The sequence below is a fragment of the Streptomyces sp. NPDC046915 genome (genome assembly GCF_040644935.1).
Classification (GTDB): domain Bacteria; phylum Actinomycetota; class Actinomycetes; order Streptomycetales; family Streptomycetaceae; genus Streptomyces.
This window is the reverse complement of record NZ_JBEYXB010000014.1, coordinates 113,430-168,087: the sequence shown is the minus strand read 5'-3', so window position 1 is coordinate 168,087 and position 54,658 is coordinate 113,430. Positions and strand designations below refer to the sequence as shown.

Below are 54,658 nucleotides of genomic sequence, written 5' to 3'. Positions count from 1 at the left end.
GGACGTGGAGCACGGCATCGAGGTCGCCCGGCAGGTCCGTACCGGCACCTACTCGGTCAACACCTTCAGCCTCGACATGCTCGGCCCGTTCGGCGGCTACAAGAACTCCGGCCTGGGACGGGAGTTCGGCCCGGAGGGGTACGGCGAGTACCTGGAACACAAGATGATCCACCTCCCGGCCGGCTGGGAGGCGTAGAACGCCATGGGCGACCGCTGGCACGTCGAGGTCGACCGTTCCGTCTGCATCGGCTCCGCCCAGTGCCTCCACCACGCCCCCGACGGCTTCCGCCTCGACACCGCCCGTCAGTCCCATCCGGTCGAGGCGGACACCGACGCGAACGAGAAGGTGCTGGCGGCGGCGGAGAACTGCCCCGTGGAGGCCATCGCGATCACGCTGGTGGGCAGCGGGGAGGCGGTGTTCCCGCCGGAGGAGTAGTCGGGGGAGTAGGAGAAAAAAGTCCCCTTTGGGGGGTTCCATAGCGCACCGGACGACTTATCCTGAAAGAGCCTACGGGGCGAGTGAGGGAGTCCGACCGGAGTAGCCGACTCTGGCGCGACGCCGAGAAGGATTCGGCATCCGCCGTGGCCGACATCGATCGGTCGGTCTGAGAGGCCGGAAGGCAGCAGTAAGGCCGGAAAGCGACCCCGATTACCTGATCCGGGCAATGCCGGCGAAGGGAACCCGTCTCGTAGGTTTTCGCATGCGCTCACGCGTCCGCGGGCGGTGGGCCGCGACGAGCGCCGCCGCCTTCGCGGCTCGGCGCGGGCGGCCGCGGCGAGGACGGACAGCGTCTCGTCGGCGTAGTGGCCCCGGATGCCCGGCCTGCCCTACTCCTGCGTTCCAGGAGCCATCGCCACGCGATCCCGGCGCCCGCCGCCCGCCGCCTCAGTCGCGGGACGCCTCGCCGCCCGCCGGATCCGTCAGGTCGATCAGGCGGCACACCGTCTCGATGTCGATCTTGACCTGGGCGATGGAGGCGCGGCCCGACAGCCAGGTGATCAGGGCCGAGTGCCAGGTGTGCTCGATCACCCGGACGGCGGAGAGCTGCTCGGGGGTCGGGTCCTCCAGGCCCATCGCGTCCAGGATGATCGCCGTGGTCTGCCGGGAGACCTGGTCGACCTCCGGCGAGACGCTGCGGTCGGCGAAGGTGAGCGCGCGGACCATGGCGTCGGCGAGGTGCGGCTCGCGCTGGAGGGCGCGGAAGGCCCGCATCAGGGTCTCCGCCACCCGCTGGGCCGCCGTATCGCCCGCCGGGGGCTTCTTCCGGAGCGTGCCGTGCATGTGCTCCAGCTGGTCCTGCATCGTGGCGACCAGCAGGTGCACCTTGGACGGGAAGTAGCGGTACAGCGTGCCGAGCGCCACCTGGGAGGACTCGGCGACCTCCCGCATCTGCACCGCGTCGAAGCCGCCCCGGCTGGCCAGCTGTGCGCTGGCGTGCAGGATCCGGCGGCGCCGGGCCTGCTGCCGCTCCGTCAGAGGGGCGGAGGCGGGGTGCGCGGTACTGGATTCCACCTTGGCGTGCGCAGGCATCGGTCCCGTTCCGTGACAGTCGGTGAGGCGGCCGTTGAGGGCGAGTGATCACCCAGCATGGCAGGGGCCCGGCCGTGGCGCGAATCACCTGATCCACTGCTCCCTGCGCCCCTACCTGCCGGTAGATTCAGAGCCTCTTGAACGATCAAGTCTGAAACTTGTTCTAGATTAGCGTCCCGACGTAGTCTCGCGGACAGAGCAGGGAGAAGGGGGCTCAGAGTGACCGCTGAGGCCAGGGAGGCGGGCGTCGAAGAAGCCCCCGCCGCCGACGGCGAGCGACCGCTCCACATAGCGCTCCTCACTTATAAAGGGAACCCGTTCTGCGGCGGCCAGGGCGTCTACGTCCGGCACCTCTCCCGCGAGCTGGCCCGCCTCGGCCACCGGGTGGAGGTCATCGGCTCCCAGCCCTACCCCGTCCTGGACGAGGACGAGGGCCACGACGGCCGGCTGAGCCTGACCGAGCTGCCCAGCCTCGACCTGTACCGCCAGCCCGATCCCTTCCGCACCCCGGGCCGCGACGAGTACCGCGACTGGATCGACGCCCTCGAGGTCGCCACCATGTGGACCGGCGGGTTCCCGGAACCCCTCACCTTCTCCCTGCGCGCCCGCCGCCATCTGCGCGCCCGGCGCGGCCGGTTCGACGTCGTGCACGACAACCAGACCCTCGGCTACGGCCTGCTGGGCGACATAGGCGCCCCGTTGGTCACCACCATCCACCATCCCATCACGGTGGACCGGCAGTTGGAGCTGGACGCCGCCGACGGCTGGCAGCGCCGCTACTCGGTCCGCCGCTGGTACGCCTTCACCCGTATGCAGAAGCGCGTCGCCCGCCGGCTGCCCTCCGTGCTCACCGTCTCCGGCACCTCCCGCCAGGAGATCGTCGACCACCTCGGCGTCCGCGACGACCGCATCCACGTCGTCCACATCGGCGCCGACACCGACCTCTTCTCGCCGAATCCGGCGGTGCCCGTCGTCCCCGGCCGGATCGTCACCACCTCCAGCGCCGACGTGCCGCTCAAGGGTCTGGTCTTCCTCGTCGAGGCGCTCGCCAAGGTGCGCACCGAGCACCCGGACGCCCACCTCGTCGTCGTCGGCAAGCGCGCCGAGGACGGACCCGTCGCCCAGGCCATCGAGCGGTACGGCCTGGAGGGCGCCGTCGAGTTCGTGAAGGGCATCTCCGACGCCGAACTGGTCGACCTGGTCCGCTCGGCCGAGGTCGCCTGCGTGCCGTCGCTGTACGAGGGCTTCTCCCTGCCGGCCGCCGAGGCCATGGCCACCGGCACCCCGCTTCTCGCCACGACCGGCGGCGCGATCCCCGAGGTCGCCGGGCCCGACGGGGAGACCTGCCTGGCGGTGCCGCCCGGCGACGCGGGTGCGCTGGCCGCCGGGCTCGGCCGGCTGCTCGGTGACCCCGGACTGCGTGCGCGACTCGGCGCGGCCGGGCGCGAGCGGGTGCTCCAGCGGTTCACCTGGGCGCGGGCCGCCGAGGGCACGGTGGCCCGGTACCGCGAGGCCATCGGCCGTTCCGGGGCCGGGAACCCAGGCCGCCCCACGGCCGCAACAGGCGTCTACTCCGAAAGCAGGGCCACGTGCTGACCGTCGACTTCTCCCGGTTCCCGCTCGCCCCGGGCGACCGCGTCCTGGACCTCGGCTGCGGGGCCGGCCGGCACGCCTTCGAGTGCTACCGGCGCGGCGCGCAGGTCGTGGCCCTCGACCAGAACGCCGAGGAGATCCGCGAGGTCGCCAAGTGGTTCGCGGCGATGGAGGAGGCGGGCGAGGCCCCCGCGGGCGCGACCGCCACCGCCATGGAGGGGGACGCCCTCGCGCTGCCCTTCCCCGACGAGTCCTTCGACGTCGTCATCATCTCCGAGGTGATGGAGCACATCCCCGACGACAAGGGCGTACTGGCGGAGATGGTCCGGGTGTTGAAGCCCGGCGGCCGGATCGCCATCACCGTCCCGCGCTACGGCCCGGAGAAGGTCTGCTGGACGCTGTCCGACGCCTACCACGAGGTGGAGGGCGGCCACATCCGCATCTACAAGGCGGACGAGCTGCTGGCCAAGATCCGCGAGGCCGGCCTCAAGCCGTACGGCACCCACCACGCCCACGCCCTGCACTCGCCGTACTGGTGGCTGAAGTGCGCGTTCGGCGTCGACAACGACAAGGCGCTGCCCGTGCGGGCGTACCACCAGCTGCTGGTCTGGGACATCATGAAGAAGCCCCTCGCGACCCGGGTCGCCGAGCAGGCGCTGAACCCGCTCATCGGCAAGAGCTTCGTGGCGTACGCGACCAAGCCGCACCTGCCCCAGGTGGACGCCAAGTGACGACCCCCCGGACAGAACACCTCGTCCTGCCCGGGGTCCTCACCGCCGAGCAGGCCGCCGAGACCGTACGCGGCATCCTCGCGGTGCAGCGGGAGGACGGCGCGATCCCGTGGTTCAGGGGACACCACCTCGACCCGTGGGACCACACCGAGGCGGCCATGGCCCTGGACGCGGCCGGCGAACACGAGGCCGCCGAGCGGGCGTACACCTGGCTCGCCCGGCACCAGAACGAGGACGGCTCCTGGTACGCGGCGTACGCGGACGGGGCGCACGACGACGTCACCGACCGCGGCCGCGAGACCAACTTCGTCGCCTACATAGCCGTCGGCGTCTGGCACCACTACCTCGCCACCGGCGACGACACGTTCCTGGACCGCATGTGGCCCTGTGTGTACGCGGCGTTGGAGTGGGTGCTGCGCTCGCAGCAGCCCGGCGGACAGATCGGCTGGCGGCGCGACGAGGACGGCAGTGGCACGGCGGACGCGCTGCTGACCGGCAGCTCCTCCGTCCACCACGCGTTGCGGTGCGGCCTCGCCATCGCCGAGCAGCGCGAAGAGCCCCAGCCGGACTGGGAGTTGGCGGTCGGCGCGCTGCGCCACGCGATCCGCCGGCACCCGGAGCGCTTCCTGAACAAGGACCGCTACTCGATGGACTGGTACTACCCGGTCCTGGGCGGGGCCCTGACCGGCGCGGAGGCGAAGGAACGCATCGAGGCCGACTGGGACCGCTTCGTCGTGCCCGGCCTCGGCGTCCGCTGCGTCGTCCCCAACCCCTGGGTGACGGGCGGCGAGTCCGCCGAACTCGCCCTGGCCCTCTGGGCGATGGGCGAGTCCGACCGCGCGCTGGACATCCTTCAGTCCATCCAGCACCTGCGCGACCCCGGCACCGGCCTCTACTGGACCGGCTACGTCTTCGAGGACGACGCCGTCTGGCCCCGCGAACTCACCAGCTGGACGGCAGGCTCCCTGCTTCTCGCGGTCGCCGCCCTCGGCGGCCACGAGGCCACCTGCGCGGTCTTCGGCGGCGAACACCTGCCACCGGGGCTGGACCCGGACTGCTGCGCCTAGCCGTCCGGCGGTTCAGCGGGGACACGGGCCCGAGCCACCGGGGTGTGTGGCCGGAGCGCCCGCGTACCCCCGGAGGGGTGTGCCGGTGCGCCGGCCTCGCCGATGGTGCTGTGTCTCCCGGGGTCCCCCCGAGCCCCGGGTCGCGAGACCAGGGATCTGGGGGTGGGCGGCCGGGCCGGAGCCCCGTGCGACGGCGGTCCAGGATCGGCCCGACCGGCCCTGGTACGACGGCCGTCGCGGGGATGCCCTTCCGGCCGGCCCGGGATCGTGTCATCCGCGTATCCCCCGGAGGGGTCAGTGCCGGTGCATCCGGTTGGCGACGGCGTGGCCGACGAAGAGGTAGACCACGGCGGCCAGGCCGTAGCCGAAGACGACCCGGGCCCAGGCCCTGTCGAAGGTGAACAGGTCGCGGGACCAGCCGGCCAGCCAGTTGGCGGCGTCGTGGATGAACTGGACCAGTTCATTGGCCCGGTTCGCGTCCAGCAGGTACATCAGGATCCACAGTCCGAGGATCACGGCCATGATGTCCGCGACCACCGCGACGACCGTCCCAGCGGAGTTGGAGCCACTGCGATATCGAGACATACTCTCCGTCTGGCCCCGCAAGCCCGATTGAAACCGCGAATGCGTTCGGCCGTCCGTTCCTCCGTCATTCAGCTGGAATTGTCCCTTCCAGCAGCGTGTGTTCGACGTGGTCCCTGATGATCCTGGCCCCTTGAGTGGCAGGAGGGCCGTTGTCCGACGCCGGAACAACCACGATCGAGGAACCGCGACTCACCACCCGTCGCTTACGCCGCCGCCGAACCCCGCGGTACGTCGTCGTCGTGCTGCCGCTCGCCCTGGCCGGGCTGATCTCCCTGCTCGTCTCGGGCAACGCGCTCAGACCCTTCGACCGCATCACCACGCTGGACGCCAAGATGGCCTCCAAGTCCGACTACTTCAAAGACCCCGAAGTGCAGCGGCTGCTGCTGAAGCACGGCATCCGGGTGAACATCCACCGGCTCGGCTCCCGGGGTATCGCCACCACGTCGCTCAAGGGCATGGACGTGGTCTTCCCGTCCGGCCAGCCCGCCGCGAAGCTGATCCTGAACCGGGCGGACGGCTCGGTCAGATCCACGCGCCCCTTCGTCACCCCGCTGGTGCTCGGCACGTTCCGCGACTACGCCGAGACCCTGGTCAAGGCGGGCGTGGCCACACCGCAGCGGGCACCGGGCGGCGACACGCTCTACTACGACCTCGACATGGCGAAGTTCATGGGCCTCCTCGACGGCGTGGACGGCCCGACGACCTACGCGGACGGCAGAAAGCGACCGGACACCTGGAACGGCATCGACTACGACAAGGTCACCGGTGGCCGCCGCAGCAACAACGGCCGCGTCCTGGTCCGCACTTCCAGCGTCTGCGAGTCCAACTCCGCGGGCACCTACCTGAGCATCCTCGCCTTCGTCGCCAACGGCGGCCGCACACCGGGCACGCAGAAGGCCAAGGGCGAGTCCCCGGCGAAGGTCGAAGCCGACGTACGGACACTGGAGAAGGCGATCAACCCGCTCATCGACCTCCAGGGCATGTGGGCGGACGAACAGGCCGACAGCTACTTCTCCGACCTCGGCGAGAGCATCGCACCGGTCTCCGTGATCTACGAACACCAGTACCTGGCCCACCAGATCGCGTTCCGCGCCAAGTACGGCAAGCAGGACACCGACCGCGTCCTGCTCTACCCCACCCCGTTCGCCCTCACCGAGCCCCAGCTCATCTCCCTCACCGACGACGGCGACAAGCTGGTCCAACTCATCGACGACGACGAGGAACTGCGTGAGCGCGCGATCGAACTGGGCTTCCGTGTCCGGTTCTCGGGCGACGCGGGCACCAGCGAGCGCCTCAACGGGTATCTGCGTGCCCACCACATCCAGGTGCCGGTCGACAACCCCAAACGGGACCAGGTCTACGAACCCGACCTGGACGTCCTGGAGAACATCATCAACTACGTGGGCCACTGCCCGCCGCCCGTGGAGGACAGCCCGTGACCCGACTCGTCCGCGCCACGACGGCCGCGCTGGCGCTGGTCCTCCTCGGCACCTTCCTCTCCTCCTGCACCGAGGAGCACAAGAGCATCACCCTGCGGGTGCTGGCCAGCCCCGAACTCGCCGATGTGGAACCGCTGCTGGGCCAGTTGAAGGAGGACACCGGGGTCGAGCTGGAGATGGACTACACGGCGACGGCGGACCTCGCCGGGCAGTACCCCGCCGCCGGGCACGCGGCCCATCAGCTCGCCTGGCTCGCCTCGGACCGCTCGTTCCTGCTGCGCGTACAGGACGCCCACCTCAACCGGCCCGAATCCACCGCGATCATGCGCTCGCCCGTCGTGGCCGGCCTCGCCCCCGCGGTGGCGGCCACCCTGCGCGAGCGGGCCCCCGACGGCCGGATCACCTGGGCGGACATCGCGGACGCGGCCGCCGACGGCACCGTACGGTTCGGGATGGCGGACCCCCGGCGCAGCGACACCGGGCGCGCCGCCCTCGTCGGGGTCGCCACCGCCGCCGCCGGAACCGGCCGGGCGCTGCGCGAACAGGACGTCTCCTGCGACCGGTTGCGGGGCTTCCGCTCCGGCCAGACGCTCACCGACCCCAGCTCACGGGAGCTGATCGACGGCTACCCGAGCCACCAGGACGACACCAACGCGCTGATCGCCCACGAGTCGGAACTGCTGTCCCTGAACGCGAGCGGGAAGCTGCGCCGGCCCCTGACGATCGTCCACCCCGACGACGGCATGGTGCTGTCCGACTTCCCGCTGCTGCTGCTCGACCCCCGCGAGCGCCCCGCCTACCAGAAGGTGGTGGACTGGCTGCTGAGCGCGGACGTGCAGCAGAAGCTGATGGACCGCACCCACCGGCGGCCGGTCAACCCCGACGTCGAACCCGCGCCGCAGTTGCGTACCGCCGTCGGCAACGCCCTGTCCTTCCCCGACCGTCTCTCCATCATCGAGCGACTCGTCGACGACTACGGGGACCCGGAGCACCCGACCGCGGACCAGGTCGTGTTCCTGCTGGACTTCTCGACCTCGATGCGCGGCAAACGGATGGCGGACCTGCGCGCCGCGTTCGCCGGACTCAGCGGCGCCGACCGGACCGCCGCGGGCAAGTTCGCCCGCTTCTACCGGGGCGAGCGCCTCACGGTCGTCCGGTTCGCCGGCCGGGTGCTCCAGGAGCGCACCGTGACCGTGAGCGGCGACGAGGACCTCAAGACACTGGAACGCACCGTCACCGGGGGCGGTTTCGGCGCCGACACCGCCGTCTGGTCGGCCCTCGACCGCGGCTACCGCATCTCCGCCGCCGCCCTCCGGCAGGACCCCGGGCGACCCGTGTCGATCGTCCTGATGACGGACGGCGAGAACAACGCGGGCCTCGCCTATGGGGAGTTCCTGCGCCACTACCGGCGGCTCGGCACCGGGGCGGCCTCGGTGCCCACCTTCCCCGTCCAGTTCGGAGAGGCCGACGCGGCCGAGCTGAAGCGGGTCGCCGCGGCGACCGGCGGCCGCATGGTCGACGCCAACCTCTCCTCCCTCGCCGACGCCTTCAAGGAGATCCGTGGCTGTCATTGACCGTCAGTGGCTGGCGATGTGGTGGTGGCCGTGGCTGGCCGTGTGGCTGGCCACGGCGGTCGGCCTCGCCGTGCCGGTCTGCTACGCGCTGCTGCGCCTGCGCCGGAGGGGCCGGCGCCGCCGCCGCGGGCGTCTCCTCGACATGTGCTTCTACCTGCACGAGCAGCGCGTGATGGACATCTACGAGGTCGGCGGCTTCTCGGAGGCCCTGGAAGCCGAGGTCGCCGACACCATCAACGTCAACCGCGAGTACGGGCTGTGGGCGAAACTCGGCTGGGGCAGCGGGAAGGCGGGCGGCGGCGTCAGCAAGGAGCGCGTCACCACGTACCTCCGCGAGAGCACGCCCATCAAGGTGATCCGGGTGCTCATGGACACGATGCGCAAGGAGGACATCGTGGTGGACGCCGACCTCACCACCGGGCACCTCGTCCTGAACGGGGCACTGGCCGAGACCCTGCGGGACCGGGGCGACACGGGTCAGGTGCCGTTGAGCGCGGTCATGTCGGAGTACGTCTCCGTGACCGGCCGCTTCACCGCCCGCCGTACGGACAACGGAGACGTGGAACTGCGCGCCCCGTACGGGAACGGAACGCCGTCCGCACACGTGAGGATCACCTGCGAGGAGTCCGCGGGCCGCGGCGAGTTCCGCAAGGAGGACTACTACACCGGTGAGTTCCAGGCCCGCTGCCTGGGCAAGGTGCGCACCTGGAACGGGGCCAAGGGGGAGCTGACGCTGGACCCGATCGCCATCTTCCGCTGAACACCTACGAGTTGAGCTCGGCCAGCACCCGCAGCGAATGCGCGTCCGGCGACAGCGCCAGCAGGTCCGTCACCGGACCCTTGCGCCATGACTCCAGCCGCTCGGCGATGCGTTCGCGCGGGCCGACCAGGGAGATCTCGTCGGCGAAGGCGTCCGGGACGGCCTGGACGGCCTCCTCGCGGCGGCCGGAGAGGAACAGGTCCTGGATGCGGCGGGCCTCCTCCTCGTACCCCATGCGCGCCATCAGGTCGGCGTGGAAGTTGCGGGACCCGTGGCCCATGCCGCCGATGTAGAAGCCGAGCATGATCTTCACCGGGAGCAGGCCCTCGGCCACGTCGTCGCAGACCCGCACCTGGGCCATGGGGGCGACGACGAAGCCCTCCCGGAGGTCGGTCAGCGCGGGCCCGTAGACCTCGGGTCGGGTCGGCGCCCAGTACAGCGGCAGCCAGCCGTCCGCGATACGGGTCGTCTGGGCGACGTTCTTCGGGCCCTCCGCGCCCAGCAGGACGGGCAGATCGGGGCGCAGCGGGTGGGTGATGGGCTTGAGGGCCTTGCCGAGGCCCGTGCCGTCCGGGCCCCGGTAGGGGTGGGAGTGGAACCGCCCGGCCACCTCCACCGGCGCCTCCCGCCGCAGCACCTGCCGTACGACGTCCACGTACTCCCGGGTCGCGGTCAGCGGCGAGGCCGGGAACGGACGGCCGTACCAGCCCTCCACCACCTGCGGCCCCGACAGCCCGAGCCCCAGCATCACGCGCCCGCCGGAGAGGTGGTCGAGCGTCAGCGCGTGCATCGCGGTCGTGGTCGGCGAGCGGGCCGCCATCTGAGCAACCGCCGTCCCCAGCATGATCCTTGTGGTCCGCGCGGCGATCCAGGTCAGCGGCGTGAAGGCGTCCGAGCCCCAGGACTCCGCCGTCCACACGGAGTGATAGCCGAGCCGCTCGGCCTCCTGCGCCAGCGCCACATGGTCGGGGGAGGGGCCGCGGCCCCAGTAACCGAGCGCGAGACCGAGCCGCATGTCACCCTCCATCTGACGGTTCGTCAGTAGCGGTACGGGTCGCGACTGTACGGCAACGGCCCCCCGCCCGGAAGGGCGAGGGGCCGTACGCGACAGTGGCGGCGGACTCAGCCGCGCTGGATCCCGGAGGTGTCCTGAAGCACGCCACGGCGGCCGTCCTGGGTCTGCGCGACCAGGTGGGCGCCACGCTGCTCGACCGCCAGGTACCAGGTGCCCGGCGCCAGTTCGGCGATCGGCGCCTGCGAGCCGTCCTCCGCGAACAGCGGGCGCGGCACCGGCACGGCGAACCAGAACGGCGAGAAGTCCCCGGCCGGCTGCGGCTGGGCCGGCGGCTGCGCACCCGGCTGCGGGCCCGGCTGGGGGCCCGGCTGGGGCTGCGCACCCGGCTGCTGCCCGAAGGGCTGACCCGGCTGCGGCTGGGCACCGTACGGCTGCTGCGGAGCACCCGGGTAGCCGTAACCACCGGGCGGCTGGGCGCCGTAGGGCTGCGGGGCGGCGGGCTTGGGGGCCGGGATCAGAGCGGCCTGGAGGGCGGGGACGAGGGGGGTGGCGATGGCGGCGCCGGCCAGGACGAGGGCCGCGATGAAACCGAGGATGAGGCCGACACCGGCATCGACGCTGTCGGGAACGTCCACCAGCGACCAGAAGAGGGTCCAGGCGGACAGGATCGCGAAGCCCGTGCCGACCATGCCGAGGTCGAGACCGGCCACCTTGCGCTGCTGAGGCAGGCAGCGGTTGAGGACGATCAGGGCGGCACCGATGACGGCACCCATGTAGATGCCGAGGCCCGTTCCGAGGTCGACCCCCCACGCGCTCTTGCTGTCCGAGTAGCCCGCGATGGAGTAGGAGTAGTAGTGCAGGAACGACGCGATGAACAGCAACACCGCTGCTCCGATCACCACGCCGTCGCCTCGAGTGAGGGAGCGGATATTCACTTCAGGTCCTTCGTAGGTCGTCTCGTCGTCGGTAGAGGCGTCGCGGGGGGTGGCCCCTGATCGGACGAACACTATCGTTCGAACGATCAGCCTGTCCGTTCGGGACCGACCGCCGATCACTACCCGCGCAGGAAACTCACGATTCCCTCAGAGAGCCCCTGCGCCGCCTTCTGCCGCCAAGCGCCGCTGGTGAGCAGTGCCGCGTCCTTGCTATCGCGCATGTTGCCGCACTCGATGAACACCTTGGGAACCGTTGACAGATTGAGACCGCCCAGGTCCTTACGCGTGACGAGACCGGTGCCGTCGCCGATGTAGTTGGACGGCGGCTCGCCCGTGACCCGCAGGAAGTTGCCCGCGATCCGCTCGCCCAGGGACTTGGAGGAGCCGACGATCGGGCGGGTGTCGGCGGCGCCCGCGTGGACCGACGCCGGAAGGATGACGTGGAAGCCGCGGTTGCCCTCGGCCGAGCCGTCGGCGTGGATGGAAATCGCCGCGTCCGCGTGCGCGTTGTTGCCGATCCGGGCGCGTTCGTCCACGCACGGCCCCCAGGGCGGGGAGTCGCCGTCGTGGGTCAGTTTCACCGTGGCGCCCTGCTGCTCCAGGATCGCGCGCAGCCGGTGGGCGACGTCGAGCGTGAACCGGGCTTCCGTGTAACCGGAGTTGGTGGACGTGCCCGTGGTGTCGCACTCCTTGGAGTTCGTACCGATGTCCACCTGGCGGTTGATCTCGGCCGTGTGCCGGAAGTTGCCCGGGTTGTGGCCCGGGTCGATGACGACGACCTTGCCCTTGAGCGGGCCGGCGGCGGCGGGCGCGGAGGCCGAGGGCGTACCGGACGCCGTGGCCGACGCCGTCGGGTTCACCTTCCCGTCGTCCGTGGGGGAGCCCGGCGCCGAGGACGGCGAGGCGGAGAGCGGGCGCGAGACGGACGCCGAGCTCGAGGCGGGACCCGCCTGGCCGGAGCCGCCGGGGGCGCCCACCGCCTCGTACACCAGCCAGCCCAGCAGGGCGCCGGGCACCAGTGCGGCGAGCGCGACGGTCAGCGGGCCGCGCCGGGACCGGCGCGGCTGCGGGGGATCGAAGTCCGGGCCTACGTACGACACGTCTGCCACCCTAGCGGCCGTTCCCGGTGCCCACATGCCGCAAGTGGGCCGGGCGGGTGGCGCCGAGGGGCGCGCCGTGGCGGCCGGGAGCCGGTCAGAGGTCGCTGACGACGAGCCAGCCGGCGACCGCCAGTACCACCAGGTACACACCGATGCCGACGACCCTGCCGAGGCGCTTGCGTCCCGCGCCCTCGAGCACCCGGCCGATGATGCCGACGAGCGGCGCCCCGACGACGATCAGGCCGAGGCCTATGAGGTACCTCACCGTGCGGCCCGCGCCCGCGTCCGCCGCAGCACGCGCAGCGAACCCGTCACCGAGACCTCCGTGAACTCACCCGACTCCAGGGCACGGAGGTAGACGCGGTAGGGGGCCTGCCCGGTGAACTCGTCCGCCGGGTCCGGGAACACGTCGTGGATGACGAGGAGGCCGCCCTCGGCCACATGGGGGGCCCAGCCCTCGTAGTCGGCGCCCGCGTGCTCGTCGGTGTGGCCGCCGTCGACGAAGACCAGGCCGAGCGGGGAGTTCCAGAACGCGGCGATCTGCGGGGAGCGGCCGACCAACGCCACCACGTGCTCCTCCAGGCCCGCCTTGTGCAGCGTCCTGCGGAACGTGGGCAGCGTGTCCATCAGACCGACCTCGGGGTCGACCGTCTCCGGGTCGTGGTACTCCCAGCCCGGCTGCTGCTCCTCGCTGCCCCGGTGGTGGTCGACGGTGAGCGCGGTGACCCCGGCCTGCCGGGCCGCGTCCGCGAGCAGGAGCGTCGAGCGTCCGCAGTACGTCCCGACCTCCAGGAGCGGCAGCCCCAGCCGGCCCGCCTCGACGGCCGCCGCGTACAGCGCCAGCCCCTCGTCCGCGGGCATGAACCCCTTCGCCGCCTCGAACGCGGCCAGGATCTCGGGCTTGGGTGCCGCGGGCATGGGGTCCCTCTCGGTCGTACGTGCGTTTGGGCGCCCCATGTTGCCGCACCCCCTGCCGGCGGAGCGACAGGGGGTGCGGAACGGCGGGCTCGGGGGAAGGGCCCGGGGAATCGCTCAGGCGTTGACCGTCTCGCCGGGCAGCGCCAGATCCAGTTCGACCGGCCGCTCGTCGCCCGCGTGGGTCGCGGACGAGGCGTGCGGGCCGTGGCCGGTGGCCTTCGCGGCCAGGACGTAGGCGCCCTGGGCGGGGACCGGGAGGGCGTAGCGGCCGTCCTCCAGGGAGAGGGTGGCGCCCGCCTGGCGGCCGCGCTGGTCGATCAGGGTGACCTTGGCGCGGGCGACCGGGGTGCCGCCGGCGTCCAGGACCCGGCCGCGGAAGCCCCGCAGGACCTCCTCGGCGCGCTCCAGGTTGGCCTCCTCCTCGCTGCTGGCGCGCAGCTGGGGCGCGCGGTCCGGCTTGGGCAGGAACAGGGCCATCAGCAGGCCGATCGCCACCGCGCCGGTCGCGATCAGGAAGGAGACCCGGAAGCCGTGCATGGTCGGGACGGCGACGCCGCCGACGTTGTTCGCGGTGTTGGCCAGCACCATGCCGATGACGGCGCTGGAGACGGATGTGCCGATGGAGCGCATCAGCGTGTTCAGGCCGTTGGCCGCGCCGGTCTCGGAGGCGGGGACCGCGCCGATGATGAGTGCGGGCAGGGAGGAGTAGGCCAGGCCGATGCCCGCGCCCAGGATCACCGCGATGACCAGGCTCTGCCAGGGGGCGCTCATCAGGCCGAGGCCGGCGCCGTAGCCGATCGCGATGATCAGCATGCCGAGGATCAGGGTGACCTTGGGGCCGTACTTCGCGGACAGCCGGGCGTAGACGGGCGCGGTGAACATCATCGTCAGGCCGAGGGGCGCGACGAGCAGACCCGCGACGACCATCGACTGGCCGAGGCCGTAGCCGGTGGCCTTGGGCAGCTGGAGCAGCTGGGGCAGGACCAGGGAGACGACGTAGAACGAGACGCCGACCATGATCGAGGCGAGGTTGGTGAAGAGCACGGCGGGCCGGGCCGTGGTGCGCAGGTCCACCAGCGCGGCCTTGAGCCGCAGCTCCATCACGCCCCACAGGACCAGCACGACCGCGGCGGCGGCGAACAGGCCGAGCGTGGTGCCCGAGGTCCAGCCCCAGTCGCTGCCCTTGGTGATCGGCAGCAGGAAGAGGACGAGACCGGTGGACAGGCCGAGCGCGCCCAGCAGATCGAAGGAGCCCTCGGCGCGCATCGGGGACTCCGGTACGACGAGGAGGGTGAGGGCGATGGAGAGCGCGCCGAGGCCGGCGGCTCCGTAGAACAGGGCGTGCCAGTTCGTGTGCTGGGCGACGAGGGCCGCGGCGGGCAGCGCGAGGCCGCCGCCGACGCCGATCGAGGAGCTCATCAGCGCCATCGCCGAGCCGAGCTTCTCGCGGGGCAGCATGTCCCGCATCAGGCCGATGCCGAGCGGGATCGCGCCCATCGCGAAGCCCTGGAGCGCACGGCCGACGATCATCGTGAGCAGCTGGCTGGTGAGCGCGCTGATCAGGGCCCCGACCACCATGACGGCGAGGCTGAGGATCAGCATGCGCCGCTTGCCGTACAGGTCGCCGAGCCGGCCCATGATCGGGGTGGCCACGGCGCCCGACAGAAGAGTCGAGGTCAGGACCCAGGTGGCGTTGCTGGGCGCGGTGTCCAGCAGCTGCGGCAGGTCCTTGATGACCGGGACGAGCAGGGTCTGCATCACCGCGACCACGATGCCCGCGAAGGCGAGCACCGGGACCACTGCGCCACTCGCTTTCCGGGTGGGCCGGTCGGTCGTCGTGTGCGTCATTGAGTGAGGCCTCCAGTGAGATAAGTACTGGGTCAACCTCGTATGCACAGGCAACTATTCCGTTGCTTCGGGTCTCTAACGATTTCTTGACCTTGTCATGGGTTTCTGACGCACTGTCGGGTCACTCCGGTGGGGCCCGGGAGAAGGCCGGCGCCCGCCGTCACAGCCACCCCTGCTGCCGGGCCTCCCGTACCGCCTCCGTCCGGTTGCGGGTACCCGTCTTGCCGATCGCGGAGGACAGGTAGTTGCGCACCGTGGACTCGGACAGGTGCAGCTTCGTGGCGATGTCGGCGACGGTCGCCCCGTCCACCGCCGCCTTCAGCACGTCGCACTCGCGGCCCGTCAGCGGATTCGGGCCGGCGCTGAGTGCCGCCGCGGCCAGCGCCGGGTCGACCACGGTCTCCCCGGTGAGGACGCGACGGATCGCCGCGGCCAGTTCCTCCACCGGTCCGTCCTTGACCAGGAAACCGGACGCCCCCGCCTCCATGGCCCGGCGCAGATAGCCGGGCCGGCCGAAGGTCGTCAGGATCAGCACCCGGCAGTCGGGCACCTGCTCGCGCAGTTCCGCCGCCGCGTCCAGGCCGCTGCGCACCGGCAGCTCGATGTCCAGCAGGGCCACGTCCGGACGGTGCCGCAGCGCCGCGTCCAGGATCGCGTCGCCCGTCGCTACCTGCGCGACGACCTCCATGTCCGGCTCCATGCCGAGCAGTAAGGCGAGGGCTCCGCGCATCATGCCCTGGTCCTCGGCGAGCAGGACCCTGATGTTCTTCACGGCCCAAGCGTAGCCAACGGGTGGCCAATTAAAGACTCTTCCTTCTTCGGTCGGCAGGGTTGACGGCCCACGGTCACGCGCAAACAATCGCCTCTGCATTTCCGGTAATTGTTCGGCATTACGGCGCTGAATAGGTTCGGTATTTCGATCGAACAGCGTCCGATATTTCGACCAATCCCCCCGCACTGCCCTACGAGGAACCGAAGAGGTGCACCGTGGATCCAAGACTCCCGCGCCGCAGTACCCGGCGGCTCAGCAGAGCCGTCCTCTCCCTGCTCGCGTCGTTCGCCGCCGTCGCCGCGCTGCTGCTCGGCGTCGGCGCCCCGCAGGCCGCCGCCGCGGGCTCGCTGCCCTGTGACGTCTACGCCGCCGCGGGCACCCCCTGCGTCGCCGCGCACAGCCTCGCCCGGGCGCTGTACTCGTCGTACAGCGGCTCGCTCTACCAGGTGCAGCGCGCCTCGGACGGAGCGACGTCGAACATCGGCCTGCTGACGGCCGGCGGGTACGCCAACGCGGCCGCGCAGGACAGCTTCTGCTCCGGCACGACCTGCATCATCACCAAGATCTACGACCAGTCCTCGCGCCACAACGACCTCACCGTCGAGGGCGCCGGCGGAGCGGGCGCGGCCGATGTCGGGGCGCCCGCGGACGCGCTGCCGGTGACCGTCGGCGGCCACCAGGTCTACGGCCTGGAGATATCGGCCGGCATGGGCTACCGGGACAACTCCACCTCGGGCGTCGCCGTGAACGGGCAGGCCGAGGGGATGTACATGGTGACCTCCGGCACTCACGTCAACGGGTCCTGCTGCTTCGACTACGGCAACGCCGAGACGAACAACAAGGACACCGGAAACGGCCACATGGACGCGATCAACTTCGGCACCGAATGCTGGTTCTCGCCGTGCTACGGCCAGGGCCCCTGGGTGCAGGCCGACCTGGAGAACGGGCTGTTCCAGTCGGACGCCGGGTACAGCAAGAACACCTCCAACACCGGCACCGGACCGCTGCCGTTCGTGACCGCGCTGCTGAAGAACAACGGGCAGAACCATTTCGCGCTGAAATACGGCAATGCGCAATCAGGCGGACTCACCACCACGTATTCCGGGGGTGAGCCGACCACGAGCGGCTACTCGCCCATGCACCAGGAGGGCGCGATCGTCCTGGGCACCGGCGGTGACAACAGCAACGGATCCATCGGCTCCTTCTTCGAGGGCGTCATGACCTCCGGCATCCCGACGGACGCCGCCGACGACGCCGTGCAGGCCAACATCGTCTCCGTCGGCTACGGCGGCGCGACCGGCAGCACCGGCTCCCTGACGCCCGGCTCGGAGATATCGCTGCGCGCGACGACCTCCTGCTGCACCACCGACTACATCCGCCACCAGAACAACGCGGCGGTCGTCTCCCCGGTGACTTCGGGCAGTTCCTCCCTCGACAAGAGCGACGCCACCTGGATCGTGCGCCGCGGACTCGCCGGCAGCTCCTGTGTGTCCTTCGAGTCGCGCAACTACCCGGGCGACTTCCTGAGGCACTACAACTACAAGCTGTCCCGGCAGCCCATGGACGGCACCGCCCAGTTCAGATCCGACGCGACGTTCTGTCCGCAGACGGGCAAGAGCGGCACGGGCACCTCGTTCGCCTCGTACAACTACCCGACCAAGTATCTGCGGCACTACAACCTCAACGTCTACATAGCGAGCAACGGCGGCTCCAACGCCTGGGACAGCCGCACGTCCTGGACCGACGACGTGAGCTGGGCGGTCAGCTCACCCTGGGCGCCGTAGCCGCCCCGACGGCAGCCAGTTCCGCCGGCTCCATCGGGAGTTCGGCGGTGACCGTGAAGCCGCCTCGTGGCGACGGACCGGCCCTGAGGGAGCCGCCCGCCGCCGCGAGGCGCTCGGTCAGGCCCTTCAGGCCGGTGCCGCCGATGCCCTCCGCGGGGCGCGTGACGGCCTTGCCGGTGCCGTTGTCGGTGACGGTGAGCCTGGCTTGCTCGGTGCCGCTCTCGATAGTGATCTCGCATCGGGCGGCGTCGCTGTGCCGGACGACGTTGGTGACCGCCTCACGCACCACCCAGCCGAGCAGCGCCTCGGTCTGCGGGGCGAGCGGGGTGCCGGACTGGCGGACGACCGGCTCGATGCTCGCGGCGGACAGCGCCGAGCGGGCCCGCGTCAGCTCGGTGGCGAGACTGCCCTCGCGGTAGCCGGTCACCGCCTCGCGTATCTCGGTCAGCGCCTGCCGGCCCACGGACTCGATGTCGCCGATCTGCGCCAGCGCGGCGGTCATGTCGCGCGGGGCCAGCCGGCGGGCCGCCTCCGACTTCACCACGATCACCGACAGGGTGTGGCCGAGCAGGTCGTGCAGGTCCCGGGAGAAGCGCAGCCGCTCCTTCTCCACCGCCTGCCGGGCCAGCTCCTCGCGGGCGGCGCGCAGATCCCGTACGGCCTCGGAGAGGGAGAGGATCGCGGCGGTCACCATCGTGGACAGGAACGTGCCGTAGGCGATGGTCACCGCGTCCTCCCCGTCGCGGAACCCGGAGACGGTACCCGCGAAGGTGGAGAGCAGGATCCCCGCCCTGCCCAGCCACGGGCCGCGCACGGTCGCGCCCGTCGCCAGGCCCAGCAGCGGGAAGAACATCAGCCAGTTGCCGCCGTAGCCGATGGCCAGACCGGTGGTCACCAGTGCCATCAGCAGCAGCGCCACCCGGGTGGAGGTCTCCTCACGCTTCTCCTTGTGGAAGGCGCGGAAGGCCACGTAGACGTACAGCGAGTTGAAGGCCAGCAGGCCCAGGCCGCCGATCCACGGGTTGGGGGTCTTGCCCTGGAGGAGGTTGGAGAAGGAACCCATGCCCATCAGCAGCCAGGGCATCAGGGCGAATCCGGTGGGCGGCGGGCCCGGGTGCTCGGGGACCTGCCCCTTCTTACGGGCGGTCCGCTGCTGGGCCTTGAAGCGCTCCATGTCCTTCTTCCACTGCGCCCGCGCCACCTGCCAGCCCTCCGCCTGGCCGAGAGCCTGCCGCCACCACGCGCCGATCCTGCTGCTCATCTGAGATCCCCCGATCAGATGTTCCTTGCGGTCCGTACGACAGCACAGACTACGAGCAGGTCCGGGTGTGTCGGCAGATGCACATGTACGCACCCGGGCAGTACAAATGTCACCGCACGCCCTCAGCTGACGACACGTCAGGAGCCTTCACAACTCCGGAGCCCTGGGCTATACAGAGGGCGCCGGACTGGAACGCGTTCTAGATCGGCCCGTGACGACCTCGGTGCGGCCGACGGTGCGGACGGCCGTGCCGGGGTCTTGAAGCCGCCAGTTGAAGCCGCCAGTTGAAGCCGCCAGTGTCAGGAGCCGTATGCCCATCGACGCAGCCAAGGCCCTCGCCGCCGAACCCCGGTCCGGTGAGATCACGTGGGACCGCAGGGACGTCCAGCTCTACCACCTGGGCATCGGCGCCGGAGTCCCCGCCACCGACCCCGACGAACTGCGCTACACCCTGGAGTCCCGGCTGCACGTCCTGCCGAGCTTCGCCACCGTCGCGGGCAACGGCTCACCCGGAGTGATCAGCGGCCTGTCCATGCCCGGCGTCGACGTCGACCTCGCCCGTGTCCTGCACGGCGGCCAGTCGCTCACCCTGCACCGCCCCATCCCGGTCGAGGGCAGCGCCACGGCCACCAGCCGCATCGCCGCCATCCACGACAAGGGCAAGGCCGCCGTCCTCGTCATGCGCACCGAGGTCGCGGACGCCGACGGCCCGCTGTGGACCAACGACGCCCAGATCTTCGTACGGGGAGAGGGTGGCTGGGGCGGCGACCGAGGGCCCTCCGCCCGTCTCGAACCGCCCGCCGGCGAGCCCGCGAGGACCGTCGAGAAGCCTGTCCGCGAGGACCAGGCCCTGCTCTACCGCCTGTCCGGCGACTGGAACCCGCTGCACGCCGACCCCGAGTTCGCCAAACTCGCCGGGTTCGACCGGCCGATCCTGCACGGGCTGTGCACGTACGGCATGACACTCAAGGCCGTCGTCGACACCCTGCTCGGCGGTGACGTCACCCGCGTCCGCTCCTACACCACGCGCTTCGCCGGGGTCGTGTACCCGGGGGAGACCCTGCGCATCCGGATGTGGCGGGGGGACGGCTCGGTTCGGGTCGCCGTGGGTGCGCTGGAGCGGGACGACGCGCCCGTCCTCGCCGACACAGTCGTCCAACACTCCTGAGCCACCCAGCTTTCACGAGGGGAGCCGCACCCATGCGCGCAGCCGTACTGCACGAGATCGGCCAGGACAAGCTCGAGGTCCTCGACAACGTCGAGGCGGTGGGCTTTGGCCCCGGACGGGTGAGGATACGGGTGCGCGCCACCGGGCTGTGCCACTCGGACCTGTCCGCGATGAGCGGGGTGCTGCCGCAGCCGGCGCCCTTCGTGCCCGGCCACGAGGGCGCGGGCGAGATCCTCGAAGTCGGGGAGGGCGTGCGCGGTCTGAAGCCCGGGGACCGGGTCGTGGTCTGCTGGCTGCCCGCCTGCGGCGCGTGTCCCGCCTGCAAGCGCGGACAGACCGAGCTGTGCCTGGCCGGGTTCATGAACGCGGGCACCCCCAACTTCAAGCGGCCCGGCGGGGACGTCTTCGGCTTCGCGGGCACCGGCACCTTCGCCGAGGAGGTCGTCGTCGACGCGGGCTGCGCCGTGCCCGTCCCGGACGACGTGCCCTTCGACATCGCCGCCCTCATCGGCTGCGGGGTGACGACCGGACTGGGCGCCGCGCTCAACACCGCCGACGTGGAGGCCGGTTCGTCGGTCGCCGTCATCGGCTGCGGAGGCGTCGGCATCTCCGCGATCCAGGGGGCCCGGCTGAAGGGCGCCGCCGAGATCGTCGCCGTCGACCCGGTGGCCTCGCGCCGCGAGTCGGCACTGAAGTTCGGCGCGACGCGGGCCGTCTCCCCGGAGGAACTGCCCGACGCCAAGCAGCAGGTGACCGGCGGCGAGGGCTTCGACTACGTCTTCGAGGTCGTCGGCAGGTCCGCCACCGCCCGCACCGCCTACGAGAACACCCGGCGCGGCGGCACTCTCGTCATCGTCGGCGCGGGCGCCATGGACGACTTCCTCCAGCTCAACATGTTCGAGCTGTTCTTCGACGAGAAGCGGATCCTGCCGTCGATGTACGGCGGCGGGGACGTGGTGAGCTCCTACGAGCGGACCATCGCCCTGTGGCGGGCGGGCCGTATCGACCTGGCGGGTCTGATCACCCATCGGGTGCCGCTCCTCGACATCAACGAGGCGCTGGACCAGATGCGCACCGGGACCGCCCTGCGTACGTGCATCGAGATCTGAGGACTCCACAGATGTCACTGCCACTTGAGGGGCTGTCCGCCGTCGTCACGGGCGCCGGCCGCGGACTCGGCCGGACCGAGGCGCTGGAACTCGCCCGGCTCGGCGCTGCCGTCGTCGTCAACGACTACGGCCGGCCCGGCCGGGACGGTTCCGGCGAGGCGTCGGCCGGCCCCGCCGAGGAGGTCGCCGCCGAGATCCGCGCGGCGGGGGGCCGGGCCCTGGCCCACACCGGTGACGTCGCCGACCTCCAGCAGGCCCGGGCCCTGGTCCGGCTGGCCGTCGAGGAGTTCGGCAAGCTCGACATCCTGGTCAACAACGCGGGCATCCTGCGCGACCGCATGGTCTTCTCCATGACGGAGGACGAGTGGGACTCGGTCATCCGGGTCCACCTCAAAGGCCACTTCAACACCACCCACCTCGCCGCCGCGCACTGGCGGGAGCGGTCCAAGGCGGCCGGGGGACCGGTGTACGGGCGGATCGTGAACACCTCCTCGGAGGCGTTCCTGGCCGGTTCGGCGGGGCAGCCCAACTACGCGGCGGCGAAGGGCGGCATCGTGGGCCTCACCACGTCCACCGCCCTCGCCCTCGCCAAGTACGGCGTGACGGCCAACGCCATCTGCCCGCGCGCCCGGACCCGGATGACCGAGGACGTCTTCGCCGGGCTCGCCGCCCCCGGGGAGGGCCTCGACCCGCTCGCCCCCGAGCATGTCGCACCGCTCGTCGGCTACCTGGCCTCGCCCGCCGCCGCCCGGGTCAACGGGCAGTTGCTCGTGGTGCACGGCGGCATGGTGGCGATCGTCGAACGGCCGCGCGTGCAGGCACAGTTCGACAGCAAGCAGGAGACCTTCACCTACGACGAACTCGACGCGCTGCTCAGCCCGCACTACGCGCGGCGCCCGGCGGAGGAGACGTTCGCGGCGGCGGAGGTGCTGGCACTCAAGCGGGGCTGAGCAGGCCGAGCATGCCGAAGGGGGCCGCCCGTCGATGACGGACGACCCCCTTCCGGCGTACTGTCAGGCAGCCGCCTCGGTCTCCTCGACCGGCTTGCGGTGACGGCCGCGTGGGGCCGTCTCACTGTCCTGGCCCGAAACCGGGCCCCGGTGCTTGCCGTGACCCGTGGTCTCTTGGGAGTCGGCGGACAGCGTCTGAGTGGTGCTGGCGTCGCTCATCGGAAGAATTCACCCCGTCAACATGATCTTTCGTACAGCCGGGCGAGTCTAACCGGCACACCTCGGGCCGAATCCAGGCGGGCACGCCAACCGGCACTAGTTCGTTACAACACGTCCCAACGGCGCCTGCTGGAGCGGCACCGGACGGGTCACAACCGGCCTCGCGGGCTCCGCTTCCACCTGCTCCGACGCCGTTCCCGACACCAGTCCCGACACCGGTCCTGACGCCGCGCCCGGTCCCCACGCCGGTCCAGGAACCGGCGCCGGTTCCGGAACCGTGACCGCCGCGGCTCTCGGCGGTGCCGCCAGCCCCGCCACCCCGCACGGCACGTCCCGGGTGACGTACGGCAGCCGCAGCACCCCGTCCGCCGTCCACAGCCCGGCCCCCGCCAACCAGCCCTCGGGCGCCGGGAGATGGTGCACCTGCCGGTCCGCGGGCCGCCACACGCCGACCCAGCTGCCCAGCGGCCCGTCGATCCGCAGCGCCACCGCGCAGGTCTCCGGCGTCAGCACCTGCCCCGGCTGGATCGAGAACGGCGTCACCGTGCGGCCGGGCACCCGCAGGCACTCCGGGAAGCGCACAGGCATCGAACTGCCCAGGACGCCCCAGCCCAACCGTTCCTGCCCGGGCGACGGCGCGTCCGAGGAGATCAGCAGCAGCCCGCTGTCGGGATCGGCGAGCCGCAGCCGGTCGTCGCTGTCGGCGGCGATCTGGAGCAGCGGCGACACCTCACCGCCCCGCTCCAGATCGACCACGACCGCCTTGGTCCGGCCGGCGATCTCGCGGTCCACGGCGAGCAGCCGCCCCGTGCGGTCCAGCCAGACACCGCCCGAGCAGCGCCCCGGGACCTCGGCGACCTGCTCGGGCCCGAAGGCGCCGCCCGCCACCAGCCACACCGCCGTCGTGTACCGGCCCACCGCGAGGGCGTAGGCCCGCTCGCCGCACGGCGCCGGGGGCAGCAGCCGCAGCCGGGTGTCCTCCTCGTGGCACTGCACCGCGCCGAGCGGCAGCTCGCCGGTGCCCGGACCGGTCGGGTACAGCAGCGAGAAGGCGTGCCGTCGCTCCACCAGCCGGTGGATGAGGACCCGCCCGTCGCCCATCGGCTGCACCTCCGTACCGGGCTCCTCCGGCTGGTTGCCGGGCAGCGGCACGGCATACGGCTCGGGCCCGCCCAGCGTCCAGCGCTCCGGGAACCAGCAGCCCCCGGCCGACGCGAGGCGGGCGGCGTAGACGCCGTCCACGGTGATGGCGCAGTCCGCCCGGAGCGCCCCGTCGTCCTCTCCGGTCGCCGACGATTCGATCGCACAGGCTGTCATCGTTCGGTCACCTCCAGTGATGAAGCTAGGTTTCGTACGCACAGACGGGGGAGCGCCGGGCGGCTGCTTCACACGTACGGGTGGCCGTGCGGTGGTTCCTCCGAGGAAACGGAGACGGCTGTGCTGGACGGGACCGGTGGGGCGGAGCCGGTACACCCGTGTGGAACAGGCAGGTAGCCTTTTCCCCGTGCCCCGTCTGTCTGAAGTCATCGCCACGCTGGAGAACCTGTGGCCCGCCGAGCGGGCCGAGTCCTGGGACGCGGTCGGCACGGTCGCGGGCGACCCCGACCAGGAGGTCACCCGGGTCCTGTTCGCCGTCGACCCGGTCCAGGAGATCGTCGACGAGGCGGTGAAGCTCGGCGCCGGCCTGCTGGTCACCCACCACCCGCTCTATCTGCGCGGTACGACCACGGTCGCGGCCTCCACCGTCAAGGGGCGGGTCGTGCACACCCTCATCAAGAACGACATCGCGCTGCACGTCGCCCACACCAACGCCGACACGGCCGACCCGGGCGTCAGCGACGCGCTGGCCGGAGCGCTGGACCTGCGGGTCGTACGCCCCCTCGTGCCGGACCCCAGCGACCCGGAGGGCCGCCGGGGGCTGGGGCGGGTCTGCGAGCTGGACCACCCGGTGACCGTGCGCGAGTTCGCCGCCCGCGCCGCCGAACGGCTGCCCGCCACCGCGCAGGGCATCCGGGTGGCCGGCGACCCCGAGGCGGTCCTGCGCACGATCGCCGTCAGCGGCGGCTCCGGCGACAGCCTCTTCGACCAGGTCCGGGCGGCCGGCGTGGACGCCTTCCTCACCGCGGACCTGCGCCACCACCCCGCCTCCGAGGCGATCGCGCACGGTTCGCTCGCCCTCTTCGACGCGGCCCACTGGGCCACCGAATGGCCCTGGTGCGAGCTGGCCGCCGCCCAGCTCGACGAAATCTCCGACCGTCACGGCTGGGACCTGCGCGTCCACGTCTCGAAGACGGTCACCGACCCCTGGACCGCCCACGCGGCGTCCATCACGACCTCTAGCACCATGGGAGCCCCCAACTGAACGCCGCGCCCGCCGACCAGATCCGTCTCCTCGACGTCCAGGACCTCGACGTCCGCCTGCAGCAGCTGGCGCACAAGCGGAAGTCCCTGCCCGAGCACGCCGAGATCGAGTCGCTGACCAAGGACCTCACGCAGCTGCGCGACCTGCTCGTGGCCGCGCAGACCGAGGAGAGCGACACCGCCCGCGAGCAGACCAAGGCCGAGCAGGACGTGGACCAGGTGCGCCAGCGTGCCGCCCGGGACCAGCAGCGCCTGGACTCCGGCGCGGTCACCAGCCCCAAGGACCTGGAGAACCTCCAGCGGGAGATCGTCTCCCTCGCCAAGCGGCAGGGCGACCTCGAGGACGTCGTCCTGGAGGTCATGGAGCGCCGCGAGTCCGTGCAGGAGCGCGTGGCCGAGCTGACCGAGCGGGTGGGCTCCGTCCAGACGAAGATCGACGACGCGACCGGGCGCCGGGCCACCGCCTTCGAGGGCATCGACGGCGAGGCGGCCACGGTCACCAAGGAGCGCGAGGTCATCGCGGGCACGGTCCCCGCGGACCTGCTCAAGCTGTACGACAAGCTGCGCGAGCAGCAGGGCGGGATCGGCGCGGCCAAGCTGTACCAGCGCACCTGCCAGGGCTGCCGCCAGGAGCTGGCGATCACCGAGCTGAGCGAGATCCGCTCGGCGGCGCCCGACACGGTGGTCCGCTGTGAGAACTGCCGTCGCATCCTGGTGCGCACGGCCGAGTCCGGCCTCTAGGAGCCTGTGCGGTGCGGGAGTTCATCGTCGAGGCCGACGGCGGGTCGCGGGGCAACCCCGGCCCGGCCGGTTACGGCGCCGTGGTCCGCGACGCGGCGACGGGGGAGACCCTGGGCGAGGCGGCGGAGTACCTCGGCGTCGTCACCAACAACGTGGCCGAGTACCGGGGCCTCCTGGCCGGCCTGCGCGCCGCCCACGCCCTCGACCCGGCCGCCCGGGTCCACGCCCGTATGGACTCCAAGCTCGTCGTCGAGCAGATGTCGGGCCGCTGGAAGATCAAGCACCCCGACATGAAGCCCCTGGCGGCGGAGGCGGCCCGCGTCTTCCCGGCCGGCCAGGTCACCTACGAGTGGATCCCGCGCGAGCGGAACAAGCACGCGGACCGTCTGGCCAACGAGGCGATGGACGCGGGCGCCAAGGGTGAGCAGTGGTCCCCGTCCGCCTCCCGCGCGGCCCTGGACGCCCCTTCCGCGCTCCCGGAACCGTCGGGCCCGCCCGGGGACGCGGCGGCGGGGGCGGCGAAGGCGCGGGCGGCTCTGGCGACGGGCCGGGCCACCGGCTCCACCTCGGCGGAGAGCGGTGCCGAAGCCGACGCCGCCGACGCCGCCGACGCCGCCGACGCCGCCGACGCCGCCGAGGCCGCCGGGGCCGCCGACGCCGCCGAGGCCGCCGACGCCGCCGGGGCCGCCGACGTCCGGGCGGCCCGTACCGTGGCCACCCCCGCCCCCTCCACCCCCGGCTGGAGCGCGGGCCCCGATCTCGGTGCCCCCGCCACCTTCGTGCTCCTGCGCCACGGAGAGACCCCGCTCACCCCGCAGAAGCGTTTCTCGGGCAGCGGCGGTACCGACCCCTCCCTGTCGGACGTCGGCCGGGAGCAGGCGCAGCGGGTCGCCGCCGCGCTGGCCAGGCGCGGCACGATCCAGGCCGTCGTGGCCTCCCCGCTCGCCCGTACCCGCGAGACCGCGGGCATCGTCGCCGCCCGGCTCGGGCTCGAGGTGACGATCGACGACGGGCTGCGGGAGACGGACTTCGGCGCCTGGGAGGGCCTCACCTTCGGCGAGGTGCGGGAGCGCTACCCGGACGACCTGAACACCTGGCTCGCCGACCCGGCCGCCGAACCCACCGGCGGCGGCGAGAGCTTCGCGGCCACCGCCACCCGGATGGCGGCCACCCGCGACAAACTGGTCGCGGCGTACGCGGGCCGCACGGTCCTGCTGGTCACGCACGTCACCCCGATCAAGACGTTCGTGCGCCTCGCCCTCGGCGCCCCGCCCGAGTCCCTGTTCCGCATGGAACTGTCGGCGGCCTCGCTGTCGGCGGTGGCGTACTACGCGGACGGCAACGCGAGCGTACGGCTGTTCAACGACACGTCCCACCTGCGTTCCTGAGCCCGGCGGCGGCCCGCGCCAGCGCCTCGACCCGGGCCCAGTCCCGGGCGGCGACGGCGTCCGCCGGGACCATCCAGCTTCCGCCGACGCAGGCGACGTTGGGCAGGGACAGATACGCGTGGGCGTTGTCCGGCCCGATGCCGCCCGTCGGGCAGAAGCGGGCCTGCGGCAACGGACCGGCCAGCGACCGCAGATACGCCGTACCGCCCGCCGCCTGCGCCGGGAAGAACTTCATCTCCCGCACCCCGCGCTCGAGCAGTGCCACCACCTCCGAGGCGGTGGACACCCCCGGCAGGAACGGCACCCCGGACTCCCGCATCGCCCCGAGCAGCACGTCCGTCCAGCCGGGGCTGACCAGGAACCGCGCCCCCGCGGCCGCGCACTCCGCCACCTGACCGGGCGTCAGCACCGTGCCCGCGCCGACCACCGCCTCCGGCACCGCCCCGGAGATCGCCCGGATCGCCTCCGGCGCGGCAGGCGTCCGCAGCGTCACCTCGATCGCCGACAGCCCGCCGGCCACCAGCGCCCGCGCCAGCGGTACGGCGTCGGCGGCGTCGGAGAGGACCACCACGGGCACTACGGGCGCGGGCGCGAGATCCAGCACGGAGGCAGCCGGAGAGGAGGGCAGCGGCGAGGTCATGCGCTCATCGTGCCCATGGCATGCAGCATGCGCAAAGGGCATTGCACATGCTGCAACAGATGGTCGGGGTGCTGTCAGTGAACCTCCGTCACCAGCACATCCAGCGCCCACGGCCGCCCCGCCTTCCCGGGCGCTTCCACCTCCACCTCGTACCCCAGGTCCCGCAAGGCCTCCACCAGCTCGGCGGGGCCCGCGGGCGCCGCCCCGGCCGACAGCAGGCTGCGCACGATCCGCCCCTTCGTCGCCTTGTTGAAGTGGCTGACCACCTTCCGGGTCGGCGCGTGCAGCACCCGTACGGTCGCGGTCCGCCCGGCGACCTCGCCCTTCGGCTTCCAGGCGGCGGCGTAGGCGGCGGACCGCAGGTCCAGCACCAGTCCGTTCCCGGCCGCCTCGGGCAGCACCGCCGCCATCGGTGTACGCCAGTGCGCGCCGAGCGCGCCCAGACCGGGCAGCTTCACGCCCATCGAGCAGCGGTAGGAGGGGATCCGGTCCGTGACCCGGACCGCGCCCCACAGCCCGGAGAACACCAGCAGCGACCGGGCGGCACGCCGCTTGGCGGCGGCGTCGAGGGAGGCCAGGCCGAGGGCGTCGTACAGCACCCCCGTGTAGATCTCGCCCGCCGGCCGGGCCCCGGCAGTGCGCAGCCCGGTGTTCTTGGCCACCTCGCCCCGCAGCCCCTCGCTCAGCCCGAGCACCTCGCGTGCCTTCTCCTCGTCGGCCGAGCACAGCTCGACCAGTTCCCCGAGCACGGCCTCGCGGGCGGCGTTCAGCCCCGCCAGGGACAAGGACTCCGGCTTCAGCGGGGCACCACGCCCGGAGGCGGCCTTGCCTTCGGAGGGCGGAAGCAGGACAAGCACGGGGACTCCTTCTGTTGAGCTCCGGGCCAGCGTACGGGGTCAGGCGTCCGGTGCCGCCGCGCCGAACCAGCGCTCCAGGGCCTCGGACAGGCCTGCCCCCGCGGAGTCCTCGGCGGAGTCCTTCCGGTCCGCCGCCCACGCCACGAACCCGTCCGGCCGCACCGGCAGGACGACGACTTCCCGGCCTTCTGGCGGGTCGTCATCGGCTCGCCCGGCCTGCGGGCCCGCGCCCGGGAGGGGGTCGAGGAGCTGGAGGCGGCGCTCGCCGGTGCCTTCGCGGGAGCGGGCGTCGCCGGCCCGGAGCTGGTCGCGGCGCTGACCGTCGCCGCGTACCGGTCGGTGTACGTCGCCTCGGCGCGCCGCCTGCTCGGGGGCGACCCGGCGGACGAGGTGGCCGAGGGCCACCGGGTGCGGCTGGAGGCCGCGTTCGACGCGCTGGAGCGGATGACGGCGTAGTGCGGCGCCTGTGCGGCGTCCGTGCGGTGCCTGCCTGGGCGCTTGACGGCTAACGCTGTTAGCCATACCGTGTTGGCTAACGTCGTTAGCCCAGCGTCGTCCGCTCGTCCGCTCGTCCGCTGGAGGCAGCCATGACCAGTACGACCACGTCCGTACCGTCGCGCACCGCCCTCACCGTCCTGCGCCGCACCGCCTGGCTCGCCGGCGCCCTCTTCTGGTCCGCCTTCGCCGTCCTGGAGGCGATGAACCACGGCTGGCTCGCGGGCACCCTCGCGCTGCTCTTCCTCGTCCTGCCCGACCTCACCTTCCTGGTCGCCCTCGACGAGGCACCCCGGATGGCCAAGGGACAGCTGCCGCCGCGCGCGGTGCCGTACTACAACGCGATGCACCGCGCGCCAGTCCCGCTGGCCCTCGTGGCGCTGTACACGGTGGCCGCCCCCGTCACCTGGGCCCCCGCGTTCGCCGCGCTGTGCGGCTGGCTCGCGCACATCTCGTACGATCGCGCCTTCGGATACGGACTGCGGACGAAGGAGGGCTTCCAGCGTGGCTGAGCGTCTGACCCCCAGGGCACGGGAGATCGTCGCGGCCGCCCGCGAGCTCCTGGAGGAGTCCGGGCCCGCCCTGCTCACCATGCGTACCCTCGCCGACCGGCTCGGCATCAAGGCCCCCTCCCTCTACAAGCACTTCCCCGACAAGCACGCCGTGGAGGTCGAGCTGGTCGCGCAGTTGCTCAGCGAGTCGGCCGAGGCCCTGGAGGCCGCCGAGTCCCGCGCCCCCGCCTCGCTGGAGACACTGGCCGAGGCCTACCGGACCTACGCCCTCGCCCACCCCCACCTCTACTGCCTGGCCACCGAACGCCCCCTCCCGCGCACCGAACTCCCCGCCGGCCTGGAGGACCGCGCCGCGCTGCCGCTGCTGCGGGCCTGCGGCGGCGACCTGGACCTGGCGCGCGCCGTCTGGGCCTTCGCGCACGGCATGGTGATCCTGGAGATCCACGGCCGGTTTCCCGACGACGCGGACCTGGCGGCGGCATGGAAACGGGGCCTGAAGGCGTTGCACCCTTAGGGCATGGGCAGGGGGTCCATGAACAGGGGGCGCAGTGAGTGAACGTGAGCAGGCCACGTGGACCAGAGCACACCTCGGCCGCTGCGGCCCGCCCCTCGATCTGCTGACCGCCTGCTTCGACACCCATGTCTACGCCCCGCACGCGCACGACGAGTACACCATCGGCGTCACCACCGGCGGCTGCGAGGCCATCGACTACCGGGGCGGCCTCATCCGCTCGGGACCGGGCTCCATCGTCGTCCTCGCCCCCGGCGAGATGCACACCGGCCGCCCGGCCGACACCTCCGACGGCTACTCCTACCGGGCCCTGTACGCCGAGAGCTCCCTTCTCACCGACGGCACCCTCGGTGGCCTCCCGCACTTCCGCGACGCCCTGCTCGACGACCCGGAACTGTCCGCCGCCCTGCACGTCACGCACACGGAACTCAGTGCCTGCCCCGACCCCCTGGAGACCGAGTCCCGTCTCCCCTGGCTGCTCACCGCGCTGGCCCGCCGCCACTCCACGGCCCGCGCGGTGGACGACATCGTGCCGGGCGCCGACCACATCGCACACGTCGTACGCGACCGCCTCGCCGACGAACTCCTCGCCCCACCGTCCCTGGCCGACCTCGCCACCGAACTGAACCTGTCGCGCTACCAACTCCTGCGCGCCTTCCGCACCGCGATGGGCATACCCCCGTACGCCTGGCTCGCCCAGCACCGGGTCGCCCGGGCCCGCCGTCTGCTGGAGACGGGCCTGCGCCCCGCCGAGGTGGCATCGCTCGTGGGCTTCGCCGACCAGGCGCACCTCACCCGCTGGTTCCGGCGGGTACTGGGGGTGACCCCGGCGGCGTATCGCACCAGCGTTCGCAACAACGTTCAAGACCGCGCCGGGTGAGGCGGCCGACACTCGTCGCATGACTGCACGCGGCTGGTTCCTGTTCTCCCTCATGGGAGTGATCTGGGGCATCCCCTACCTGATGATCAAAGTGGCGGTGGACGCGGTGTCCCCGCCCGTGGTGGTGTTCGCCCGCTGCGCCGTGGGCGCCGCGCTCCTGCTCCCCTTCGCCCTGCGCCAGAAGGGCCTGACCCGGAACGTACGGGACCACTGGCGCCCCATGCTGGCCTTCGCGTGCCTGGAGATCGTCGGCCCCTGGCTCACCCTCAGCGATGCCGAACGGCACCTGTCCAGCTCCACGGCCGGCCTGCTGATCGCGGGCGTCCCGATCGCCGGGGTGGTCGCGGCCCGCCTCTTCGGCGACACGGAATGGCTGAGCATGCGGCGCGTGACCGGACTGGGCGTCGGTCTCGCCGGGGTCGCCGTGCTCACGGTCCCCCATCTGACCGGCGGCGACGCCCGCTCCCTGGCCGAGGTGCTGGTCACGGTCCTCGGCTACGCGACGGCCCCTCTGATAGCGGCGCGCCGCATGAAGGACGTCCCCACCCTCCACCTGATCACCCCCTGCCTGGCCCTCACGGCCCTCCTCTACGCCCCTGCCGCCGCGGCCACCTGGCCCTCGGCCCTCCCCTCCGGCCACGTCCTGGCCGCCCTCGTCGGCCTCGGCGTCCTCTGCACGGCGGTCGCCTTCGTCGGCTTCCTCGAACTGATCAAGGAGATCGGCCCGACCCGCGCCTCGGTCATCACCTACGTGAACCCGGCGGTGGCGGTGGCGGCCGGAGCGGCGTTCCTCGGCGAGTCCCTCACCCCCGCCATCGGGTTGGCCTTCGCGCTGATCCTGGCGGGCTCGGTACTGGCGACGGCCGCCGGTACGCGCCCGCGCAAGGCCCCGGTGACAGGGGCGGCACCGCAGCCCAGCCAGGCGGACGGGTGGGTGGAGTCAGCCTGACGAGGGCCGCGAGTGGTTTCTCGCCCTGGACGCCCCGGAAGGCTTTCGGGCGGAACTGATCGAGGGAGAGATCGTTGTGACGCCGCCGCCGGCTTCGAACTGCACACCACGGACTTCCTCTGACCCGCAGGGACGGAACCGCCCGTCCCGCCCGGTAACATGGTCGACACGGCAGACGAGCCGGGCGGGCGGCCGCGTGGAGTCCCTAGGGGCTTCCCGAGGAACGTCCGGGCTCCACAGGGCAGGGTGGTGGCTAACGGCCACCCGGGGTGACCCGCGGGACAGTGCCACAGAAAACAAACCGCCGGGGACCTCGGTCCTCGGTAAGGGTGAAACGGTGGTGTAAGAGACCACCAGTGCCCAGGGTGACCTGGGCAGCTAGGTAAACCCCACCCGGAGCAAGGTCAAAAGGAGCCGCTGTAGAAGGCGCGCTCTGCGCGGACGTTCGAGGGCTGCCCGCCCGAGTCCGCGGGTAGACCGCACGAGACCGGTGGCAACACCGGCCCTAGATGGATGGCCGTCGCCCCAGGGTCCGCGAGGACCCCGGGGAACAGAACCCGGCGTACAGCCCGACTCGTCTGCCGCTCCTTAAATCCAGTCGCCGGGTGCGGCCCCGCGGCGCCTTCATCGCTGCCGGGTCCGCGGCGGCGTGTCGTCTGCGGACGGAATGCCGAGGGCGCGTGCCACCAATTGCCCTCGGCTGCGCACGCCGAACTTGGCGAAAATCGATTTCAGATGGTCCTGCACGGTGTACTGGGACATGGTCAGTACGGAGGCGATTCCCGTCGAGGACCGACCGGAGATCACCTGTTCCAGGATCTCCCGCTCCCGCGCCGTCAGCTCGTACGCACGGGCCAGTGTTCGGGTGATGTCGGAGACCGGTGTCGGCTGGATGACGACCGAGGCACCACTGTCCGGCTCCCCGTGCAGCGTCGAACCCCACAACGACAGCCAACGTCCGGTGCGGGCCCGCACCCGCACATACGCCTCTTCGCCCCGCCCGGCTCGGGCCGCCGCCGCCACCTCGTGGAGGGGCAGCGTGCCGAGCTCGTGCAGCCAGTACCGCGCCGCCTCATTGGCGACCAGGGTGCGGCCGGCCTTGTCGAGCACAAGTACGCCTGGGCCGGGCACGCCCTGTGCCGCGGGCGGCGACGTGTTGACGCAGGCGCGGCGCAGGGCCACCGCGACCGGCCGTGACAGCGCGCGTACCAGCGCCGCCTCCCGCGGGGTGAAGTCCGTCCGCGCACCGCGCCGGAACAAGGACACCGCGCCCCAGCACTCACCGTCCGCCAGGAAGACGGCACGCAGTTCGTGTTCGGCATCGATGATCGGCAAGACCGTGTGGAAGCGGAGGCTCCTGCGCGGGTCACCGCCCGTGCTGTGGCTGAGAATTCCGACCGTGCGGCCAGTCCGTGCCAGATCGGCGAACTTGTCCACGTCGGCGTCGAGGTACTCGTTGTACGACGCGAGCGCCGCGTTGCCGGGCGGGATTCCTTCGGAGACGTCGTCGGTGATGAGCAGCGTCCACGGGTCGATGGTGCCGAAACAGAACGCGTCGTAGCGGACGTCCTGGCGCAGCCGGGCCATCACCTGGGAACGCAGCGTCCGCGAGTCCAGGCCGAGCCGGCATATTCCCTCGATGTCGCTCTGCAGCCTGCGCACCGGGAGAGTGTAGGGGCTGCTCCTCGCATGATTTTCGTGGAGCCCTGCCTGAGGTGTCCCAGATTTCTGGGATTCCAGGAACCGCGGTGCCCGCATAGCGTCGATCGAACGATCAACCGGAGCGCGAAAGGATCGCAGTGAGTTCTCCCTATGTGGCCCAGGCCGGCGAGCACGAGCAACTGGAGTGGCTCGGCGGTGGGATCATGGAGGTGCTGCTGGACGCCAAGCACACGGGTGGCCGTCTGAGCGTGTTCCGGTCGACCGTGCCGACCGCCACGGCTTCCCCCGTGCATCTGCACCCCGACGAGGACGAGATTTTCGTGATGCTGCGCGGCAGCGGCCTGATCTGGGCGGGTGACCGCCGCTTCGAGCTGCACGCGGGAGGCGTCGCCTTCTTGCCCCGCGCCGTCCCGCACGCGTACCGGTTCACCTCGGATGACGTCGATCTGCTCGCGATCGCCACTCCCTCGGGCATGGAGGGCTTCTTCCGCGATGCGGGCTGGGACCGGTCCCGGCCCAAACCGCCCGGCTGGGCCGTGACCCCCGAGGCCCTGCGCCGGTCAGCCGCCGCCAATGGACAGGTCGTACTCGGGCCTCCACCGGCCACCGACGAGATGATTCCGGCCGCTCTTCTCAGCGGAATGTGATGGGCGACATCAGCCTGCACGCGAGGTGAAGCACGCCTGCGACCTTCCCCGGCTCCGCTTCGGCAACGGAATGGCCCGGGGTGCCGCTGACGTCGACGGCCGGATGTGATGGGGCCCGCTTGTGGTGGTCGAGCGAGCGAGCGTAGCTTCGGGCGCCATGACCTTGACGCCAGGAGCGGTCGCCACGATCAACGCTGGCCAGTTCTCCCTCGCCAGTAGGTCGTCCAACGGCCACGGCGAATTCGCCGAACTGATCGCCGGCCTGGCGACCAGGCTGACCAAGGTGAACGCCGCCACCGTAATAGGCGACACCGACCGCAAGGCCACCCACCTCACCACGGCCCCCAGCAAGGTGAAGGCCTTCGCGACCGGGTTCACCTGGGACACAGGCGCCACAGGCAAGGCAGGAGACCAGGCCGTCGACTACTGGATTCCACAGGGCATCACCACCAGTGCCGACGCCTACGGCAGCGGGCTCTACCCCGCGGGCGGCAGCAACAAGGTCGTCCTCGTCGCCTGGCGCTTCGAGACCGACCCCGAGAAGGGCGAGCACTACGACCCCAACAAGGGCATGCGGCTCACCTTCGTCGACCTCAACACCGCGTCGGCACCGAAGTACCGGCATGTGCTGCTGGTCGAACCCGTCCTGAGCGGCGGCCAGTACTCCTTCGATCCCATCCGCGTACACGCCGGCGGCATCATGTGGTACGGCGACCTCCTCTACGTCGTCGACACCTACAACGGGCTCCGCGTCTTCGACCTGAACACGCTCTTCGAGGTCGCCACCACCGACAAGAACCAGTGCGGTCTGCAAGCGGACGGGGCGTACCAGGGCTATGCGTACAAGTACGTCCTGCCGCAGAGCCACGCCTACGACAACGCGGGGACGTATCTGCGCTACTCGACGATCGGGCTCGACCGCGCCAGCACCCCGGACACCCTGGTGGTGAGCGAGTACTCCAGCTCCGGCACCGTCGACTACAAGGACGGCCCTTTCAAAGGCTCGGGCGACGGCACCATCCCCACGCCCAAGGTCGTCCGCTGGCCCCTCGACTACACCGACCGGCAGCCGGCCTCACTCATCGCGACCGAAGCCGTCACCGTCCACCAGTCGAAGATCCAGGGCGTCGTGTCCCGGAAGACCAAGCACTTCCTCTCCGTCAGCGCCGGTGCGACCACCAACGGCACGCTCCGCGGCTTCACCTCCGGCGACTCGTCCGCGAGCACCGTCTGCGACCTGGCCATCGGCTGCGAGGACCTCAGCTACCACAGCAGCGGGGCGTCCGGCTGGGCCTACAGCGAATCCGTGATCTGGAACCTCAGCGAATACGCCGACAAGCGCTACGTCTACGCGGTCCACGCGGACGGCTCGTAGCAGCACCTCTGATCGTCAGCGGTCGCAGTCGTCGGGCCAGAGGCGGAACGCGGTATGCCCGGTGAGGGGGCGCAGTGTCCGGAAGTGGCGGCGGTCCAGCGTCAGAACGGCGTCGGTGTGGTACTGCGCCGCCATGACGACGTTCATGGTGTCCGTGAGCCCGACCTGCGGATACCGCTTCATCGTCACCAGCGCGGTCGACAAGTGGGGCTCGATCTCCGGAACGGCATACCGACGCACCGCCACGCGGTCGCGGATGTGCGCCAGTGCTCCCTGCGCGGCCTCCGGGCCGATCCGGGTGCTCAGCAAATAGTCGAGTTCGGCCAGTACCAGGGGCGTTACGACCAGATGGGCAGCCGCGGCCACGGCCGACCGGCATTCCTTGTGTGCCCGATCGCTGCCGTCGTAGTAGGCGTGGAGCCCTGAGGTGTCGGCAATGAGAACGGTCACGAGCCGAACCCCTCCAGGTAGTCACCGCGGCCCGCGGACCAGTCCACGGCGGATCCGCTGTGGAACACCGGTGCTTCGTCGTCCTCTCCCATGGGGTCACCGGGGTACGCGAGCACGGCGGATTGCCGGTCACCGACCGGGGACAGTATGGCGACCGGCCGCCCGTTCTTGGTCACGGTGATGCTCTCGCCGCGTTCGGCGGCGGCGAGGATGCGGGAGGCGTTCTGATTGAACTCGCGGGCCGTGGTCTCCATGTAGTACACGGTACTACGTGACGCGCAACCCGAAGTGTCCGTTGCTCACGACCGCTCCGTGCCCAGCGACCGCTCCGCCACCCTCGCCAGATGCCCCGCGAACACCTCCCGCGCGTCCGGTGTGAGCGTCCGCAGGGCCACCAGGGCCGTGATGACGACGTCGCAGAGTTCGGCCTCGACGTCCTGCCAGGTGTGGGTGACGCCCTTGCGGGGGTTGCGGCCGGTGGTGCCGATCACCGCTTGGGCGACCTCGCCGACCTCCTCGGAGAGTTTCAGGATGCGCAGGAGGAGGGAGTCCGCCGCGTCGGGCGGGCGGTTGGCGTCCAGCCAGGTCTGGAGGGCGTCGATGGTGGGCCAGAGGTCCGGGGCCTGATCGGTCATGGGACGCAGACTGCCATGTCCCTCTCGGTCCGCGAACGGTTCGTCAGTCTTCGAACAGGGGGTCCTGCTCGCCCTCCTTGGACCGCTGAAGCCGCTTGTTCCGCGCGCCGATCACCACCGCCGTCGCCGCCGCGGTCACGCCCAGGGCCGCCGGGACCATCCAGCCGCGGTCGAAGAGGTGGCCGAGGGCGTGGTCGAGGGAGAGGCGGCCGGGGCCGGTGACGGCGAGGCCGGTGGCGGCCAGGCCCAGGGTGGCCGCGTACTCGTAGCCGCCCTCCTGGGCGAAGAAGCCGTTCGGCATGTGGACCGCCGCCGCACCGGCCATCGCGCCGGCCGCCGCCGCGCCCGCCGCCGGGGTCGCGAGGCCCAGCGCCAGCAGTGTGCCGCCGCCCGTCTCCGCCAGGCCCGCGGCCGTCGCGCTCGCCTTGCCGGGGGCGTAGCCGACGGACTCCATGAACTTGCCGGTCCCTTCCAGGCCATGCCCGCCGAACCAGCCGAACAGCTTCTGTGCGCCGTGGGCCACCAGCACTCCGCCGGTCCCCAGGCGGAGTAGCAGCAGGCCCAGATCGCGTCGGTCGTAGCAGTTCACCGTCACGGTTGCTCCCCAGTCGTGCAGCTGGCAGAAACGGTCACCCCTCGCGTTTCCACCGTCGCATCGTCCACACCTCACCGGCCTGCCCGGTGTGCCGTTCGGGTGGCGGGGGCGAGGGAGCGGTGTGAGTCTGACTGCCATGACGATTCAGACAGCCAAGCTCAGCGATCCGGCCGTCCGGGCCTTCGTCAACGCCGTCAACGCCCATGACCGCGAGGGCTTCATGTCGCTCCTCGCGCCCGGCGCCACCATGTCCGACGACGGCTCCGACCGGGACCTCGCCGAGTGGACCGACCGGGAGATCTTCTCCTCCCACGGGCACATGGAGGTCGACAACGAGTCCCGCGGCGGCCGTGCGCTCGTCGCCCGGTACCGCAACGACACCTGGGGTGAGATGCGTACCCGGTGGAGCTTCGTCGTGGAGGACGACGGGCGGATCTCGCGGTTCGAGACCGGGCAGGCGTGATCGCTCGGCGGTAAGGGCTTGCCTTCGTGTGCGCTTCAACTCCTAGCGTCCTTGCTATGGAGAGCATGGAGAGCACGGAGAGCTTCGACGGCACCAGGACACTGGGACGCAGCGGCATACAGGTCAGCGCGCTCGGCTTCGGCTGCTGGGCCATCGGCGGTGAGTGGCAGGACGCCGACGGGCAGCCCCTCGGGTGGGGCAAGGTCGACGACGAGGAGTCCGTACGGGCCGTCCGGCGCGCCCTCGACCTCGGCGTCACCTTCTTCGACACCGCCGACACCTACGGCGCCGGGCACAGCGAGCGCGTCCTCGGCCGGGCGCTCGGCAAGCGGCGCGACGAGGTCGTCGTCGCCACCAAGTGGGGCACCGTGTTCGACGAGGACACCCGGACCCGCACGGGCAGCGACGACTCCCCGGAGCACGCCCGTCGTGCGCTCACCGCCTCCCTGCGCCGCCTCGGCACGGACCACGTCGATCTCTATCAGCTGCATCTGTCCGATCTCGACACCGGCCGCGCGGCCGAACTGCGGGATCTGTGCGAGGAGTTCGTCGCGGAGGGGCTCGTGCGTGCCTACGCGTGGAGCACCGACGATCCGGCCCGCGCCGCCGTCTTCGCCGAGGGGGAGCACTGCACGGCCGTACAGCACGCGCTCAACGTCCTCCAGGACGCACCCGAGATGCTGGCGCTGTGCGAGCGGTCGGGGCTCGCGAGCATCAACCGCAGCCCGCTCGCCATGGGCCTGCTGAGCGGAAGGCGCAGGGCCGGGGACGCGCTGGAGGCCGGGGACATCCGCAGCCGGCCGCCGGTCTGGCTGGGGGGTTACGTCGACGGGTCGGGGGCCGACCCCGAGTGGCTGGCTCGGGTCGACGCCCTGAAGGACGTCCTCACCAGCGGCGGCCGCACCCCCGCTCAGGGTGCCCTCGCCTGGCTGTGGGCGCGCAGCCCGCACACCGTCCCGATCCCCGGCTTCCGTTCCGTCGCCCAGGCCGAGCAGAACGCGGGCGCCATGGAGAAGGGGCCGCTCACCCCGGAGCAGCTGGCCGACATCGACCGGATACTCGGGAGGTGAGCGGCCCCGACAGAGGGCTCAGTGGCCCTGGGCGCCGTGCTGAACATAGGGCTGCTGCTCGGTCAGCGTGATCTGGCCGGCCTTGATGGTGGCCAGGCGCGGTGCGCGGCGGGCGATCGACGAGTCGTGGGTGACCATGATGAAGGTGAGGCCGTACTCGTGCCACAGGCCCTCCAGCAGGGCCATGATGTCGTCGCGGGTGCCCTCGTCGAGGTTGCCGGTGGGCTCGTCGGCGAGGAGTACCTTCGGCTTCTTGACCAGCGCGCGGGCGATGGCGACGCGCTGCTGCTGGCCGCCGGACAGCTCGGTCGGGACATGACCGAGGCGTTCGCCGAGGCCGACCGAGCGCAGGGCCTCCGCCGCGCGCTCGCGGCGCTCGGCGGGCCTGACGCCGAGGGGGACCAGGGCGGTCTCCACGTTCTCCTGCGCGGTGAGCGTCGGGATGAGGTTGAACGCCTGGAAGATGATGCCGATCTTCTCGGCGCGCAGCCGGGTCAGCTTGGTCTCGCTGATGCGCGCGAGGTCCACGCCGTCCAGTTCGACGCTGCCCTCGGTCGGGCGGTCGAGGCCGCCGATCATCTGGAGGAGGGTGGACTTGCCGCCACCCGTGGGGCCCTGGATGACGAGCTGGTCGCCGTCGGCGATGGTGAGGTCGACGCCGCGCAGCGCCTCCACCGTCTCCTTGCCGCGCGTGTAGCGCTTGGTGACGTCGGTGAGTCTGTACATGGGAACTCCGTAACGGAAGCAGCGGGAAGCAATGAGAAGCAGCGGGAAGCAGGTGGGTTACGAGACGCTGCGCAGGGCGTCGGCCGGGCGCATCCGGGAGGCGCGCCAGCCGCCCATGGCGCCGGCGATCAGGCCGCCGGTGACCGCCAGGCCCACCGCGAGCGCGATGGTGGTCGGGGAGACGGGGGCCGACAGGGCGATCTCCAGGGTGTTGGAGGCGGACTGCCCGCCGGGGCCGCCGCCTCCCGGGCCGCCGCCGGGGCCGCCACCCATGCCGCCGCCGCTGCTGCCGAGCTGCGCGGTCAGCTTCGGGCTGATCGCGGTGACCGTGTAGGCGGCCGCGAGGCCCAGGGCGATACCGAGACCGCCGCCGATCAGGCCGTTGACCATGGACTCGCCGATCACCTGGCGGGTGACCTTGCGGCTCGGCCAGCCGAGCGCCTTGAGGGTGCCGAACTCACGCACGCGCCGGGACACGGCGGAGGAGGTGAGCAGCGCGGCCACCAGGAAGGCCGCGGCCAGCACGGCGATGGACAGCCACTTGCCGACGCTGGAGGCGAGGCTGGAGGCGGTGGACAGGGAGCCGGAGACCGTGGAGGCCAGGTCGGAGGAGGTGGTGACCGTCGTGCCGGAGATGTTGGACTGGATCTCCTTCTTCACGGCGGAGATCCGCTGGGAGTCGGTCGCCTTGACGTAGATCGTGGTGACCTCGTTCTTCGCGTCGCCCAGCGTCTGCGCCTGCTTCAGCGGCAGGTAGACGTCGGTGGTGGACTCGCTGCTGTCGGGGGTGGCGATGCCGATGACCGTGAACTTGGTGCCGGAGACCTTGAAGGTCGAGCCGACCTTGTACTTCTTCTCCTTGGCGTAGGACTTGCTGACCACCGCGACCTTGGCGCTGGTCTGCGCCGAGGTGAAGGTCTTGCCGGAGGTGATCTTCATCGCGGCCAGCGGGCCGAGCTCCTGGTCGGTGACGTCGACGCCGGCCACGGAGTAGCTGTTCACGTTGAAGTTGGCGCCGCCGCCCTGCACCTGCGGCTGGCCGCCGCCTCCGCCGCTGCTGCCGCCGCCCGGGGCGCCCTGCTGCTGGGAGCCGGAGGAGCCCGAGGAGCCCGAGGAGCCCGAGGAGCTCGACGTGGAGGACTTCGCCTTGCCCTGGGTGAAGGAGCCGTCGACCTTGGTGACGTTCAGGGACAGGGCGCCGACCGCGCTGTCCACGCCCTTCTGCGCGGAGACCTTCTCCACCAGGGAGGACTTCAAGGCCTGGCCGCCCTGCGTCATCACCCGGTCGGAGCTCTGCGAGGACTTGCTGCTCGACTTGGCGTCGAACTTGAAGTTCGGGCCCTGCGAGCTGCCGGCCTTGGGAGCCGTCCGGGCCTTGGTGACGGTCATGTCCGTCCCCAGGCCGTACAGCGATTTCAGGACTTTGTCCTGCGCCTGCTGCATGCCGGCCGACACCGAGTTGACGGTGATGACCAGCGCGATTCCGAGCGCCAGACCCATCGCGATGACCAGAGCGGCCTTCTTGCGCCGGCTCAGCTCGCGCTTGAGATAGATGCCAAACATCCCGTTCCTCGAGGTTCTTGGCGCCCGCTGTGGGCGCGGCGCCAAATTAGGGAGGAACCTTTGAGCGCGCCTGGGTAAAACATGTGTCAGGGCTGAGAAAGCGGGTACCGGGGTGAGATTTTCGTATGACGGGCTCGGTGTACGGTCCCGGGATGCGCGATTGTTCTCGGCTCAGTCGGCGTGCCGCCCTAGGTCTGACGGCCGCCGCCCTTCCCCTGTCGGCTGCCACGCCCGCGTCCGCCGCGACGGCGATCGGCGGAGCGCGGCTGGCCCGCACCGGAATCCAGGTACGCGGCGCCACCGGGCTGCCCAGGAAGCTCACCGCCCTTTCATGGCTCGTCGCCGACCACGACACGGGTGAGGTGCTCGCCTCGTTCGACGCGCACCGGCGGCTGGCGCCGGCGTCCACGCTGAAGATGCTGTTCGCGGACACCGTGCTGCGGAAGCTGGACCGCGAGATGAAGTACAAGGTCACCGATGCCGACCTGGCCGACGTCCCGGCCGGTTCCAGCCTGGTCGGCGTCAAGCCCGGCATCACGTACAGCATCCACCAGCTGTGGCAGGGGGTGTTCCTGCGCTCGGGCAACGACGCGGTGCACGTCCTCGCCCACCTCAACGGCGGGCTGGCGAAGACGGTCGCCGAGATGCAGGCCAGGGCGGACGATCTCCAGGCCCTGGACACCCATGTGGTCAGCCCGGACGGCTTCGACCACAAGGGGCAGCTGTCCTCGGCGTACGACCTGACCCTCTTCGCCCGGCAGGGGCTGAAGGACGGTGACTTCCGGGGCTACTGCGGCACGCGGACCGCCGACTTCCCGGCGGGCGGCAAGAAGACCTTCCAGATCCAGAACACCGACCGGCTGCTCACGGGGGCGTGGGGCCTGGGCACGTACAAGGGCCTGATCGGGGTGAAGAACGGCTACACCAGCCATGCCGGCAACACCTTCACCGGCGCGGCCGTGCGCGGCGGGCGCACCCTGCTCGTCACGGTGATGCACCCCAAGAGCGGCGGCAACGCCGTCTACGAGGAGACCGCCGCGCTGCTCGACTGGGGCTTCGGCAAGGGCGGCGCCGCGCAGGCGGTCGGCGCGCTGGTCGAGCCGCTCAGCGAGGGCGGCGCGAAGGCCGGCGCCACCCCGGCGCCCGCGCGCAAGACCGCCGAGGCCGCCGCCGGAGCACCGGGCTCGGCAGGCCGCCCGTCGAGCTGGCGCCTGCTGGAAGGGGCCGCGGGAACGGTCGCCCTGCTGGGCGCGGGCGCGTGGGCCCTGCGGCGACGCAAGACGGGAGCGACCGCGAAGGGCAAGCCGGACGGGGAGCAGCCGGGCTAGGACTTGTCGCGAAGGCCCCGTCGTCCGTCCGAGGCCGGGCAGGCGGGGCCTTTGCCACAGGCCGCGGGGCCGGTCGTCGGGCTCCGTCGCCGCGCGGTGGCCCTGTCGCGCGGCGGCGACGGGAGTGCCCCCGGGCGAGCGTGTGATCGCAAGGCGCCGGAGCGCCCTCGACAGGTCCCGCGCGAGCGAATCCGCCGAGCACGGGGAGCAGCCCCGTCGACGGTTCGGTGACGCCGGGATCCCGCGGGCCGGCCGTCGCAGACAAGCGGAACATGGCGGCCGGCCCCCGGTCTGCTCAAGCGGCAGCCGTTCCACTCACCGGTGCGTACCCCGCGCTCTGGCGCGAAAGGTCCACCCCCACTCCGGTGCCGTGGAACGGCTGCCGCTTCCCCCCTCGGTGTGGCCGCGGAACACCAGTGCTCCAACTGTGAAGCTCTGGTGAAGAAATTTGAGCATAGGTCCGCTATCGGCCGCAATACCGCGGACGTTGGAATTCCACTTGTGTAAATCGGGGAGTTGACGGAGCGTGGGGAACTCAGCCCCGCCCCACGTACGGCATCGTCGTCGCCAGGACCGTCGCGAACTGCACGTTCGCCTCCAGCGGCAGCTCGGCCATGTGCCGCACGGTGCGCGCCACGTCGGCGACGTCCATCACCGGTTCCGGGGCTACCTCTCCGTTGGCCTGGAGCGCGCCCGTCGACATCCGGGCCGTCATGTCGGTGGCCGCGTTGCCGATGTCGATCTGCCCGACCGCGATCCGGTACGGCCGGCCGTCCAGAGCCAGCGACTTCGTCAGGCCGGTCAGCGCGTGCTTGGTCGCGGTGTAGGCGGCCGAGTGCGGGCGGGGCGTGTGCGCCGAGATCGAGCCGTTGTTGATGATCCGCCCGCCCTGCGGGTCCTGCTCCTTCATCCGGCGGTACGCGGCCTGCGCGCACAGGAACGCCCCGTTGAGGTTGGTGTCCACCACGTGCCGCCAGGCGTCGTACGGCAGTTCCTCGACGGGCACCCCGCCGGGGCCGAAGGTGCCCGCGTTGTTGAACAGCAGGTCGACGCGCCCGAACCGGTCCACCGTGGCGGCGAAGAGCGCGGCCACCTCCTCGGGCCGCGCCACATCGGTCCGCACGGTCAGCGCGGCACCCTCGGGCACCAGCGCCGCCGTCCCCGCCAGGGTCTCCGTACGCCGCCCCGCCAGCGCCACCGACCATCCGGCCCGCAACAGCTCCACGGAGACCGCCCGTCCGATACCGGAACCGGCGCCGGTCACCACCGCGATCCTCGTCCGCTCGTCAGTCATGACACGGGAGCGTACGAGGCTCCCTTCCCGAGGTCCCCGAGGTCCCCGAGATCCCCGGGCTCCCCGGGATAGCGCACACCGATCCGCTCCCGCAGGGCGTCCAGGGTCCGCATCACCGCGAGCGTGCCCTCCAGCGGCACCAGCGGGGACTCCGTCTCGCCCGCCCGCAGCGCCCGCATGACCTCCCGCGCCTCGTGCCGCAGGCTGCTGCGCGGCCCGTCGGCCGGGTCGGCGGCGAACTCCTCGGGGTCGCGGCCGTCGCGGTGCAGCACGAAGCGGTCGGGGTGGAAGAAGCCGGACGGGATGTCGATCCGGCCCCGCGAGCCGGTCACCGACGCCGTGACGGACGTACCGCCGACGATCGAGCAGTGCACCGAGGCGAGCGCGCCGCCGTCGAAGGACAGCAGGGCGCCCGTCTGGAGGTCGACGCCCTCCGGGGACAGCGTCGCGCGGGCGGTCACGTCGGACGGCTCGCCGAGCAGCAACTGCGCGAACGACACCGGGTACACGCCCAGGTCGAGCAGCGCGCCGCCGCCGAGCGCCGGGTTCCGCAGCCGGTGCGCGGGCGGGAAGGGCCCGGCGAGGCCGAAGTCGGCCTGCACGGTGCGCACTTCACCGATCGCGCCGTCGTCGACCAGCGCCTTCAGCCGCCGGATGAGCGGGTTGCAGTACATCCACATCGCCTCCATCAGGAAGCGCCCGCGCCCGCGCGCCAGCTCGACCAGCTCCTCGGCCTCGCGCAGGTTCAGCGTGAACGGCTTCTCGCAGAGCACGTTCCGCCCGGCCTCCAGGCACAGCCCGGCCGCCGCCCGGTGCGCCGAGTGCGGGGTGGCGACGTACACGACATCGATGTCCTCGTCGTTCGCCAGTGCCTCCCAGTCGCCGTACGCCCGCGGGATCCCGAACCGCTCCGCGAACGCCCGCGCCGACTCACCGCTGCGCGAGGCCACCGCCACCAGCTCCGCGTCCGGCAGGTCCACCAGGTCCGCCGTGAACGCGGCGGCGATCCCGCCCGTCGCCAGGATCCCCCACCGCACGCTCTGCTCCGCCATCCCCACCCTCGCTCATGTGATCCCCGGCACTGTGTACGACCGGCGTGTACGAGCTGAGAGCATAGGTGCCGATCGGCACGGAGAGGGAGGGGCACATGGGCGAGCACGCGGCGGCGTCGGCACCGGAGCTGAAGCAGGGGTCCGCACCGCGGGAGCCGTCCGTACCGGCCGTGCGCCGCACCGGCCTCCTGCTGATCCTCGTCCTCGGCGGCCTCACCGCGACACCCCCGCTGGCGATGGACATGTACCTCCCGTCCCTGCCCGCGGTCACCCGCTCCCTGCACGCGCCCGCGGCGACCGTCCAGCTCACCCTCACCGCCTGCCTGGCCGGGATGGCGCTCGGGCAGCTGGTGGTCGGCCCGATGAGCGACCGGTGGGGCCGCAGACGCCCGCTGCTCGTCGGCCTCACCGTGTACGTCGTGGCGACCGCCCTGTGCGCGTTCGCGCCCACCGTGGAGACCCTGGTCGCCTTCCGGCTGGCGCAGGGCCTCGCGGGCGCGGCCGGGATCGTCATCGCCCGTGCGGTCGTCCGCGACCTGTACGACGGCGTGGCCATGGCCCGTTTCTTCTCCACCCTCATGCTGGTCTCGGGGGCCGCGCCCATCGTCGCGCCGCTGATCGGCGGTCAGATCCTGCGGGTGACGGACTGGCGGGGCGTGTTCGTGGTCCTGACGGTGGTCGGGGCCCTGCTGGCCGGCCTCGTCTGGCTCCGGCTGCCCGAGACCCTGCCGCCCGCCGAACGCCACGGCGGCGGCGTCGGCGAGGCGCTGCGCGCGATGCGCGGGCTGCTCGCCGACCTGCCCTTCACCGGCTACATGCTCGCGGGCGGTTTCGCCTTCGCCGCGCTGTTCGCCTACATATCGGCCTCGCCCTTCGTCATCCAGGAGATCTACGGCGCCTCCCCGCAGACCTTCAGCCTGCTGTTCGGGCTGAACTCCGTCGGCCTGGTCGTCGCCGGGCAGGTCAACGGCAAGGTGCTGGTCGGCCGGGTCCGCCTGGACCGGGTGCTGGCCGTGGGCCTGACCGTCGTCGTGCTCGCTGCCGGCGCGCTGCTGCTGATGTCCGCCGGTGCCTTCGGGGACGTCGGCCTCGCCCCCGTCGCCGCCGCCCTCTTCGTGCTGATGTCCGCGATGGGCATCACCCTGCCCAACGCCCAGTCCCTCGCCCTGCTGCGCACCCGGCACGCGGCCGGCTCCGCCTCCGCGCTGCTCGGCACCTCCTCCTTCCTCGTCGGAGCGGTCGCCTCGCCGCTCGTCGGCGTCGCAGGTGAGCACAGCGCCGTGCCCATGGCCGTCGTCCAGTTGGCGGGATCACTGGTCGCGCTGGCCTGCTTCGTGGGACTGTGCCGTCCCTGGAACACGCGTACGGGGACAGGGACGGAGGATGGGGGTCCCCCCGCGCGAGCGAAGTCGAGAGTGGGGGAGGAGAGCTGAGCGCACCAAGACTGCGCGTCGACACCCCGGAACGGGCCGGGCTCGACCGCACGGAACTCGGCCACCTGGTCCGCGAGGTCCGCGACCTCACCGCCGGGGAACACCCCTGGGCCGCGGGCGTCGTCGTGGTGGCCGGACGCGGGCCGGTGATCGCCGTGCGGGAGGCGGCGGGCTGGGCGGTGCGGTACGCCTCCTACGACCCCGAGACCGACGCCGGCGTCGAACCGCCGCCGGCCGCCCGGGTGCCGATGACCGTCGACACACCCTTCGACCTGGCCTCGCTCACCAAGCTGTTCACCTCGGTCGCCGCCGTCCAGCAGATCGAGCGGGGCACCCTCGGCATGGACGCCCGGGTGGGCGCGTACCTCCCGGAGTTCCGGGCCGCCGCCGAGCACGGCGTCACCGTACGGCAGCTGCTCACCCACACCTCCGGGCTGCGCCCCGAGCTGCCGCTGTACGACTGCGCCGACGACACCGCGCGGTCGGCGCTGCTGCGGGCCGAGGCGCCGAGCGGTGAGCCGGGCGCGTACGTCTACTCGGACCTGAACATGCTGCTGCTCCAGTCCGTGCTGGAGCGCGTCACCGGCCGCCGCCTCGACGTCCTGGTGCACGAGGGGATCACCCGGCCGCTGGGGATGACCGCGACCGGCTTCGGGCCGTGCCCGGACGCCGCGGCCACCGAGGACCAGCGGCGGCCGTGGGCCAAGGCGGACCGGGGGATGCTGCGGGGCGTGGTCCACGACGAGAACGCCTGGGCGCTGGGCGGGGTGGCCGGCCACGCGGGCCTGTTCGGCACGGCCCGGGACCTCGCGGTCTTCTGCCGCACCCTCCTCGCGGGCGGCGCGTACGGTCCCGCGCGCATCCTCGGCCCCGACTTCGTGGAACTGCTGCTGACCCCGCCCGGCCTGGGCTTCGCCGTGGACCAGCCGTGGTTCATGGGGGAGCTGGCGGGCGGGGGAGCGGCGGGCCACACGGGCTTCACGGGGACCTCGCTGGTGCTGGACCCGGCCACGGACACGTTCCTGGTGCTGCTGGCCAACACCGTGCACCCCCGTCGGCGGCCACCGGACAGCGGGCCCCGGGCGGCGGCGGCGACGAGGATGGCCCGCGCGGTCCAGGGGGCCTGAGAGAATTCGGGGCGTGAACACCCCCGCCTCCCCAGCCGACACCCTCCGCGCGACCCTCACCGGACTGCTCGACGGGCTGCCGCCCTCGCAGGCCGCCAGGGCCGTGGAACGGCTGATCGCCGCCTACCGGGGGGACACCCCGACCCACGCGCCGATCCTCCGGGACCGCGCGGACGTCGCCGCGTACGCCGCCTACCGGATGCCGGCCACCTTCGAGGCGGTCCGTTCGGCGCTGGCGGCGTTCGCGGACGCCGTGCCCGGGTGGGTGCCGGGCAGCCATGCCGACGTCGGCGGCGGGACCGGCGCGGCGACCTGGGCGGTCAGCGCCACCTGGGACGGGACACGGCCGGTGACCGTGCTGGACTGGGCCGAGCCCGCGCTCGCGCTCGGGAAGGAGATCGCCGCCGCCCACCCGGCGCTCAGGGACGCCCGCTGGCAGCGGGCCCGGATCGGCACGGCCCTCACCCTCGACCCGGTCGACCTCGTCACCGTCTCCTACGTCCTCAACGAACTGACCGAGGCCGACCGCACGGCGCTCGTCGACGCCGCCGCGCGGGCCGCCCGGGCCGTCGTGATCGTCGAGGCCGGCACCCCCGCCGGCTACGCCCGCGTCATCGAGGCCCGCGACCGCCTCGTCGCGGCCGGCTTCCACGTCGCCGCGCCCTGCCCGCACAGCGCCGCCTGCCCCATCGCCCCCGGCACCGACTGGTGCCACTTCTCGGCGCGGGTCAGCCGCTCCTCCCTGCACCGCCAGGTCAAGGGCGGCTCCCTGGCGTACGAGGACGAGAAGTTCAGCTACGTCGCCGCCACCCGCCTCCCCGTGACCCCCGCGCCCGCCCGGGTGGTCCGGCGCCCGCAGATCCGCAAGGGCCAGGTCCTCCTCGACCTGTGCGAGACGGACGAGCGGCTGCGCCGGACGACGGTCACCAAACGCCACGGCGACCTGTACAAGGCGGCCCGGGACGCGAACTGGGGTGACCCCTGGCCGCCCGCGGAGGACTGACCCCCGCGCCCGGCGTCACCGCCGGGTGTCCCGTCCTTCCTGGAGCTTGCGCAACAGCTCCCGTTTCTGGGCCTGGGGGTCGGAGCCGCCGCCCACGCGGCCGTCCTGGCCGCCGCCCCGCAGGGCCTTGCGGCCGAGGTTCCGGCGGGTGCCGCCGACGCCCAGCATGTTTCCGCTTCCACCTCGCGACATCAGGATCTCCCTCCGTATGCGGTCGATTCGATCGAGAAATCAAGACGGTACGTCTCGTCTTGAACATGCATCACTGTCGGCGAGACGATCCGTCTTGTCAACCTGATAGGTTCGAACCCATGGCCGCCCAGAAGCCCGCCCCGCCCGCCCCCGGCACCACCCGCCGCAGCGAGAAGTCCCGCCGCGCCATCTACGCCGCCGCCCTCGAACTCGTCGGAGAGGCCGGCTACCCGAAGACCACGATCGAGGGGATCGCCGCCCGCGCCGGCGTCGGCAAGCAGACGATCTACCGGTGGTGGTCGTCGAAGGCGGACGTCCTCATGGAGGCGTTCCTCGACCTCGCCGAGCAGACGGCGCGCACCGCGGGCCAGGAGCCGTACGCCATTCCCGACACCGGCGACCTCGCCGCCGACCTCAAGGCCGTCCTGCGCGCCACCGTCGACGAACTGCTCGACCCCCGCTTCGAGGTGCCCTCCCGCGCCCTGGCCGCCGAGGGCGTCGTCAACGAACAGGCCGGTCGGGCCTTCGTCGCCAAGTTGCTCGAACCGTCGCTCCAGTTGTACGTGGACCGGCTGCGCGCGGCCCAGGACGCCGGGCACGTCCGCCCCGGCGTCGACCCGCGCATCGCGCTCGAACTCTTCGTCTCCCCGCTCGCCCAGCGCTGGTTGCAGCGCACGGGCCCCATCTCCCACGAGTACACCGACACCCTTGTCGACTACGCGCTGCACGGGATCGGCACGCGCTGACCCGGCGTCGGATTCCGCCGGTGCTGCGGGAAATCGCCTGAAGCGCCCCGATTCAGGCGCGCGGTATGGCTTGTCTCACTCACCCCGGATGTCGGCTCCGGCCCCCCGGAGCGTGGGACGGTGGGACCATAGGGCATGCTGACCGCACGAGAGGCGAGGCGAGGCGATAGATGAGCGCGGAGTTCGACGGCCGGTCCGGCCGGCAGGGCAAGATCTCCCAGTGGCTGCGCGGACGCCGACCGAAGCAGGCCGCCGACGACGGTGGCCGTGAGGCCCTGCTGCTGGCCGCCGCCGGAGCGGGGCTGCCGCTCGCGCCCGCCGCCCACCCCGCGCCCGGCTACCGCTGCTCCTGCGACCGCGTCGGCTGCCCCACCCCCGCCCGGCACCCGGTGTCGTTCGCCTGGCAGACGCAGTCCACCACCGACCGCGCCCAGATCGAGCGCTGGGCCCGCCACCAGCCGCAGGCCAACTTCGTCACCGCCACCGGCATGGTGCACGACGTCCTCGACGTCCCCCTGGAGGCCGGCCGGGAGGCGCTGGAGAGGCTGCTCGGCTCCGGCGTCGAGGTCGGCCCGGTCGCCGAGAGCGACGACGGCCGCATGCTGTTCTTCACTCTCACCCGGGGCACGCCCGAGGACGAGGACGAGTGGTGGCCCTGCGAGCTGGACTGCCACCCCGAGACCATGGACGAGCACCCGGGCCTGCGCTGGCACTGCCGGGGCTCGTACGTGCTGGTCCCGCCGGCCCGGCTGCCGGGCGACGGTCAGGCCGTGCGCTGGGTACGCGGCCCGGAGCACCCGCTGCCGGACCCGCTGAGCCTGCTGGAGATCCTCACCGACGCCAGCGCCCGCCATGTCGGCGCGGAAACCGGCCACGCGGCGGCGGCCTGGCCCCTGCGGCGCTGACCCCCGGCCGGGCAGGCCCGGGTGAGGACTCCCAGGGCCTGTCCTAGCTGCCCTCGGCCCCCGTCAGCCCCTGGATCCGGCCCAGTACCGACACCTTGCCGCCCGCCTTCGGGTCCAGGGCGACCTCGTTGGACATGAGCTCCAGCGTCAGCGACTGCTTGACCTCGCCCTTCGTCAGGGCTTTCACGTCGTCGCCCGGGGTGGGCACGGAGGTGCCCGCGGCGGCGGTCTGCTTCTCGTAGTGGTGCGTGGTGAAGAACACCAGCGCCCCGCCGTCCGCGGTGCGCAGCGCCAGCGGCGCGTAGTCGCCGCTCGTCAGCGGTTCGTCGATGAACTGCCTGACCAGACCCGGCTTCTTGGCCTCCTTCGCGCGGTCCTTGCGCCACCCGCTGGTGTGCGCGCCGTCCGCGAAGACGCTCCCGCCGCTCTGTAGATACGTCGCGTACTGCCGGCTGAGCTGCTGCGGCTCGACGGCCAGTGAGGCGGAGGCCGCGGGGACGGCCTCGCCCCAGCCGTCCTTGTCCTTCTTGAACTCGGGCACGTTGCCGGGGGCCACCAGCGTCACGTACGCCGCCTGCCACGGCTCGGCGAGATCGTGCCGGGTGAAGACGAACAGCCAGCGCGCCGCACCGCCCTTGTTGGCGGCGGCGTCCACCACGAACCAGCGCGGCCAGCCCGCCTTCTTGACGATGGTGTACTTCGCGTCCGACAACTTCAGCGGGGTGTGCCCCGTGTTGCCGCTCGGGCTGTTCACATGCCCGGCCTTCAGCCGGGCCCCGTCGATGTCGCCGAAGGCGCCGGTGACGTGATCCGCGTCGAGGGAACGGTCGTACGCCCGGTCGGCGTTGTTGTACGCGTCCGTGAACTGCTGCAACGCCTTCGCGGCCTCGGCACGGGTGGCGGCCGGGAGTACCTCGCGCTCCCCGTGCACCACCACGCATCCGCTCGCCGTCAGCGACAAAGCGGTCAGCGAGGTGGCTATGAGTGCGTTCCGGTCACGCCTGCGGAGCCTGCGAGGGCTGCGATCCCTGGTCATCCGGTACGTTCACCTTCCCCTTCCCGGAGGCGAACCCTACCGGGGAGAGGAACAGCGCGAGCGTCGGGATGAGGTACAGCAGCCACACCGTGACCTGGATCACGGTCGGGTCGGGCTGGAAGTTCAACACGCCCTTCAGCAGCGTGCCGTACCAGCTGTCCGGCGGGATCGTGCCGCTGATGTCGAAGGCCAGGTTCGTCAGTCCCGGGATGATGTCGGCCTCCTGGAGATCGTGGAAGCCGTACGCCAGCACGCCGGCCGCGACCACGACCAGCATCCCGCCGGTCCAGGTGAAGAACTTGGCGAGGTTGATCCGCAGCGCGCCCCGGTAGAACAGCCAGCCGAGCAGGATCGCCGTCGCCAGGCCCAGCGCCACGCCGACCAGCGGGCGCGGGGTGCCGTCGGACGCCGCGTGCACCGACGCCCACACGAACAGGGCGGTCTCCAGGCCCTCCCGGCCCACGGCCAGGAACGCCGTCGCGACCAGCGCGCCCGTGCCCATGGCCAGGGCCGCGTCCAGCTTGCCGTGCAGCTCCGACTTCAGATGGCGGGCGGTGCGCCGCATCCAGAACACCATCCAGGTCACCAGGCCCACCGCGAGGACCGACAGCGAACCGCCGAGCGCCTCCTGTGCCTTGAACGTCAGCTCCTGGGAGCCGAATTCGAGGACGCAGCCGAAGCCCATGGCGATGGCGACGGCGATGCCGATGCCGATCCAGATCGGCTTCAGGGCGTCCTTGCGGCCGGTCTTGACCAGGTAGGCGATCAGGATGCAGACGACGAGGCTGGCTTCCAGGCCCTCGCGCAGACCGATCAGGTAGTTGGAGAACACGGCTACGCCTCCTCGGAGAACAGTGTCTTGCCCCACCAGTCGCCGGAGTCCCGGACGCCGGGCGGGACGGCGAAGACCGCCGAACCCACGTGCTGGATGTACTCGTTGAGCGCGTCCTTCGACGACAGTCGCCGCTGGAGCGGGATGAACCCCTTGCGCACGTCACGCTGGTAGGCCAGGAAGAACAGGCCCGCGTCCAGGCGGCCGAGGCCGTCGGTGCCGTCGGTGAAGGAGTAGCCCCGGCGCAGGATCGTGATCCCGTCGTTGGAGTCGGGGTGCGCCAGGCGCACGTGCGCGTCCGGCTTCATCGCCTTCAGGAACGGCTTGTCGTGCTCCTTGGCCTTGCCGACCGGGGCGCCCTCGCCCTTGTCGCGGCCGAAGACGTCCTCCTGCTCCTGGAGCGAGGTGCGGTCCCAGGTCTCGATGTTCATCCGGATCCGCCGTGCGACGAGATACGACCCCCCGCTCATCCAGGCCGAGCCGGCGTCGCCGTCCCCGCCCTCTCCGACCCAGACGAACCTCTTCAGCCGGTCCGTCTCCGTGCCGGCGATGTTGCGGGTGCCGTCCTTGAACCCCATGAGGTTGCGGGGCGTCTGGGCGTCCGGTGTGGTCGAGGAGGTCTTGCCGAAGCCGAGCTGCGACCAGCGGATGGCGACCTTCCCGAAGCCGATCCGGGCCAGTTGGCGGATCGCGTGCACCGCGACCTGCGGATCGTCCGCGCAGGCCTGGACGCACAGGTCGCCGCCGGTGCGAGGCTTGTCGAGGTTGTCGCCCGGGAAGGCGGGCAGGTCGACCAGCGCGGCCGGCCGCTTGTCCGTCAGCCCGAACTTCTCGAAGAACGACGGCCCGAACCCGATCGTCAGCGTCAGCCGCGAGGGCTTCAGCCCCAGCGCCTCACCGGTGTCGTCCGGAGGAGCCTCGGCGAGCCCGCCGTACGCGCCCTCGCCGACCGCCTTCCCGGCCGTCATCCGGCGCGCGGCGGCCGTCCAGTCCTTGAGCATCTGCACGAACTCGGCGCGGTCGTCGGTCTTCACGTCGAACGCGGCGAAGTGCAGCCGGTCCTGCACCGGTGTGGCGATGCCCGCCTGGTGGGCGCCGTGGAACTCCACCGCCGCGCCCGTCCCGGCCGCGGCCGGGTCCACGTCGTCGCCGGTCTTCGCCATCGCCACCGCACCGCCGGCCGCGGCGGCCCCGAGCGCGAGGCCGGCACCGCCCCAGCCGATCAGGGCGCGGCGGGACGGGCTGGTTGCCTGGTTGTCCGTCATCGTCCTCTTCCCCCCTACTTCACAACGGCCGCGGCGAGCTTGGACAGCGGCTCCGCGAGGGCGTTGACCGCGTCCGACAGTTCCTTCTGCTGGTCGTCGGTGACCTTGTCGTAGGAGACGAAGTCGTACGAGTTCTTGTCCGACCGGTACTTGTCGAGCAGCGTGTTCAGCGCGGTGAACTGCTTGTCCAGCTCCTTGGCGAGCGCCGGGGCGTTCTTCTGCGCGACCGGCTTGAGCAGCTCGTACGACTTCTGCGCGCCCTCGACGTTGCCCTTGAAGTCGACCAGGTCGGTGTGCGAGTAGCGCTCCTCCTCGCCGGTGACCTTGCCGGTGGCGACCTCGTCGAGCAGCTCCTTGGCGCCGTTGGCCATGGAGGTCGGGGTGATCTCGGCCTTGCCGACCCGCTTCTGCCAGTCCTTCAGGTCGGTCACCAGCTGGTCGGCGAGGGTCTTCTCCTCGGCGCCGATCTTCTTGTCCTGCCAGAGGGCCTTCTCCAGGCGGTGCCAGCCGGTCCACTTCTGGCCGTCCTCCAGGCCGTCCGCCCGGACGTCGACCTTGGGGTCGATGTCGCCGAAGGACTCGGCGACCGGCTCGGTGCGCTCCCAGCCGAGGCGGGAGGGGGCGTAGGCCTTCTTGGCGGCGTCGAGGTCGCCGGCCTTGACCGCCTTCACGAAGGTCTCGGTGAGCGGCAGCGTCTGGTCGGCCTGCTCCTGGGCGTAGTCGCGGTAGTCGGCGACCGCCTTGTCCAGCTGCGGGTTCCGCTTGGCGGTGGAGCCGCCGGTGACGGTGAGCTTCTGCCGGACGCCGTGGCCCTTCATGCCCGGGCGGCAGGCGATCTCGTACGAACCGGCCTTCACCTCGGCGGTGAGGGTGTACTTGGTGCCGGGGCCGACGTTCTCCTTCTCGGAGATGATCCGGCCGTCCGGGAGGACGATCTCGACCTCGGTGGCCTTGCTGCCCTTGTTCTCGATCCGCAGCGTGACCTGGCCGGCCGGGACGGACTTGGCGGAGGTGTCGCACTTGGAGTCGGCGGCGGTCACCTGGATGGCGTCGGCACCCTTGGCGTCGCTCTTCGCCGTGCAGGCCGAGAGGGCGGTCAGAGCGGCCGCGGTCGCGGCGGCGGTGACGGTGAGTCGGACGGCTCGCATGCAGGCTCCAAGCGGAATGGTGTGGTGAGGCTGGCCTAACTTACCTGAGGCTTACCTCACTCATACCCACCCGGTCCCGGATTCAGCTCCCACAGAAAGATCACAGACACGGCTTGATATCGACGGCGAAAAATAGACCCCAAGAGATAGTAAATGACGGGTCAAGTGGTCACGCGCCCTCGACGCTGTCGCTGTCCACATGAAGAGGACGCGCAGGGAGGACTGGGGCGGGTCGACGGCCCGAACGAGGGCGTCTTCCTCCGTCACCTCGACGGTTACCGCTCCCCTCTTCCGCCCGTCCGCTCGGCCCTGATGCGGTCGGACGTCAACTGGGTCCACCAGTACGCCCGGTGGCTGGAGGAATCGCCGGACGGTCCGCTGCACGACGCGCGCCGGCAGCTGGCCGGACGGCAGGCCT

At 71.7% G+C, this 54,658-nt stretch carries 58 protein-coding genes and 1 other RNA gene (1 of these 59 running past the window's edge); 30 read left to right on the top strand and 29 right to left on the bottom strand.

What is annotated here, in order from left to right:
• Together ABZ915_RS32095 and ABZ915_RS32090 are read left to right on the top strand one after the other, a co-directional pair.
• Window positions 1-196, top strand: the 3' end of a protein-coding gene (locus ABZ915_RS32095) for an aldehyde dehydrogenase (RefSeq protein ID WP_361810492.1). 1,262 nt of this gene lie to the left of the window's left edge; only the last 196 of its 1,458 coding nucleotides appear in the window; its start codon lies beyond the left edge, outside the window; the stop codon is at window positions 194-196.
• A gap of 6 nt (window positions 197-202) precedes the next feature.
• Window positions 203-436, top strand: coding sequence for a ferredoxin (locus tag ABZ915_RS32090; RefSeq protein ID WP_361810490.1), 234 nt, complete (start codon window positions 203-205; stop codon window positions 434-436).
• Between the two features lie 450 nt (window positions 437-886).
• On the opposite strand, the gene ABZ915_RS32085 is transcribed toward ABZ915_RS32090, so the two are convergent.
• Window positions 887-1,531 carry a TetR family transcriptional regulator gene (locus tag ABZ915_RS32085; protein ID WP_361810488.1) on the bottom strand — a complete coding sequence of 215 codons (645 nt, stop codon included), beginning with the start codon at window positions 1,529-1,531 and terminating at the stop codon, window positions 887-889.
• Window positions 1,532-1,750: 219 nt separating this feature from the next.
• Between ABZ915_RS32085 and ABZ915_RS32080 the strand changes: the two genes are divergently transcribed.
• From ABZ915_RS32080 to ABZ915_RS32070, 3 genes are read left to right on the top strand one after another with little or no spacing between them, the layout of a single operon-like run.
• Window positions 1,751-3,127: a glycosyltransferase family 4 protein gene (locus ABZ915_RS32080; RefSeq protein WP_361810486.1), complete on the top strand. Its 1,377-nt coding sequence runs from the start codon at window positions 1,751-1,753 to the stop codon at window positions 3,125-3,127.
• Window positions 3,121-3,855 (top strand): class I SAM-dependent methyltransferase, encoded by a 735-nt coding sequence (locus tag ABZ915_RS32075; protein WP_361810484.1) that lies wholly within the window; start codon window positions 3,121-3,123, stop codon window positions 3,853-3,855. The genes ABZ915_RS32080 and ABZ915_RS32075 overlap by 7 nt, the downstream gene beginning before the upstream one ends.
• Entirely contained in the window at window positions 3,852-4,922 is a 1,071-nt protein-coding gene (locus ABZ915_RS32070) for a prenyltransferase/squalene oxidase repeat-containing protein (protein WP_361810482.1), read from the top strand. The genes ABZ915_RS32075 and ABZ915_RS32070 overlap by 4 nt, the downstream gene beginning before the upstream one ends.
• Window positions 4,923-5,216: 294 nt before the next feature.
• On the opposite strand, the gene ABZ915_RS32065 is transcribed toward ABZ915_RS32070, so the two are convergent.
• A complete protein-coding gene (locus ABZ915_RS32065) occupies window positions 5,217-5,507 on the bottom strand; it encodes a hypothetical protein (RefSeq protein ID WP_361810480.1) in 291 nt (96 codons plus the stop codon).
• A 149-nt stretch (window positions 5,508-5,656) separates the two neighbouring features.
• Here ABZ915_RS32065 and ABZ915_RS32060 point away from each other — a divergent pair, with 149 nt between their 5' ends.
• From ABZ915_RS32060 to ABZ915_RS32050, 3 genes are read left to right on the top strand one after another with little or no spacing between them, the layout of a single operon-like run.
• Window positions 5,657-6,946 (top strand): hypothetical protein, encoded by a 1,290-nt coding sequence (locus ABZ915_RS32060; protein WP_361810478.1) that lies wholly within the window; start codon window positions 5,657-5,659, stop codon window positions 6,944-6,946.
• Window positions 6,943-8,520 (top strand): VWA domain-containing protein, encoded by a 1,578-nt coding sequence (locus ABZ915_RS32055; protein WP_361810476.1) that lies wholly within the window; start codon window positions 6,943-6,945, stop codon window positions 8,518-8,520. Before ABZ915_RS32060 ends, ABZ915_RS32055 begins: the two co-directional genes overlap by 4 nt.
• The gene (locus ABZ915_RS32050; RefSeq protein ID WP_361810474.1) at window positions 8,507-9,280 is read left to right on the top strand and encodes a hypothetical protein; all 774 of its coding nucleotides are present in this window, start codon (window positions 8,507-8,509) and stop codon (window positions 9,278-9,280) included. The genes ABZ915_RS32055 and ABZ915_RS32050 overlap by 14 nt, the downstream gene beginning before the upstream one ends.
• Before the next feature lie 4 nt (window positions 9,281-9,284).
• Here ABZ915_RS32050 and ABZ915_RS32045 read toward each other — a convergent pair whose 3' ends face one another.
• The 7 genes from ABZ915_RS32045 to ABZ915_RS32015 all read right to left on the bottom strand — a co-directional run bounded on the left by ABZ915_RS32045 (window position 9,285) and on the right by ABZ915_RS32015 (window position 15,868).
• A complete protein-coding gene (locus ABZ915_RS32045) occupies window positions 9,285-10,295 on the bottom strand; it encodes an LLM class F420-dependent oxidoreductase (RefSeq protein ID WP_361810472.1) in 1,011 nt (336 codons plus the stop codon).
• 107 nt (window positions 10,296-10,402) lie between these two features.
• Complete coding sequence (locus ABZ915_RS32040; protein ID WP_361810470.1) at window positions 10,403-11,230, bottom strand: hypothetical protein; 828 nt, start codon at window positions 11,228-11,230, stop codon at window positions 10,403-10,405.
• A 119-nt stretch (window positions 11,231-11,349) separates the two neighbouring features.
• Window positions 11,350-12,330, bottom strand: coding sequence for an N-acetylmuramoyl-L-alanine amidase (locus ABZ915_RS32035; RefSeq protein ID WP_361810468.1), 981 nt, complete (start codon window positions 12,328-12,330; stop codon window positions 11,350-11,352).
• A gap of 94 nt (window positions 12,331-12,424) precedes the next feature.
• A complete protein-coding gene (locus ABZ915_RS32030; protein WP_361810466.1) occupies window positions 12,425-12,595 on the bottom strand; it encodes a hypothetical protein in 171 nt (56 codons plus the stop codon).
• The gene (locus tag ABZ915_RS32025; RefSeq protein WP_361810464.1) at window positions 12,592-13,248 is read right to left on the bottom strand and encodes a class I SAM-dependent methyltransferase; all 657 of its coding nucleotides are present in this window, start codon (window positions 13,246-13,248) and stop codon (window positions 12,592-12,594) included. Before ABZ915_RS32025 ends, ABZ915_RS32030 begins: the two co-directional genes overlap by 4 nt.
• A gap of 114 nt (window positions 13,249-13,362) precedes the next feature.
• Complete coding sequence (locus ABZ915_RS32020) at window positions 13,363-15,096, bottom strand: MFS transporter (RefSeq protein WP_361810462.1); 1,734 nt, start codon at window positions 15,094-15,096, stop codon at window positions 13,363-13,365.
• Between the two features lie 160 nt (window positions 15,097-15,256).
• Window positions 15,257-15,868 carry a response regulator transcription factor gene (locus tag ABZ915_RS32015; RefSeq protein WP_361810460.1) on the bottom strand — a complete coding sequence of 204 codons (612 nt, stop codon included), beginning with the start codon at window positions 15,866-15,868 and terminating at the stop codon, window positions 15,257-15,259.
• A gap of 215 nt (window positions 15,869-16,083) precedes the next feature.
• Between ABZ915_RS32015 and ABZ915_RS32010 the strand changes: the two genes are divergently transcribed.
• On the top strand, window positions 16,084-17,652 hold the full coding sequence (locus ABZ915_RS32010; protein ID WP_361810458.1) for an alpha-L-arabinofuranosidase B: 1,569 nt from the start codon (window positions 16,084-16,086) through the stop codon (window positions 17,650-17,652).
• Here ABZ915_RS32010 and ABZ915_RS32005 read toward each other — a convergent pair.
• Window positions 17,630-18,913, bottom strand: coding sequence for a sensor histidine kinase (locus ABZ915_RS32005; protein WP_361810456.1), 1,284 nt, complete (start codon window positions 18,911-18,913; stop codon window positions 17,630-17,632). The genes ABZ915_RS32010 and ABZ915_RS32005 overlap by 23 nt on opposite strands.
• A 310-nt stretch (window positions 18,914-19,223) precedes the next feature.
• On the opposite strand from ABZ915_RS32005, the gene ABZ915_RS32000 reads away from it, so the two are divergent.
• From ABZ915_RS32000 to ABZ915_RS31990, 3 genes are read left to right on the top strand one after another with little or no spacing between them, the layout of a single operon-like run.
• Window positions 19,224-20,081 (top strand): MaoC/PaaZ C-terminal domain-containing protein, encoded by an 858-nt coding sequence (locus ABZ915_RS32000; protein WP_361810454.1) that lies wholly within the window; start codon window positions 19,224-19,226, stop codon window positions 20,079-20,081.
• A gap of 32 nt (window positions 20,082-20,113) precedes the next feature.
• Entirely contained in the window at window positions 20,114-21,190 is a 1,077-nt protein-coding gene (locus ABZ915_RS31995) for a Zn-dependent alcohol dehydrogenase (protein WP_361810452.1), read from the top strand.
• 11 nt (window positions 21,191-21,201) lie between these two features.
• Window positions 21,202-22,140, top strand: a complete 939-nt coding sequence (locus ABZ915_RS31990; protein WP_361810450.1) for a 3-oxoacyl-ACP reductase — start codon at window positions 21,202-21,204, stop codon at window positions 22,138-22,140.
• Window positions 22,141-22,203: 63 nt separating this feature from the next.
• Here the strand turns inward: ABZ915_RS31990 and ABZ915_RS31985 are convergent, their stop codons facing one another.
• Both ABZ915_RS31985 and ABZ915_RS31980 read right to left on the bottom strand, forming a co-directional pair.
• A complete protein-coding gene (locus ABZ915_RS31985) occupies window positions 22,204-22,359 on the bottom strand; it encodes a hypothetical protein (RefSeq protein ID WP_361810448.1) in 156 nt (51 codons plus the stop codon).
• Between the two features lie 96 nt (window positions 22,360-22,455).
• Window positions 22,456-23,676 (bottom strand): hypothetical protein, encoded by a 1,221-nt coding sequence (locus tag ABZ915_RS31980; protein WP_361810446.1) that lies wholly within the window; start codon window positions 23,674-23,676, stop codon window positions 22,456-22,458.
• A gap of 187 nt (window positions 23,677-23,863) precedes the next feature.
• On the opposite strand from ABZ915_RS31980, the gene ABZ915_RS31975 reads away from it, so the two are divergent.
• The 3 genes from ABZ915_RS31975 to ABZ915_RS31965 are packed head-to-tail and all read left to right on the top strand — an operon-like array spanning window position 23,864 to window position 26,849.
• Window positions 23,864-24,721, top strand: coding sequence for a Nif3-like dinuclear metal center hexameric protein (locus ABZ915_RS31975; RefSeq protein WP_361810444.1), 858 nt, complete (start codon window positions 23,864-23,866; stop codon window positions 24,719-24,721).
• A complete protein-coding gene (locus ABZ915_RS31970; RefSeq protein WP_361810656.1) occupies window positions 24,718-25,461 on the top strand; it encodes a C4-type zinc ribbon domain-containing protein in 744 nt (247 codons plus the stop codon). The genes ABZ915_RS31975 and ABZ915_RS31970 overlap by 4 nt, the downstream gene beginning before the upstream one ends.
• 11 nt (window positions 25,462-25,472) lie before the next feature.
• A complete protein-coding gene (locus ABZ915_RS31965; protein ID WP_361810442.1) occupies window positions 25,473-26,849 on the top strand; it encodes a bifunctional RNase H/acid phosphatase in 1,377 nt (458 codons plus the stop codon).
• On the opposite strand, the gene eda is transcribed toward ABZ915_RS31965, so the two are convergent.
• From eda to ABZ915_RS31950, 3 genes are all read right to left on the bottom strand, one after another.
• Window positions 26,821-27,489 (bottom strand): bifunctional 4-hydroxy-2-oxoglutarate aldolase/2-dehydro-3-deoxy-phosphogluconate aldolase, encoded by a 669-nt coding sequence (gene eda, locus ABZ915_RS31960; protein WP_361810440.1) that lies wholly within the window; start codon window positions 27,487-27,489, stop codon window positions 26,821-26,823. The genes ABZ915_RS31965 and eda overlap by 29 nt on opposite strands.
• Window positions 27,490-27,563: 74 nt before the next feature.
• On the bottom strand, window positions 27,564-28,346 hold the full coding sequence (yaaA, locus tag ABZ915_RS31955) for a peroxide stress protein YaaA (RefSeq protein WP_361810438.1): 783 nt from the start codon (window positions 28,344-28,346) through the stop codon (window positions 27,564-27,566).
• A gap of 39 nt (window positions 28,347-28,385) precedes the next feature.
• Window positions 28,386-28,868, bottom strand: a complete 483-nt coding sequence (locus ABZ915_RS31950; protein WP_361810436.1) for a hypothetical protein — start codon at window positions 28,866-28,868, stop codon at window positions 28,386-28,388.
• A 65-nt stretch (window positions 28,869-28,933) separates the two neighbouring features.
• On the opposite strand from ABZ915_RS31950, the gene ABZ915_RS31945 reads away from it, so the two are divergent.
• The 5 genes from ABZ915_RS31945 to rnpB all read left to right on the top strand — a co-directional run bounded on the left by ABZ915_RS31945 (window position 28,934) and on the right by rnpB (window position 32,274).
• Window positions 28,934-29,353, top strand: coding sequence for a DUF4260 family protein (locus ABZ915_RS31945; RefSeq protein WP_361810434.1), 420 nt, complete (start codon window positions 28,934-28,936; stop codon window positions 29,351-29,353).
• 4 nt (window positions 29,354-29,357) lie between these two features.
• Window positions 29,358-29,867: a TetR/AcrR family transcriptional regulator gene (locus tag ABZ915_RS31940; protein ID WP_361810654.1), complete on the top strand. Its 510-nt coding sequence runs from the start codon at window positions 29,358-29,360 to the stop codon at window positions 29,865-29,867.
• Between the two features lie 34 nt (window positions 29,868-29,901).
• A complete protein-coding gene (locus ABZ915_RS31935; RefSeq protein WP_361810432.1) occupies window positions 29,902-30,744 on the top strand; it encodes an AraC family transcriptional regulator in 843 nt (280 codons plus the stop codon).
• Between the two features lie 19 nt (window positions 30,745-30,763).
• On the top strand, window positions 30,764-31,693 hold the full coding sequence (locus ABZ915_RS31930) for a DMT family transporter (RefSeq protein WP_361810430.1): 930 nt from the start codon (window positions 30,764-30,766) through the stop codon (window positions 31,691-31,693).
• Between the two features lie 176 nt (window positions 31,694-31,869).
• Window positions 31,870-32,274, top strand: an RNA gene (gene rnpB / locus ABZ915_RS31925) — RNase P RNA component class A.
• Window positions 32,275-32,317: 43 nt separating this feature from the next.
• Here rnpB and ABZ915_RS31920 read toward each other — a convergent pair.
• The gene (locus ABZ915_RS31920; protein WP_361810428.1) at window positions 32,318-33,355 is read right to left on the bottom strand and encodes a helix-turn-helix transcriptional regulator; all 1,038 of its coding nucleotides are present in this window, start codon (window positions 33,353-33,355) and stop codon (window positions 32,318-32,320) included.
• A gap of 137 nt (window positions 33,356-33,492) precedes the next feature.
• On the opposite strand from ABZ915_RS31920, the gene ABZ915_RS31915 reads away from it, so the two are divergent.
• Together ABZ915_RS31915 and ABZ915_RS31910 are read left to right on the top strand one after the other, a co-directional pair.
• A complete protein-coding gene (locus ABZ915_RS31915; protein ID WP_361810426.1) occupies window positions 33,493-34,002 on the top strand; it encodes a cupin domain-containing protein in 510 nt (169 codons plus the stop codon).
• 157 nt (window positions 34,003-34,159) lie between these two features.
• Complete coding sequence (locus ABZ915_RS31910) at window positions 34,160-35,377, top strand: hypothetical protein (RefSeq protein ID WP_361810424.1); 1,218 nt, start codon at window positions 34,160-34,162, stop codon at window positions 35,375-35,377.
• Window positions 35,378-35,392: 15 nt separating this feature from the next.
• Here the strand turns inward: ABZ915_RS31910 and ABZ915_RS31905 are convergent, their stop codons facing one another.
• From ABZ915_RS31905 to ABZ915_RS31890, 4 genes are read right to left on the bottom strand one after another with little or no spacing between them, the layout of a single operon-like run.
• The gene (locus ABZ915_RS31905) at window positions 35,393-35,827 is read right to left on the bottom strand and encodes a PIN domain-containing protein (protein WP_361810422.1); all 435 of its coding nucleotides are present in this window, start codon (window positions 35,825-35,827) and stop codon (window positions 35,393-35,395) included.
• The gene (locus ABZ915_RS31900; protein ID WP_361810420.1) at window positions 35,824-36,081 is read right to left on the bottom strand and encodes a type II toxin-antitoxin system prevent-host-death family antitoxin; all 258 of its coding nucleotides are present in this window, start codon (window positions 36,079-36,081) and stop codon (window positions 35,824-35,826) included. Before ABZ915_RS31900 ends, ABZ915_RS31905 begins: the two co-directional genes overlap by 4 nt.
• 45 nt (window positions 36,082-36,126) lie before the next feature.
• Complete coding sequence (locus tag ABZ915_RS31895; RefSeq protein ID WP_361810418.1) at window positions 36,127-36,462, bottom strand: MazG-like family protein; 336 nt, start codon at window positions 36,460-36,462, stop codon at window positions 36,127-36,129.
• 43 nt (window positions 36,463-36,505) lie between these two features.
• Window positions 36,506-37,051 carry a DoxX family protein gene (locus tag ABZ915_RS31890; protein WP_361810652.1) on the bottom strand — a complete coding sequence of 182 codons (546 nt, stop codon included), beginning with the start codon at window positions 37,049-37,051 and terminating at the stop codon, window positions 36,506-36,508.
• A gap of 142 nt (window positions 37,052-37,193) precedes the next feature.
• Here ABZ915_RS31890 and ABZ915_RS31885 point away from each other — a divergent pair, with 142 nt between their 5' ends.
• Window positions 37,194-37,520 carry a nuclear transport factor 2 family protein gene (locus ABZ915_RS31885; protein WP_361810416.1) on the top strand — a complete coding sequence of 109 codons (327 nt, stop codon included), beginning with the start codon at window positions 37,194-37,196 and terminating at the stop codon, window positions 37,518-37,520.
• Window positions 37,521-37,576: 56 nt separating this feature from the next.
• Complete coding sequence (locus ABZ915_RS31880; RefSeq protein WP_361810414.1) at window positions 37,577-38,590, top strand: aldo/keto reductase; 1,014 nt, start codon at window positions 37,577-37,579, stop codon at window positions 38,588-38,590.
• 18 nt (window positions 38,591-38,608) lie between these two features.
• On the opposite strand, the gene ABZ915_RS31875 is transcribed toward ABZ915_RS31880, so the two are convergent.
• Together ABZ915_RS31875 and ABZ915_RS31870 are read right to left on the bottom strand one after the other, a co-directional pair.
• Window positions 38,609-39,316 (bottom strand): ABC transporter ATP-binding protein, encoded by a 708-nt coding sequence (locus ABZ915_RS31875; RefSeq protein WP_361810412.1) that lies wholly within the window; start codon window positions 39,314-39,316, stop codon window positions 38,609-38,611.
• 57 nt (window positions 39,317-39,373) lie between these two features.
• On the bottom strand, window positions 39,374-40,879 hold the full coding sequence (locus tag ABZ915_RS31870) for an ABC transporter permease (protein ID WP_361810410.1): 1,506 nt from the start codon (window positions 40,877-40,879) through the stop codon (window positions 39,374-39,376).
• A 152-nt stretch (window positions 40,880-41,031) separates the two neighbouring features.
• Between ABZ915_RS31870 and ABZ915_RS31865 the strand changes: the two genes are divergently transcribed.
• Window positions 41,032-42,207, top strand: coding sequence for a serine hydrolase (locus ABZ915_RS31865; RefSeq protein WP_361810408.1), 1,176 nt, complete (start codon window positions 41,032-41,034; stop codon window positions 42,205-42,207).
• A gap of 535 nt (window positions 42,208-42,742) precedes the next feature.
• Here the strand turns inward: ABZ915_RS31865 and ABZ915_RS31860 are convergent.
• On the bottom strand, window positions 42,743-43,501 hold the full coding sequence (locus ABZ915_RS31860; protein ID WP_361810406.1) for an SDR family oxidoreductase: 759 nt from the start codon (window positions 43,499-43,501) through the stop codon (window positions 42,743-42,745).
• Window positions 43,498-44,553, bottom strand: coding sequence for a Gfo/Idh/MocA family oxidoreductase (locus ABZ915_RS31855; protein ID WP_361810404.1), 1,056 nt, complete (start codon window positions 44,551-44,553; stop codon window positions 43,498-43,500). Before ABZ915_RS31855 ends, ABZ915_RS31860 begins: the two co-directional genes overlap by 4 nt.
• Before the next feature lie 95 nt (window positions 44,554-44,648).
• Between ABZ915_RS31855 and ABZ915_RS31850 the strand changes: the two genes are divergently transcribed.
• The 3 genes from ABZ915_RS31850 to ABZ915_RS31840 are packed head-to-tail and all read left to right on the top strand — an operon-like array spanning window position 44,649 to window position 48,116.
• Window positions 44,649-45,986: a multidrug effflux MFS transporter gene (locus tag ABZ915_RS31850; protein ID WP_361810402.1), complete on the top strand. Its 1,338-nt coding sequence runs from the start codon at window positions 44,649-44,651 to the stop codon at window positions 45,984-45,986.
• Entirely contained in the window at window positions 45,983-47,113 is a 1,131-nt protein-coding gene (locus ABZ915_RS31845; protein WP_361810650.1) for a serine hydrolase domain-containing protein, read from the top strand. The genes ABZ915_RS31850 and ABZ915_RS31845 overlap by 4 nt, the downstream gene beginning before the upstream one ends.
• A 13-nt stretch (window positions 47,114-47,126) precedes the next feature.
• Window positions 47,127-48,116, top strand: a complete 990-nt coding sequence (locus ABZ915_RS31840) for a small ribosomal subunit Rsm22 family protein (protein ID WP_361810400.1) — start codon at window positions 47,127-47,129, stop codon at window positions 48,114-48,116.
• 15 nt (window positions 48,117-48,131) lie between these two features.
• On the opposite strand, the gene ABZ915_RS31835 is transcribed toward ABZ915_RS31840, so the two are convergent.
• A complete protein-coding gene (locus ABZ915_RS31835; RefSeq protein WP_361810398.1) occupies window positions 48,132-48,308 on the bottom strand; it encodes a DUF6243 family protein in 177 nt (58 codons plus the stop codon).
• A 119-nt stretch (window positions 48,309-48,427) separates the two neighbouring features.
• On the opposite strand from ABZ915_RS31835, the gene ABZ915_RS31830 reads away from it, so the two are divergent.
• Both ABZ915_RS31830 and ABZ915_RS31825 read left to right on the top strand, forming a co-directional pair.
• Window positions 48,428-49,054 (top strand): TetR/AcrR family transcriptional regulator, encoded by a 627-nt coding sequence (locus ABZ915_RS31830; RefSeq protein ID WP_361810396.1) that lies wholly within the window; start codon window positions 48,428-48,430, stop codon window positions 49,052-49,054.
• Between the two features lie 170 nt (window positions 49,055-49,224).
• Window positions 49,225-49,959, top strand: a complete 735-nt coding sequence (locus ABZ915_RS31825; protein ID WP_361810394.1) for a bifunctional DNA primase/polymerase — start codon at window positions 49,225-49,227, stop codon at window positions 49,957-49,959.
• A 43-nt stretch (window positions 49,960-50,002) separates the two neighbouring features.
• Here the strand turns inward: ABZ915_RS31825 and ABZ915_RS31820 are convergent, their stop codons facing one another.
• From ABZ915_RS31820 to efeO, 4 genes are read right to left on the bottom strand one after another with little or no spacing between them, the layout of a single operon-like run.
• Window positions 50,003-50,995 (bottom strand): hypothetical protein, encoded by a 993-nt coding sequence (locus ABZ915_RS31820; protein WP_361810392.1) that lies wholly within the window; start codon window positions 50,993-50,995, stop codon window positions 50,003-50,005.
• Window positions 50,955-51,827 carry an iron uptake transporter permease EfeU gene (gene efeU / locus ABZ915_RS31815; RefSeq protein WP_361810390.1) on the bottom strand — a complete coding sequence of 291 codons (873 nt, stop codon included), beginning with the start codon at window positions 51,825-51,827 and terminating at the stop codon, window positions 50,955-50,957. Before efeU ends, ABZ915_RS31820 begins: the two co-directional genes overlap by 41 nt.
• Window positions 51,828-51,829: 2 nt before the next feature.
• Window positions 51,830-53,092 (bottom strand): iron uptake transporter deferrochelatase/peroxidase subunit, encoded by a 1,263-nt coding sequence (efeB, locus tag ABZ915_RS31810; protein WP_361810388.1) that lies wholly within the window; start codon window positions 53,090-53,092, stop codon window positions 51,830-51,832.
• Between the two features lie 14 nt (window positions 53,093-53,106).
• Complete coding sequence (gene efeO, locus ABZ915_RS31805) at window positions 53,107-54,240, bottom strand: iron uptake system protein EfeO (protein WP_361810386.1); 1,134 nt, start codon at window positions 54,238-54,240, stop codon at window positions 53,107-53,109.
• Window positions 54,241-54,658 lie beyond the last annotated feature (418 nt).

Bases quoted from the DNA above. Each gene is read 5' to 3' on its own strand.
- ABZ915_RS32090 (WP_361810490.1), top strand. From the start codon at position 203: ATGGGCGACCGCTGGCACGTCGAGGTCGACCGTTCCGTCTGCATCGGC.
- ABZ915_RS32085 (WP_361810488.1), bottom strand. From the start codon at position 1,531: ATGCCTGCGCACGCCAAGGTGGAATCCAGTACCGCGCACCCCGCCTCC.
- ABZ915_RS32065 (WP_361810480.1), bottom strand. From the start codon at position 5,507: ATGTCTCGATATCGCAGTGGCTCCAACTCCGCTGGGACGGTCGTCGCG.
- ABZ915_RS32045 (WP_361810472.1), bottom strand. From the start codon at position 10,295: ATGCGGCTCGGTCTCGCGCTCGGTTACTGGGGCCGCGGCCCCTCCCCC.
- ABZ915_RS32025 (WP_361810464.1), bottom strand. From the start codon at position 13,248: ATGCCCGCGGCACCCAAGCCCGAGATCCTGGCCGCGTTCGAGGCGGCG.
- ABZ915_RS32020 (WP_361810462.1), bottom strand. From the start codon at position 15,096: ATGACGCACACGACGACCGACCGGCCCACCCGGAAAGCGAGTGGCGCA.
- ABZ915_RS32005 (WP_361810456.1), bottom strand. From the start codon at position 18,913: ATGAGCAGCAGGATCGGCGCGTGGTGGCGGCAGGCTCTCGGCCAGGCG.
- ABZ915_RS32000 (WP_361810454.1), top strand. From the start codon at position 19,224: ATGCCCATCGACGCAGCCAAGGCCCTCGCCGCCGAACCCCGGTCCGGT.
- ABZ915_RS31995 (WP_361810452.1), top strand. From the start codon at position 20,114: ATGCGCGCAGCCGTACTGCACGAGATCGGCCAGGACAAGCTCGAGGTC.
- ABZ915_RS31990 (WP_361810450.1), top strand. From the start codon at position 21,202: ATGTCACTGCCACTTGAGGGGCTGTCCGCCGTCGTCACGGGCGCCGGC.
- ABZ915_RS31985 (WP_361810448.1), bottom strand. From the start codon at position 22,359: ATGAGCGACGCCAGCACCACTCAGACGCTGTCCGCCGACTCCCAAGAG.
- ABZ915_RS31980 (WP_361810446.1), bottom strand. From the start codon at position 23,676: ATGACAGCCTGTGCGATCGAATCGTCGGCGACCGGAGAGGACGACGGG.
- eda (WP_361810440.1), bottom strand. From the start codon at position 27,489: ATGACCTCGCCGCTGCCCTCCTCTCCGGCTGCCTCCGTGCTGGATCTC.
- ABZ915_RS31950 (WP_361810436.1), bottom strand. From the start codon at position 28,868: ATGGCTAACAGCGTTAGCCGTCAAGCGCCCAGGCAGGCACCGCACGGA.
- ABZ915_RS31945 (WP_361810434.1), top strand. From the start codon at position 28,934: ATGACCAGTACGACCACGTCCGTACCGTCGCGCACCGCCCTCACCGTC.
- ABZ915_RS31930 (WP_361810430.1), top strand. From the start codon at position 30,764: ATGACTGCACGCGGCTGGTTCCTGTTCTCCCTCATGGGAGTGATCTGG.
- ABZ915_RS31910 (WP_361810424.1), top strand. From the start codon at position 34,160: ATGACCTTGACGCCAGGAGCGGTCGCCACGATCAACGCTGGCCAGTTC.
- ABZ915_RS31900 (WP_361810420.1), bottom strand. From the start codon at position 36,081: ATGGAGACCACGGCCCGCGAGTTCAATCAGAACGCCTCCCGCATCCTC.
- ABZ915_RS31895 (WP_361810418.1), bottom strand. From the start codon at position 36,462: ATGACCGATCAGGCCCCGGACCTCTGGCCCACCATCGACGCCCTCCAG.
- ABZ915_RS31885 (WP_361810416.1), top strand. From the start codon at position 37,194: ATGACGATTCAGACAGCCAAGCTCAGCGATCCGGCCGTCCGGGCCTTC.
- ABZ915_RS31880 (WP_361810414.1), top strand. From the start codon at position 37,577: ATGGAGAGCATGGAGAGCACGGAGAGCTTCGACGGCACCAGGACACTG.
- ABZ915_RS31875 (WP_361810412.1), bottom strand. From the start codon at position 39,316: ATGTACAGACTCACCGACGTCACCAAGCGCTACACGCGCGGCAAGGAG.
- ABZ915_RS31870 (WP_361810410.1), bottom strand. From the start codon at position 40,879: ATGTTTGGCATCTATCTCAAGCGCGAGCTGAGCCGGCGCAAGAAGGCC.
- ABZ915_RS31865 (WP_361810408.1), top strand. From the start codon at position 41,032: ATGCGCGATTGTTCTCGGCTCAGTCGGCGTGCCGCCCTAGGTCTGACG.
- ABZ915_RS31860 (WP_361810406.1), bottom strand. From the start codon at position 43,501: ATGACTGACGAGCGGACGAGGATCGCGGTGGTGACCGGCGCCGGTTCC.
- ABZ915_RS31855 (WP_361810404.1), bottom strand. From the start codon at position 44,553: ATGGCGGAGCAGAGCGTGCGGTGGGGGATCCTGGCGACGGGCGGGATC.
- ABZ915_RS31850 (WP_361810402.1), top strand. From the start codon at position 44,649: ATGGGCGAGCACGCGGCGGCGTCGGCACCGGAGCTGAAGCAGGGGTCC.
- ABZ915_RS31835 (WP_361810398.1), bottom strand. From the start codon at position 48,308: ATGTCGCGAGGTGGAAGCGGAAACATGCTGGGCGTCGGCGGCACCCGC.
- ABZ915_RS31830 (WP_361810396.1), top strand. From the start codon at position 48,428: ATGGCCGCCCAGAAGCCCGCCCCGCCCGCCCCCGGCACCACCCGCCGC.
- ABZ915_RS31825 (WP_361810394.1), top strand. From the start codon at position 49,225: ATGAGCGCGGAGTTCGACGGCCGGTCCGGCCGGCAGGGCAAGATCTCC.
- ABZ915_RS31820 (WP_361810392.1), bottom strand. From the start codon at position 50,995: ATGACCAGGGATCGCAGCCCTCGCAGGCTCCGCAGGCGTGACCGGAAC.
- efeB (WP_361810388.1), bottom strand. From the start codon at position 53,092: ATGACGGACAACCAGGCAACCAGCCCGTCCCGCCGCGCCCTGATCGGC.
- efeO (WP_361810386.1), bottom strand. From the start codon at position 54,240: ATGCGAGCCGTCCGACTCACCGTCACCGCCGCCGCGACCGCGGCCGCT.